General features: G+C 50.2%; 50 protein-coding genes (1 of these 50 cut by a window edge). 12 read left to right on the forward strand and 38 right to left on the reverse strand.

The window, feature by feature from the left end; translation table 11 throughout:
• The 12 genes from CLV60_RS10380 to surE all read right to left on the reverse strand — a co-directional run.
• Positions 1-738: the 5' portion of a CheR family methyltransferase gene (locus CLV60_RS10380; RefSeq protein WP_106595303.1), read on the reverse strand. The gene continues 72 nt to the left of window position 1, outside the view; only the first 738 of its 810 coding nucleotides appear in the window; the start codon lies at positions 736-738; its stop codon lies beyond the left edge, outside the window.
• Between the two features lie 4 nt (positions 739-742).
• Entirely contained in the window at positions 743-1,108 is a 366-nt protein-coding gene (locus tag CLV60_RS10385; RefSeq protein ID WP_106595304.1) for a response regulator, read from the reverse strand.
• Between the two features lie 8 nt (positions 1,109-1,116).
• The gene (locus CLV60_RS10390; RefSeq protein ID WP_106595305.1) at positions 1,117-4,719 is read right to left on the reverse strand and encodes a response regulator; all 3,603 of its coding nucleotides are present in this window, start codon (positions 4,717-4,719) and stop codon (positions 1,117-1,119) included.
• Positions 4,720-4,732: 13 nt separating this feature from the next.
• A complete protein-coding gene (locus tag CLV60_RS10395) occupies positions 4,733-6,328 on the reverse strand; it encodes a hybrid sensor histidine kinase/response regulator (RefSeq protein ID WP_106595462.1) in 1,596 nt (531 codons plus the stop codon).
• A 334-nt stretch (positions 6,329-6,662) separates the two neighbouring features.
• A complete protein-coding gene (locus tag CLV60_RS10400) occupies positions 6,663-7,235 on the reverse strand; it encodes a hypothetical protein (protein ID WP_106595306.1) in 573 nt (190 codons plus the stop codon).
• Between the two features lie 235 nt (positions 7,236-7,470).
• A complete protein-coding gene (locus CLV60_RS34225; RefSeq protein ID WP_170118758.1) occupies positions 7,471-7,638 on the reverse strand; it encodes a hypothetical protein in 168 nt (55 codons plus the stop codon).
• Between the two features lie 98 nt (positions 7,639-7,736).
• Positions 7,737-8,900: a THUMP domain-containing class I SAM-dependent RNA methyltransferase gene (locus tag CLV60_RS10405; protein WP_106595307.1), complete on the reverse strand. Its 1,164-nt coding sequence runs from the start codon at positions 8,898-8,900 to the stop codon at positions 7,737-7,739.
• A gap of 135 nt (positions 8,901-9,035) precedes the next feature.
• Complete coding sequence (locus tag CLV60_RS10410) at positions 9,036-9,944, reverse strand: NAD(P)/FAD-dependent oxidoreductase (protein WP_106595308.1); 909 nt, start codon at positions 9,942-9,944, stop codon at positions 9,036-9,038.
• Positions 9,945-9,995: 51 nt separating this feature from the next.
• Entirely contained in the window at positions 9,996-10,550 is a 555-nt protein-coding gene (locus CLV60_RS10415; protein WP_106595309.1) for a TetR/AcrR family transcriptional regulator, read from the reverse strand.
• Between the two features lie 121 nt (positions 10,551-10,671).
• Positions 10,672-12,993 carry a DUF7133 domain-containing protein gene (locus CLV60_RS10420; RefSeq protein ID WP_106595310.1) on the reverse strand — a complete coding sequence of 774 codons (2,322 nt, stop codon included), beginning with the start codon at positions 12,991-12,993 and terminating at the stop codon, positions 10,672-10,674.
• 48 nt (positions 12,994-13,041) lie between these two features.
• On the reverse strand, positions 13,042-14,340 hold the full coding sequence (locus tag CLV60_RS10425; RefSeq protein WP_106595311.1) for an MFS transporter: 1,299 nt from the start codon (positions 14,338-14,340) through the stop codon (positions 13,042-13,044).
• 227 nt (positions 14,341-14,567) lie between these two features.
• The gene (gene surE, locus CLV60_RS10430; RefSeq protein ID WP_106595312.1) at positions 14,568-15,302 is read right to left on the reverse strand and encodes a 5'/3'-nucleotidase SurE; all 735 of its coding nucleotides are present in this window, start codon (positions 15,300-15,302) and stop codon (positions 14,568-14,570) included.
• Positions 15,303-15,387: 85 nt separating this feature from the next.
• On the opposite strand from surE, the gene CLV60_RS10435 reads away from it, so the two are divergent.
• From CLV60_RS10435 to CLV60_RS10445, 3 genes are all read left to right on the forward strand, one after another.
• Positions 15,388-16,299: a diacylglycerol/lipid kinase family protein gene (locus CLV60_RS10435; protein ID WP_106595313.1), complete on the forward strand. Its 912-nt coding sequence runs from the start codon at positions 15,388-15,390 to the stop codon at positions 16,297-16,299.
• Positions 16,300-16,401: 102 nt separating this feature from the next.
• Positions 16,402-17,406, forward strand: a complete 1,005-nt coding sequence (locus CLV60_RS10440; protein ID WP_106595314.1) for an NAD(P)/FAD-dependent oxidoreductase — start codon at positions 16,402-16,404, stop codon at positions 17,404-17,406.
• A gap of 2 nt (positions 17,407-17,408) precedes the next feature.
• Entirely contained in the window at positions 17,409-17,732 is a 324-nt protein-coding gene (locus tag CLV60_RS10445; RefSeq protein WP_106595315.1) for a 2Fe-2S iron-sulfur cluster-binding protein, read from the forward strand.
• Positions 17,733-17,805: 73 nt separating this feature from the next.
• Here the strand turns inward: CLV60_RS10445 and CLV60_RS10450 are convergent, their stop codons facing one another.
• Positions 17,806-18,498 (reverse strand): SGNH/GDSL hydrolase family protein, encoded by a 693-nt coding sequence (locus CLV60_RS10450; RefSeq protein ID WP_106595316.1) that lies wholly within the window; start codon positions 18,496-18,498, stop codon positions 17,806-17,808.
• Positions 18,499-18,553: 55 nt separating this feature from the next.
• Positions 18,554-19,375 carry a maleylpyruvate isomerase N-terminal domain-containing protein gene (locus CLV60_RS10455; RefSeq protein WP_106595317.1) on the reverse strand — a complete coding sequence of 274 codons (822 nt, stop codon included), beginning with the start codon at positions 19,373-19,375 and terminating at the stop codon, positions 18,554-18,556.
• A gap of 106 nt (positions 19,376-19,481) precedes the next feature.
• Between CLV60_RS10455 and CLV60_RS10460 the strand changes: the two genes are divergently transcribed.
• Entirely contained in the window at positions 19,482-20,204 is a 723-nt protein-coding gene (locus CLV60_RS10460; protein WP_106595318.1) for a proteasome-type protease, read from the forward strand.
• A gap of 94 nt (positions 20,205-20,298) precedes the next feature.
• On the opposite strand, the gene CLV60_RS10465 is transcribed toward CLV60_RS10460, so the two are convergent.
• From CLV60_RS10465 to pdxA, 7 genes are all read right to left on the reverse strand, one after another.
• Positions 20,299-21,681 (reverse strand): M20/M25/M40 family metallo-hydrolase, encoded by a 1,383-nt coding sequence (locus CLV60_RS10465; RefSeq protein WP_106595319.1) that lies wholly within the window; start codon positions 21,679-21,681, stop codon positions 20,299-20,301.
• Between the two features lie 36 nt (positions 21,682-21,717).
• Positions 21,718-24,039, reverse strand: a complete 2,322-nt coding sequence (locus CLV60_RS10470; RefSeq protein WP_106595320.1) for an efflux RND transporter permease subunit — start codon at positions 24,037-24,039, stop codon at positions 21,718-21,720.
• Between the two features lie 71 nt (positions 24,040-24,110).
• Positions 24,111-25,295, reverse strand: a complete 1,185-nt coding sequence (locus CLV60_RS10475; RefSeq protein ID WP_106595321.1) for a class I SAM-dependent methyltransferase — start codon at positions 25,293-25,295, stop codon at positions 24,111-24,113.
• Positions 25,296-25,366: 71 nt separating this feature from the next.
• Positions 25,367-27,169, reverse strand: coding sequence for a tetratricopeptide repeat-containing sensor histidine kinase (locus CLV60_RS10480; protein ID WP_106595322.1), 1,803 nt, complete (start codon positions 27,167-27,169; stop codon positions 25,367-25,369).
• A gap of 70 nt (positions 27,170-27,239) precedes the next feature.
• Entirely contained in the window at positions 27,240-27,863 is a 624-nt protein-coding gene (locus tag CLV60_RS10485; RefSeq protein WP_106595323.1) for a DNA-3-methyladenine glycosylase, read from the reverse strand.
• On the reverse strand, positions 27,863-28,750 hold the full coding sequence (locus CLV60_RS10490) for a YicC/YloC family endoribonuclease (protein ID WP_106595324.1): 888 nt from the start codon (positions 28,748-28,750) through the stop codon (positions 27,863-27,865). The genes CLV60_RS10485 and CLV60_RS10490 overlap by 1 nt, the downstream gene beginning before the upstream one ends.
• A gap of 126 nt (positions 28,751-28,876) precedes the next feature.
• Positions 28,877-29,983 carry a 4-hydroxythreonine-4-phosphate dehydrogenase PdxA gene (gene pdxA / locus CLV60_RS10495; protein WP_106595325.1) on the reverse strand — a complete coding sequence of 369 codons (1,107 nt, stop codon included), beginning with the start codon at positions 29,981-29,983 and terminating at the stop codon, positions 28,877-28,879.
• 8 nt (positions 29,984-29,991) lie between these two features.
• On the opposite strand from pdxA, the gene CLV60_RS10500 reads away from it, so the two are divergent.
• Positions 29,992-31,005, forward strand: coding sequence for a 2-hydroxyacid dehydrogenase (locus CLV60_RS10500; protein WP_106595326.1), 1,014 nt, complete (start codon positions 29,992-29,994; stop codon positions 31,003-31,005).
• A 60-nt stretch (positions 31,006-31,065) separates the two neighbouring features.
• On the opposite strand, the gene CLV60_RS10505 is transcribed toward CLV60_RS10500, so the two are convergent.
• From CLV60_RS10505 to CLV60_RS35005, 5 genes are read right to left on the reverse strand one after another with little or no spacing between them, the layout of a single operon-like run.
• Positions 31,066-31,632, reverse strand: coding sequence for a 50S ribosomal protein L25/general stress protein Ctc (locus CLV60_RS10505; RefSeq protein WP_106595327.1), 567 nt, complete (start codon positions 31,630-31,632; stop codon positions 31,066-31,068).
• Positions 31,633-31,667: 35 nt separating this feature from the next.
• Positions 31,668-32,612, reverse strand: coding sequence for a ribose-phosphate pyrophosphokinase (locus CLV60_RS10510; protein ID WP_106595328.1), 945 nt, complete (start codon positions 32,610-32,612; stop codon positions 31,668-31,670).
• 38 nt (positions 32,613-32,650) lie between these two features.
• Positions 32,651-33,229 carry a phosphatase PAP2 family protein gene (locus tag CLV60_RS10515; protein WP_106595329.1) on the reverse strand — a complete coding sequence of 193 codons (579 nt, stop codon included), beginning with the start codon at positions 33,227-33,229 and terminating at the stop codon, positions 32,651-32,653.
• On the reverse strand, positions 33,226-34,203 hold the full coding sequence (gene trpS / locus CLV60_RS10520; RefSeq protein WP_106595330.1) for a tryptophan--tRNA ligase: 978 nt from the start codon (positions 34,201-34,203) through the stop codon (positions 33,226-33,228). Before trpS ends, CLV60_RS10515 begins: the two co-directional genes overlap by 4 nt.
• A gap of 16 nt (positions 34,204-34,219) precedes the next feature.
• A complete protein-coding gene (locus CLV60_RS35005; protein ID WP_106595331.1) occupies positions 34,220-34,513 on the reverse strand; it encodes a type II toxin-antitoxin system RelE/ParE family toxin in 294 nt (97 codons plus the stop codon).
• Between the two features lie 334 nt (positions 34,514-34,847).
• Between CLV60_RS35005 and CLV60_RS10535 the strand changes: the two genes are divergently transcribed.
• The 3 genes from CLV60_RS10535 (at position 34,848) to trxA (ending at position 39,627) form a co-directional block, all read left to right on the forward strand.
• Entirely contained in the window at positions 34,848-35,519 is a 672-nt protein-coding gene (locus tag CLV60_RS10535; RefSeq protein ID WP_106595333.1) for a DUF2461 domain-containing protein, read from the forward strand.
• A gap of 51 nt (positions 35,520-35,570) precedes the next feature.
• Positions 35,571-39,209, forward strand: a complete 3,639-nt coding sequence (gene dnaE, locus CLV60_RS10540) for a DNA polymerase III subunit alpha (protein WP_106595334.1) — start codon at positions 35,571-35,573, stop codon at positions 39,207-39,209.
• Between the two features lie 85 nt (positions 39,210-39,294).
• Positions 39,295-39,627 carry a thioredoxin gene (gene trxA / locus CLV60_RS10545; protein WP_090157505.1) on the forward strand — a complete coding sequence of 111 codons (333 nt, stop codon included), beginning with the start codon at positions 39,295-39,297 and terminating at the stop codon, positions 39,625-39,627.
• A 365-nt stretch (positions 39,628-39,992) separates the two neighbouring features.
• Here the strand turns inward: trxA and CLV60_RS10550 are convergent, their stop codons facing one another.
• The 9 genes from CLV60_RS10550 to CLV60_RS10590 all read right to left on the reverse strand — a co-directional run bounded on the left by CLV60_RS10550 (position 39,993) and on the right by CLV60_RS10590 (position 48,777).
• Entirely contained in the window at positions 39,993-40,685 is a 693-nt protein-coding gene (locus CLV60_RS10550) for a DUF8737 domain-containing protein (protein WP_229210909.1), read from the reverse strand.
• A gap of 80 nt (positions 40,686-40,765) precedes the next feature.
• Positions 40,766-41,362 (reverse strand): Crp/Fnr family transcriptional regulator, encoded by a 597-nt coding sequence (locus CLV60_RS10555; RefSeq protein WP_106595335.1) that lies wholly within the window; start codon positions 41,360-41,362, stop codon positions 40,766-40,768.
• Positions 41,355-42,233 carry an aldose 1-epimerase family protein gene (locus tag CLV60_RS10560; protein WP_106595464.1) on the reverse strand — a complete coding sequence of 293 codons (879 nt, stop codon included), beginning with the start codon at positions 42,231-42,233 and terminating at the stop codon, positions 41,355-41,357. Before CLV60_RS10560 ends, CLV60_RS10555 begins: the two co-directional genes overlap by 8 nt.
• Before the next feature lie 5 nt (positions 42,234-42,238).
• Complete coding sequence (locus tag CLV60_RS10565) at positions 42,239-43,450, reverse strand: aspartate aminotransferase family protein (protein ID WP_106595336.1); 1,212 nt, start codon at positions 43,448-43,450, stop codon at positions 42,239-42,241.
• 2 nt (positions 43,451-43,452) lie between these two features.
• Positions 43,453-44,646 (reverse strand): ATP-grasp domain-containing protein, encoded by a 1,194-nt coding sequence (locus tag CLV60_RS10570; protein WP_106595337.1) that lies wholly within the window; start codon positions 44,644-44,646, stop codon positions 43,453-43,455.
• Positions 44,639-45,481: a type 1 glutamine amidotransferase gene (locus tag CLV60_RS10575; RefSeq protein ID WP_106595338.1), complete on the reverse strand. Its 843-nt coding sequence runs from the start codon at positions 45,479-45,481 to the stop codon at positions 44,639-44,641. The genes CLV60_RS10570 and CLV60_RS10575 overlap by 8 nt, the downstream gene beginning before the upstream one ends.
• A gap of 125 nt (positions 45,482-45,606) precedes the next feature.
• Complete coding sequence (locus CLV60_RS10580; protein ID WP_106595339.1) at positions 45,607-46,704, reverse strand: carboxylate-amine ligase; 1,098 nt, start codon at positions 46,702-46,704, stop codon at positions 45,607-45,609.
• Between the two features lie 28 nt (positions 46,705-46,732).
• The gene (locus CLV60_RS10585) at positions 46,733-48,037 is read right to left on the reverse strand and encodes an ATP-grasp domain-containing protein (RefSeq protein ID WP_106595340.1); all 1,305 of its coding nucleotides are present in this window, start codon (positions 48,035-48,037) and stop codon (positions 46,733-46,735) included.
• A 26-nt stretch (positions 48,038-48,063) separates the two neighbouring features.
• A complete protein-coding gene (locus tag CLV60_RS10590) occupies positions 48,064-48,777 on the reverse strand; it encodes an esterase family protein (protein ID WP_106595341.1) in 714 nt (237 codons plus the stop codon).
• A 103-nt stretch (positions 48,778-48,880) separates the two neighbouring features.
• On the opposite strand from CLV60_RS10590, the gene CLV60_RS10595 reads away from it, so the two are divergent.
• Complete coding sequence (locus tag CLV60_RS10595; RefSeq protein ID WP_229210910.1) at positions 48,881-49,699, forward strand: alpha/beta hydrolase; 819 nt, start codon at positions 48,881-48,883, stop codon at positions 49,697-49,699.
• Here CLV60_RS10595 and CLV60_RS10600 read toward each other — a convergent pair.
• On the reverse strand, positions 49,696-50,721 hold the full coding sequence (locus CLV60_RS10600) for an acyl-CoA reductase (RefSeq protein WP_106595342.1): 1,026 nt from the start codon (positions 50,719-50,721) through the stop codon (positions 49,696-49,698). The two genes, CLV60_RS10595 and CLV60_RS10600, sit on opposite strands and share 4 nt — an antisense overlap.
• 129 nt (positions 50,722-50,850) lie before the next feature.
• Here CLV60_RS10600 and CLV60_RS10605 point away from each other — a divergent pair, with 129 nt between their 5' ends.
• The 3 genes from CLV60_RS10605 to CLV60_RS10615 all read left to right on the forward strand — a co-directional run bounded on the left by CLV60_RS10605 (position 50,851) and on the right by CLV60_RS10615 (position 54,125).
• Positions 50,851-51,198: a 4Fe-4S binding protein gene (locus CLV60_RS10605; protein ID WP_083769031.1), complete on the forward strand. Its 348-nt coding sequence runs from the start codon at positions 50,851-50,853 to the stop codon at positions 51,196-51,198.
• A 347-nt stretch (positions 51,199-51,545) separates the two neighbouring features.
• Entirely contained in the window at positions 51,546-52,745 is a 1,200-nt protein-coding gene (locus tag CLV60_RS10610; protein ID WP_106595343.1) for a porin, read from the forward strand.
• A 60-nt stretch (positions 52,746-52,805) separates the two neighbouring features.
• Positions 52,806-54,125, forward strand: a complete 1,320-nt coding sequence (locus CLV60_RS10615) for an ammonium transporter (RefSeq protein WP_106595344.1) — start codon at positions 52,806-52,808, stop codon at positions 54,123-54,125.
• A gap of 234 nt (positions 54,126-54,359) precedes the next feature.
• Here the strand turns inward: CLV60_RS10615 and mtaB are convergent, their stop codons facing one another.
• Positions 54,360-55,688: a tRNA (N(6)-L-threonylcarbamoyladenosine(37)-C(2))-methylthiotransferase MtaB gene (gene mtaB, locus CLV60_RS10620; protein WP_106595345.1), complete on the reverse strand. Its 1,329-nt coding sequence runs from the start codon at positions 55,686-55,688 to the stop codon at positions 54,360-54,362.
• Between the two features lie 36 nt (positions 55,689-55,724).
• Positions 55,725-57,560 carry an LTA synthase family protein gene (locus tag CLV60_RS10625; RefSeq protein WP_106595346.1) on the reverse strand — a complete coding sequence of 612 codons (1,836 nt, stop codon included), beginning with the start codon at positions 57,558-57,560 and terminating at the stop codon, positions 55,725-55,727.
• Positions 57,561-57,671 lie beyond the last annotated feature (111 nt).

The raw sequence follows: 57,671 nt of genomic DNA on the forward strand, positions 1-57,671 counted from the left end.
GGTCTCTTTCGTTCCCAATGCAAGGTAGCCCAATGTCCCGAGGCTCGCATCGAAGAGTTTCAGCACCCTGTCCTGCAATTCCTTGTCGAAATAGATCAGCACGTTACGGCATAGTATCAGGTCGAATTCATTAAAAGAGCTGTCGGACACCAGGTTATGGGTCGAAATAATGATCTTTTCCGAAAGCTCGCTGTCAAACTTCGCCTGCCCGTATTGGGCCGTATAATAGCTTGAAAAATCCGCAGTGCCGCCGGACGAAATGTAGCTTTCGGAATACTGCTTCATCAATGCGAGCGGAAATATGCCTTTCCGCACCTTTTCAAGTACGCTTGGGTTGAGGTCGGTCGCATACAGCAGCGAACGCCGGAGCAGGTTGGCTTCTTTGAGAAGGATCGCCATCGAATACACCTCTTCGCCGGTCGAGCAGCCCGCATGCCAGACGCGGATAAACGGCTTGGTACCTAATACGGGAAGCACTTCCTCGCGCAGGGACTTGTAAAATGCCGGGTCGCGGAACATTTCGGTGACATTCACCGTCACTTCCTCGACAAACCGTTTGAGGTACGACGGGTCGTTCCGGACCCGGTAGCGCAGCTCGGCAAAGCTTGGGAATTTATCGAGCGAGCACAGCCGGATGATCCTGCGTTTCAGCGAAGCGCGCGAGTACCGCGTGAAATCGTATCCGTAGAGATCGAACAGGTCATTCAGCAAAAGATCGATGTCTTCCTCTTCAATCATGGGATCAGATGTTACCAAGTATCTTCAACAGCTTGTCGACATCGATCGGTTTGGAAATATAATCGTTCGCACCGGCATCGAGGCATTTTTCCCGGTCGCCCACCATCGCTTGCGCCGTGACGGCGATTACGGGTACCGACTGTCTGTTTTCCAGGTCCTTGATCAGCGGAATGGCCTCGTAGCCATCCATTTCAGGCATCATCATATCGATCAGCACGGCATCTACCGGTTCGCCGGTCCGCAGGATGTCCAGCGCCTCCGTTGCGGCGGAGCAGGAAATACAGTCGAAACCCTTCGATTTGAGGGTCGCCCTGAGCGCGAAGATGTTGCGGGCGTCGTCGTCGACGATCATGATCTTTTTCTTTTCCATTGTGAGGGTCAGGATTTTTCATAAAGCCACACGCGCAGCAGCGACATGAGCTGGTCGATATCCACAGGTTTGGTAATATAGTCAGAAGCGCCGGCATTAATGCATTTTTCGCGATCGCCGGTCATGGCTTTGGCCGTAACGGCTATCACCGGCAGGTTGCGCCACTGCGGATTCTCGCGAATGCGTTTTGCGGTCTCGTAGCCATCCATCTGGGGCATCATCATATCGAGCAGGACCACATCCACTTCCGGATTTTCTTGGAGTTTTTGCAACGCTTCCTTGCCGTCGAGAGCCGTCAGGACATTCATTTTGTAGTTTTCCAATGATTTGGAAAGTGAGAAAATGTTCCGGACGTCGTCGTCGGCTATCAGTACGGTCTTGTTATTCAAAATCTCGCCCAGGCCGCCGAGCTTGCGCGCATCTGTACCCTGGCGTGCATTTTTCTTGTTCTCTTCCACCACATGCAGGAACAGCGACACTTCGTCGAGCATACGCTGGTAGGAATGCGCAGTTTTGACGATGATCGAATCCGCATACTGCTTGATCCGCAGCTCTTCGGTCATGGAAAGGCTCTTTCCAGTGAAAATAATGATTGGTACATGCTCAAAGCCGGGATTCTTCTTCGCTTCTTCGAGCATATCGTAGGCTTTTTTGTCGGGAATACCCATATCGAGGATCACACAATCGACCTCGTTGTTCGACAGTGCGCTGATCCCCTCGTTGATATCGCTTTTCAGCTCCGAATGAATGTCATACGTACCCAGGTAGTAAGCCAGCGCTTTGGCATGCATCGAGTTATCCTCGACAATGAGTACCTTTTTCGATTTCTTGCTAATCACATATTCGATTTTCCGGAAAATTTCATCCATCTTTTCGATCGCCACAGGCTTGTCGATAAAGTCGACCGCGCCTTTTTGCAGGCTCTCGTTCTTCATCCGGTGCGACGACATGATATGTACCGGAATATGCCGCGTTTCGGGATCGTTTTTGAGCTGGTCCATCACTTCCCAACCGCTCACCACCGGTAGCTGAATGTCCAGCAGGATACCCATCGGCCTGAATGTCTTTGCCAGTTCGAGGCCCTCGTCGCCACGCACGGCTACCACACCTTTGTAACCCTGCTTGCGGGTATAATCCAGGAGCGATTTGGCAAAAAAGGTGTCGTCTTCGATGATCAGGAGAGTCTTTGCGGCTTCGCTAACCGTCGAACGGTCGTCGGGGATACTTTCGGGGATGACGGTACTGACAAAGCGGCTTTGTACCGCGGGCGTTGTCTTGGCAGCTGTTTCCTCCTGATAGTTTCCAAAGAAATTAACCGTTTCCGGTTCGGAACTGCCATAGGCGGGCCCGATGGGCACGAAAAGCGTAAACTCACTGCCCTGGCCGACGACACTCGTGAGTGATATTTCCCCGCCCAGGAGCTTGGCCAGCTCGCGGCTGATCGAGAGCCCGAGCCCTGTGCCGCCGTATTTGCGCTTGGTGGAACCGTCGGCTTGCTGGAAGGCTTCAAAAATATGATGCTGCTTCTCCGGCGGAACGCCGATACCCGTGTCACGGACGACGAAGCAAAGCATTTTATCATTACCATCATTGGGCTTGATGGTAATGTCTACCGAGCCTTGTGCGGTGAATTTCAATGCGTTGGATATCAAATTTTTAAGAATTTGTTCCATGCGCATTTTGTCCGTTTCGATCACGGGAGGAACGCCGTTTGCGATAGTAACCGAGAAATCAAGCCCCTTTTCCCGTGCGACCGGCGCGAACAGGCCTCTCAGATCATCACAAATCTCCTTCAACGAAACGGTTACATATTCCAGCTCCATCTTCCCGGCCTCGATTTTGGAAAGGTCGAGGATTTCGTCGATCAGACCCAGCAAGCCATTGCCCGAAGATTGGATCACCGTCGCATACTCGATTTGGTCGCTGGTCAGGTTCTTGTCGTCATTCTCCGCGAGCAGCCGGCTCAACAGCAGGATTGAATTCAGCGGCGTGCGTAGCTCGTGAGACATATTGGCAAGGAACTCGGATTTGTAGCGGGTGGTCAGTTCCAGTTCCTCCGCTTTTTTCTGTATTTCAAGGTTCTTTTCCTCCAACAGACCGCTCCGTTCTTCTAGCTCCTCATTGGTTTGCTGCAATTCCTCCTGCTGCACGCGCAGTTCTTCTTCCGATGCCTGCAATTTCTGTGATTGTGCTTCGAGTTCCGCATTGAGGTTTTCGAGCTCGTTATGCTGTGTTTGCAGCTCCTCCGCCTGCGCCTGGGTTTCTTCCAGGAAGTTTTGAAGCTTGACATAATCCAATGCGGAATTCACGCCACTGGCCATGGTTTCCAGGTTTTCTTCAAGAAAACGCATGGTAAGCTCATCCGGAACTTTCAAAAAGGAAAGCTCGATCACCCCGATGCACTCATACGAATACACGAGTGGGAGGATCGCGAGCGCTGTTGGGCTGGTTTCACCCAGGCTGGATGTCACTTTGAGGTAGTTCGCGGGTACGTCGCGTACGAGCAGGGGCTTTTTTGTGTCGATAACCTGCCCGGACAATCCCTGTCCCGGCACGACAGTTTCCGGCGCGTTTTGCACGGCAAAGCTGCCGGTAAGCCTGAAATTCCAGTCGGTATCGAGGATGTAGATGGTCCCCAGGTTCGCGCCGGCGTAGGCGGTGAGCGTATTGATGAGGTTGGTAGACAGCTTTTTGAGCACGCGTTCACCCCGGATCGCATCGTTGATCTTTACTTCACCAGTCTGCAACCAGTTTTGAATATGAAGGTCATTGAAAGTTTGTTCGAGAGAGCCGGTCATTTTATTCAAGGCAACCGAAATCCTGCCGAGCTCGTCGTCGGTTTCGTCTGTGCTGCGGGCTGCGTAGTCGCCTTCTGAAACCCTTTGCGTAATCTTTTCAACGTGACCGATCCGCCGGTTCGTTTCGGCATACTTTTCCTCGTCGAGCTGCTGCTGTGCGATGCGCTTGCCAATATCGTTGCGGATGCGCAGGTAGGAGGAGATGGTTATCAGAATGGATATCAGTGCGGCTACCACGACCAGAATAGGCGTGTATTTGATATAAATCTGCTGCTGTTCGAGGCGTTCTGCCAGCATGGCGCTTTCCTCTTCCTTGATCCGCTCCGTGCTGAGCCGGAGATCGTCCATGATCTTTTTCCCCCGTACCATTTCCCGTAGACGAGAGTCGGTATCGTGCAGGAAATTCGGATTCTTTTTGGCCATGTCGATGATGCTCTGCATCTGGCCGAATTTCGCTTCGTAAAGCGCCTTTACCTCGCGCAGGTTTTTTTGCTGAACCGGGTTGTCGGCAGTGAGCTCCACGAGGTTGTTGTAGCTGTCGGTCGTTTTTTCGTAAGCACCCTCGTAAGGTTCGAGGAACTGCGGGTCTGACGTGACCAGGTAGCCCCGCTGGCCGGTTTCCGCATCTTTCATGTGCGACATGATGGCTTCCGCCTCGATGAGCACTTCATTGGTGTGATTGACCAACTCCGAATTGTTGATCAGCTTCTGTGTGCTGTAATAGGATGCCAAAAGGCTAAAAAACAGGAGCAGAATGGAGAAGGAAAATACGATCTGTAATTGCTGGACGATCGAATTGGAAACTTTCTTCATAAATGGGCGTCAGCTAAATGTCGGTTTTAATGGCCGTTAATGCATGCTCCTGCACGAACGGAAGTATAAGAATGAATTCGGAACCCTGGTTTTCGGTGCTCCGGGCGGAAATAAGGCCATTGTGCTTGTCCATGATCTTCTTCGCGATGGCCAGCCCGATCCCCGTTCCCTCGTAGGCATTGATGTTGTTGAGCCGTTGGAAAATGACAAATATCCGGTCGAGGAACTTCTCGTCGAACCCGATGCCATTGTCGGCGATGATAATGCGGCAATAGGGCCCTTCGGTCGACGCCGGGCTGGAAACGTCTTTCCCTTCGGTGATCTCGCAGCGGATATCGATCGCGGGCGCTACATCGGGCCGCGAAAATTTCAATGCGTTGCTGATCAGATTCTGGAATACCTGGCGGATCTGGCTCGGGATGGTTTCCACTACCGGGAGCGCGTCTTTCCGGATGATGGCTTTCTTTTCCCGAATGGTCTCGTCGAAATCGGCCAGCAGCTCTTCCACCAGCGCATTCAGGTCGGTAGGCTGGAAATAGGCGGTCACCGAGAGCCGTGAGTAATCGAGCAAATCGCTGATCAGCCGCGACATGCGGGCCGAAGAGCTGATCGACCGGTTGAGGTATGAGATCGCCTCTTCATTGCCGGAGAGGTATTTGTCCTTAATTAAATGACTGAAAGTCTGAATCTTGCGGAGCGGTTCTTTCAGGTCGTGGGAGACCACCCAGGCAAATTGCTGCAATTCGTGGTTCGTTGTTTCGAGCTCCGAGTTTTTATCGACCAGTTCTTTGGTGCGCAGCTCCACTTTGTGTTCCAGCAGTTCATGGGCCATTTTCTGCTGGTGAATATCGGTAAATGTGCCTACCCAGCGCACAATGGCGCCGTTTTGCAATACCGGGATGATTTTAAGCAGAAAATACTTGTAGTCATCCGAATCCAGCTGCCGCAACCGGGTTTCTCCCGAAAATTCCACGCCATTCAGGAAATGCTGGTTCCAGCGCGTATAGGTTTGGTCGTCGGGATGGGCTTCCGGGAATGCGTTGGCGTCGTGCGCGTATTGGAACCAATGCTTGTTGACGTATTCGATCTTGCCGTCGTTACGGATCGTGAACGCGATCTGCGGTAGTGATTCGAGGATGAAACGTAGCTCGTCCATCCGGGTAGCCAGTTCTTCCTGTGCGTGCTTGCGGATATCGATTTCGTGCCGGAGTGATTCCTGAATGGCTTTAAGCTCCTGCTGCTGTTCGAAAAGCCGGTAGAAGGTTTTTACTTTCAATAGCAGGATATCGGGGTCGACGGGCTTGGTGAGGTAATCGATACCACCTGAGGTATAGCCTTTTGTAATGAATTTTTTCTCCGTATTAACCGCAGAGAGGAAGATAATGGGGGTGTCTTTTGCTTTTCCGAAGCCCGCGATTGCCTCCGCCACCTCGAAGCCGTCCATGCCCGGCATTTGTACATCGAGAATGATCACGGAATAGGTTTTATTGAGCACCTTCTTCAATGCTTCCTCACCCGACTCCGCAGTGTCGGTGTTGAAATTGTGGAGTTCCAGGATTTTTTTAAGCGGTAAAATATTTTCCGGCCTGTCGTCGACAATAAGAATCATGGTTTCGGTTAAAGTAGGCACTAATCTGGTATTTGCCGAACGCTGAGCGTCGAGGCCGGTGTCGGACACCGGTATCTATATACGGTTTGCTTGAAGAAACACAAAAAAATCTAGTGTGCGTACAAGTGTGGCCGTGTGTGTAGTACGGATTTTGTACAAAAATTGTACCAGTTACTACGCTTGCCGGCGGTTTTTTCTAATTGTCTGTGCGAAAGCAGAAAGTGCCCGGGAGTTGCCTTGGGTTAAGTCTGTGGGAAAGCACATTTCCCAGGTGTGGTTGGGGAATTTCTTCCAATATGCGACTGGTGTCGCGCTGGACATAGCCGTGCCAATGTTACAGATTTCTGATTTTGATCCGAATGTCGTGCGGGGCAGCCTCGTCGCCTCCGAAATAGGGGAGCAGCTTGTAAGCCACACCCACACCGCCCGAGCAGTGGCGGGGCATTACCGTTTCGATCCCGCGAAAAGTGAACACGTAGGTATTCTCGCGGATATCTATCCGAAAGCTGGTGATCTCGTTCAGTTCTGCCGTGCCTAGTTCGCGTTCCTGGCGCACGCCATTCAAGTATATGTACGCGTAGATGCGCAGCGCACCCTCGCGCCAGTTCCATCCGAAACGTGCGCTGTTGTTGTGGTGCTGTGAGCTGCAATCCGAAAAACCGTAGAGTTTGTTGATATCGTTCTGGTTTTCGGGGACCGTCGTTTTGTACACGCAACTGCTGTCGAACAACGCCTGGAACCGCATGGATGAGCCCGTGAACAGCGTATTCAGGTTGCGCTCCACCTCGTGGTTGCCCGCCTTGATATCATAAGTAATAAAATCGTCCCCAAAACTCGGCGTATTGCCGATCCAATCGCAGGAAACAGCGCCGATCAGGAGGGTGAGCGCCATTATATATCGTTTCATCGGTTCTGGTTTTAGTAAATGCCGGCCGAAATTTAGCATAGGAACGCACAATTCGTTTAAAAATTGGATGCGGCATGGGCGGGAAAACAAAAACACCTGGTACCGGCGAGGGGTGGCTTTGGTTTGAAAGAGTGTGATAATGGAGTGGAAGGGCACAAAAAAAACGAAGTCCGGATGTTCGTTTCATGCGGACTTCGTTTCAACTTAGGAACCATTTAATAAGGTGCGTTGAATGCTACCTTTGCTGTTTTCCCAGACTGTGATTCTCTTTCTGGTTGCTGGTAATATGATTACCTTTCACCATTTCTTCCTCACGATGTCTGCTATCCAGATTGTCTTTGTTTTCAGGCCTGTTCCGGACCTGGCCTTGCGGCGTGGTTCCTGAACTTTGTGAATGTTTCATGACAATTTTCTAAATGGTTATGTCATGTATTATCTAAATATTGTGCCAAAGTTATCGGGTGGGATGCCAGGTTTTGGCAGCGCTTCTGAATTTGGGAATTACACCCGTCGCGAACCTTCGTAAAGTTCGTATTCCAGCAGTCTGCAATCGATTTTTCCGGAATAAAACTCAATTCTGCGCTTGGCTTTGAGCCCGATTTTCTTGGCCAGGTCGAGGTTTCCGGTAAACACATATCCGTAATATCCTCCACACTTCTGTTTCATAAAATCACCAATCCGTCCATAAGTTTCTTCAAGTTCGCTGATCTCGCCGAGACGTTCGCCGTACTCCGGGTTTACGAAGAACACGCCTTTGTTATCCTGAGGTACTTCGGTGTCGGCAAAATCGCAGAGTCCGAATTCGATCATGTCGGCCACGCCGGCGGCAATCGCGTTCTTTTTCGCATTGGTAACCGCATTCTGATCGTAATCGGTAGCGATAATGCGCAGGTTCGGAGCCTCGATGATCTGCGCTTCCAGCTTGTCCTGTGCATTGAAATACACTTCCTCGTCGTACCCAAGCAGATGCATGAACGAATAATTATCTCTGAAAAGTCCCGGACGGCTATTGGTGGCAATCAACGCAGCTTCGATCGCGAGCGTGCCCGAGCCGCACATCGGATTGACAAATGCCGAATTGCGGTTCCATTGGCTAGCCAGGATCGTGGCTGACGCGAGGGCTTCCAGCATGGGAGCCTTGCCCGGGATCTTGCGGTAGCCGTGCCGCGCTACGGTTTCTCCGGAGGTATCAATGAAGATCTCTGCGCGGTCGTCCTTCCAGAATAAATGCACCACCGCTCCCTTCAATTCCGACCCTGTCGATGGCCTTGCGCCTTTTTTATCACGTAGCCTGTCCACGATGGCGTCCTTCACGCGCAGGTTAGCAAACATGGTGTTGTTTACGGTGGCGGTCATTACGTTGCTGGTAACCGAGAAATACGCGTCGTCGGCCAGGATATTCTCCCATTGCATTTTGGATAAAAACCGGTAGACATCGTCGGGATGCTGGGCGCTGAACGTGCCGAGGCTGTACAATACCTGGCTCGCGCAATAGAGGTTGAGGTTCAGTTTAATACAGTCGTTGACAGTTCCCCGCAGCCGTACGCCGGTGGCAAAGGTCTCTTCCACCCGGTAGCCCAATTCCGTCACCTCTTTTTCGAGAAACGGTGCAAGGCGTTTGTAACAGGTAATGATAATAGGGGCGGTTGTTTTGAATAGGGACATTGGTATGAGGCTTTAAGCATTAGGCTATAAGCTGTAAGCTGTGTACTATAAGCTATCAGCAGATTCCTTGTGGCTTACAGCTGAAAGCCTATTGCTTATAGCATCCTGCAAAACTACCACATTGCAACACGTCTATTAGTACTCTTCGTTGATTAATTCATGATTGAGCCTTGCCCCGGCGGTCGTTCCTGCTGCCATGGCCCCTGTTAACCCCCTGAATGCACCGCTGTTATCGCCGGCGGCGTAAATACCCGCTACCGTTGTTTTTTGTGCCTCGTCAACTTTGATAAAGCCCTGCGGATTAAGCTCGCAGCCCAGTTCTTCCGGTATCAGCGAATGCTGCACGAATGCCGGGCGGTGATAAAGGGCGGTAATGTCGCGTGTAGCGCCGTCGGTGAGGCGGAGCGATTGCAGATAACCGTTTTCGTGGTTCAGCGAGGCGATGGGCTGTTCGATGATTTCCGCCCCGAATGCGAGCATCTTTTCGCGCGCCGCTGTGTCGAATGTGGCAGGGCCGTTGGTATAAAGGGTTAAGTCGGCGGTCCAGTTGCGGATCATTTTGAGGTATTCCAACGCCATTTCGCCATTCATGAGGACGCCGGTGCGGGCATCGCTGTATTCATAACCGTGGCAGTAGGGGCAATGGATGGCGCTGATTCCCCAGCTTTCGGCAAAGCCCGGAAGGTCGGGCATAATGTCCCGGATACCCGTTGTGAAAATCAGCTTTCTGGCTTGCAAGGCATGCCCCTCGTCCACAGTGACGGTGAATGCGCCGTCTGTTCCCGCCACCTGCGTGACCAGGCCCGCCTGCATTTGCACGGTCGGGTAGGCGAGCACCTGCTCGCGTGCGAGGGCGGAGATTTCGGCGGGGGTCTTGCCGTCGTGGGTAATGAGGTTATGCGAATGGGGCGTCTGGCGGTTGCAGGGTTTGCCGCTGTCAATGATAATTACCTTGCGGCGGGCACGGCCCAATGTCATCGCTGCCGAAAGCCCGGCGTAGCTGCCGCCGATAATCGCGACGTCGAATAGTTGTTGATCAGTCATAATTGAAATGTATAAATGTCTCAAAAATGAGACATGATTGAACAAATTTTTTTAAATACCTATTCCCTTACTAAATGAAAACCAGGCAAGTTCGCGTGCCTCCGGGCGGCCAAGCACTCCTTTTTGCTGTGAATTAATGAACACCACCACCACGCTTTGGAAGAAATTGTGGATCCAATCGACCGTCATTCCCTGGTTGAGCACACCTTTCGTGAGCAGGACTTGCAGGTTACCCTTCCAGAGCTCGAATGTGTGGTCATATTCGGAGCATTCTTCGTTGGCGGCCTGGTGCTTATGGTCGTGCAGCGTGTGTAGTTTATGCAAAAATGTGTTTTTGGAACCGCAATCGAGCCCGGCGTAAAACATGGCTTCGAGCCGCTCGCGCGGATTTTCGGTCGTATTGTAAGCATTGGACATGGCTATCGCGCAGGCTTTCCGGATTTCCTTCTGGCATTTGTCCATCAATTCCTTCCTGTCCTTGAAATACCGGTGCAAAGTCCGCCGCGTCACCTGCGCCTGGTCTGCCACTTTTTCCAGCGGTGCAGAGAGATCCTCATTGAAAATCAGGATCGCAGCTTCGATAATACTTTGCTCGGTATCTTTCATGATTTTGCAAAGGTAGTAAAGTGTCTCATATCTGTGACATTTCGATTGAGGTATTTTACTTTACAACAAAAAAAAGACGCCCCTTTCGAAGCGCCTTTCATTCATAATCAACAACATACCATCAAATGCCGTTCAACTCGGCTTCGGTGAATGCTTTTTCGCGGCCGGTGAGCTTGGTGCGGACTCTGGTAACTTCTTCGGTGGTTACCTTGTCGGCATTGTTGCGCCACGAGCGGCGGATGAAACTTAATAGCTGTGCGATGTCTTCGTTGGGCATGTCCTTGTCGTAGCCGATGCCGGGCATGTCGCCGCTTACTTCCGGCGTCTGGTACACATGACCGTTCACTTTAACCGGACCGGTAAGGCCGAAAAGGACAATGGAAATGAGTTTGTCCTTATTGCCGGTTACCCATTCCGACTGGTTCAATGGCGGAGCGAGTGACTTCACACCGCCGCCGTCGGCACCGTGGCAGGTCTGGCACACGGAAGTAAATAATGCTTCACCTTTCGGGAATTCCTTTTTCAGCATTTCGGGGTTGCGATTGCCCTGTGCATTGCGGACTGCCGTCACCACGCGTGCCAGCTGCTTGTTGATCAACGCGTTCTGATCTGATACCGAGGCGGATAGGGCGCTCTGGAAGGTTTCTTCCTGATCCTGCAAATTGCTGATAATGGCGTCGGACACGTAGCGGCTGTTGGGATATTTGGCTGCCAGCTTGTTGAGCAGCCCGCGGGATGCGTTCTGGTCGAATTTTTCGATGCTTTTGGCAAGCAACGCAATGTAAGGCGCTGCGAGCGTGTCGCCGGAGTCCACGATACCGTCAAATGCGGTGGCAAACTGCTGGTAGGAAGTCGGTGTGATTACCGCCGTCGACGCGTAGAGCCCCTGGGCACGGAAAGTCCAGGCCGATTGCCGGATCCAGCTCAGCGCCTCTTCCGGTTTCAGGGAATTCAGGCCTTCCAGTGTCCACAATGCATGAATGGCCAGCAATGGATCGGCAGTTTGTTTGATAGCTTCGCGAAGTGCAGGAACCGTCTGGTTGTATTTGCCGTCGATCAGCTTTTGCTGTGCGCGGTCGCGGACCCAGCCGTTGGGGTGGCTCAGCAGTTTCACCAATTCCTGTGCGCCATCCGGGATAGTTACCGGTTTGGGGTTCGAGCCTTTCGGCACGATCTTGTAAATGCGGCCCGCCGAAAGTGGCTGCGTCAGGTCGCGTTTGCCGATCTGGTCTTTCAGGTAAGGCGTCAGGTAAGTCTTGTGCTGGATAATACCGCGGTACATATCGAGTACGAACATGCTGCCATCGGGCGCATTGTAAAGGCTCACGGGGCGGAAGCGCTCGTCGGTGCTGGCGAGGAATTCCTTACCCTTGTAGGCGATATCGCCTTTCACCACATAACCCTTTTCATTCAGGAAATCACGTTTGATCAGGTTAGCGGACGGCTCCGGTACAAATGCATTGAAATCGTAATTCTTGCCAAACAGGTCGCCGCGGTAAATGACGGGCGCAGCCGCCGCTGTAAACTCATTCAGGCGCAAGCTGTCGTCGAGGACATTCTTCATGTAGCCGCGATTCACGCCCGGTGTGGGGTGGAGCGGATATACTTTGTTGTTTGCCACCGATTTCTCGTTGTAGCCGGCAACACCTCTCTGATTCTTGTTCCACGCACCTAGCCCGGCAGGGAAATAGTCGCCAAGCAGGTTCTGTGAGTTGTTGTTATAGTAAAGACGGCCGTAGTTATCCTGGCAAATGCCCCATTGGCCACGGAAGTGGGTATGCTCGATCACCCATTTACCACCCACATGACGATAGCGTTTGTCGGATTTGGCATTATAAATCCAGTTGTCCATCGCGCGCAGCAGGCCGTTAGGCTGGTGCTCGACGTTACCGCCCTCCGTGTATTTAGGATCTACGAGCGTCTTTTTGACCACCTGGTCGTTTTTCAATTCATAAAACCAAAGGTTGGTCGGCTCGGCTACGAGGATACCGTTTTCAATCAGGCAGATCGCCCGCGGCAGTATAAGCGAGTCGATCACTACCTTGCGGTCGTCGTAAACGCCGTCCTTATTCTTATCGTCGAGGATCACGATATTACCATTCGGGATGTCTTCTCCGGTTCCGATGGTGTCGGGCATGTAGCCAACCATCTCCACAACCCACATTCTGGCTTTGTCGTCGAACTGCATGGCCACAGGCGCGCTTACGAGCGGCTCGGCGGCAACGAGTTTGACTTCAAAACCATCCTCGATGACCATTTTACCGATGGTTTCGGAAGCTGGGATGAAGGGAGATTTTCCGGCATTTGAGGCAGGCTTTTCTTCTTTCGCAACGGTTGTCGTAGCGGAAGAGGTCGTTTGCTGACTGGTTTGTTTGTTGGTTTTACAATATACCAACATGGACGAAACAGCCAGGATGAAAAGGGGATAACGGTACTTCTTCATTAGAATGCTATGCTAGCAATATTAACAGCTTGGTGATTTTTCGGGAGATCAGTTGTTTAACGATTCTTCAACCGGTTTCATATTGGCGGTGAGGAAATGGATCGCAAGCCAGGCGATAATGTAGGCCAGCCCGCAGACAACGAACAGGATATTGTAGCCTGCGCCGATATTTCCTACTCCTTTATAATGATCGAGCAATGCGCCTACCAGCAGCGGGAAGAAGGTCGAGCCGAGAGAGCCGGCCATACCGCCGATACCTACCACTGAGCTTACCGCGCGTTTTGGGAAAATATCGGAAACGATCGTGAAAATATTCGCACTCCAAGCCTGGTGCGCCGCAGTTGCGATGGCGATAATGCCTACGACAGTCCAGATATCCGTCGCGAATTGTGCAAGGATAATCGGCATCACGGCAAATGCCATCACGAGCAATGTCGTTTTACGTGCGCGAAGCGGCGTCCAGCCTTTTTTGATCAGGTAGGACGACAGGTAACCACCGCCGATACTGCCGAATGTGGTCGCCGTGTAGACGATCGCCAAATGCAGGCTTGGCTTTTTAAGATCCAATGCGAATGTGGTAGCAAAGTAAGATGGGAGCCAGAACAGGAAGAACCACCATACAGGATCGGTCAGGAATTTTCCGATAATGAATACCCAGGTTTGCGGAAGCGTCACCAATTTGGTCCAGTGAATGGTTTTCTGGTTTTCGCCGTCGCCGGCCTCATTGTCACTGTGGATGAATGCATATTCTTCCGGGCCTACTTTCTTGTGCCGCGAAGGTATTTCGTACATCAACCACCAGAATATCAGCCAGATAAAGCCAATTGCGCCTGTGATGATGAATGCGCCCTGCCAGCTGTAAGTGCTTAATAGCCAAGGTACGAGAATGGGCGCAGCCACGGCCCCGATACTTGTTCCGGAGTTGAAAATACCTGTCGCAAGCGCGCGTTCGCGTTTGGGAAACCACTCGGCTGTTGCCTTTACCGCCGCCGGGAAGTTACCAGCCTCGCCAAGGCCCAGCACGGCACGGACAGCGCCGAAGCCGAATGTGCTTTTCACAAATGCGTGTGCCACCGCGGCGATACTCCAGATGATGATGGAAACGGCATATCCTAGTTTTGAGCCGATCTTGTCGATGATGTTACCGAACACGATATAACCGGCGGCATAGCAGCCCGCGAAGACCATCACGATGTTCGCATAGTCGCTTTCAGTCCAGTTGAATTCTGTTTCGAGGGTAGGTTTTAGTAATCCAAGAATCTGCCTGTCGATGTAGTTGATGGTGGTTGCAAAGAAAAGTAATGCGCAAATAACCCAGCGATAGTTGCCAATATTGGTTTGTTTCATGATGGGGAAAAACTGATTTCTTGGATTCAGGAATTTGTAAAAATACGTCTGTCTTGGGGATAAGACTACATTTTTCCCATTCTACCCCTTAATGGATTTGCAAAAGACTTGAACAAAAAAGATCCCGCACCTGGTAGGGCCGCGGGATCGGGGTTATAGAAGGAACGTTTCGTAAATAATTCACTAACCACATTTTCTTTTTAAAGCATTGGTGTGGCAGGATTTACTTATGTAATGGGGTAGGCTAGCTGCGCCTTCATAAGCTCCGCTTCGTTGGTCAAGTCGAGGCGGAGGGGAGTAATGGAGACGAATTGATTTTCAATGGCCCAGCGGTCGGTACCTTCCTCGGCGGGTTCCAGCGGGACTACGGTAAACCAGTAATGCTTGCGGCCCATCGGGTCGAGTCCGGGGACGATGTTGTTGTCGTACAGCCGCACCGACTGCCGCGTCCAGCGCACCCCCTTGGGATCGTGCGGGAAATTGACATTTACCAGGTTCAGGTGGGGGTTTTTGAAAAGCAGGTCCAATGCCTTTTCCACAAACGGGTCAAGCTTTTCGAAATCGGGTTCCACATCGGTAGGCGTGCTCAGGGCAATACCTTTGATCCCGAACAGCACGGCCTGCTTGGCTGCGGCGAGCGTGCCCGAATGCCACATCGCATTCCCCAGGTTGGGCCCCAGGTTGATACCCGACAGCACCACGTCGGGCTTGTCCCACAGGTGTTGCCCGAGTGCCACGCAATCGGCAGGTGTGCCGTTCACGCGGTACGCGTCGATACCCTCGAATTCGATCGGGGACTTTTTATAGGAAAGCGGCCGCGATGCCGTAATGGCGTGTCCCATAGAGGATTGTTCAACATCCGGGGCCACTATTTTGACCTCCCCGAACCGCGAGGCGATTTTGGCAAGCGCCGCAATGCCCGGGCTGTATATTCCATCGTCGTTCGTTACCAGGATTTTCATAACGTATAGCGTTTTCAGGAGGTTATTAATAAAATTATGCCTGGTATGTTTTTTATAAAACCGGGATTATGCTATACATCCTGATATGAAAAAAACGACCCTTTTACACAACCCGACAGCCGGGGATAATGACTTTTCCAAAAAAGAGCTGGTCAGACTGATCAAGAAAGAAGGTTTCGAATGCGCCTATTCGTCTGTGAAGGAGGAAGGCTGGGATACTTTCGAAAATGACACCGATTTCCTGATCGTGGCCGGTGGCGACGGTACGGTGAGGCGCGCCGCCAAAGCGCTGATGAAACGTAAGCGGCTGGACAAGCAATACCCGCTGGCCTTGCTGCCGCACGGGACCGCCAACAACATCGCCACCGCTTTGCAGATTGAGGGACATCTCAAGGAAATTATCCCTCATTGGCACCATTACCACCTCAAACCGTTCGATATCGGCCGTGTGCATGGGATAGGGGAGGATCTGTTCTTCCTGGAAGCATTTGGTTACGGTATTTTCCCGCGCCTGATGAAAGTAATGAGCAAAATAGAGGGCGATATTGGCGACACCGCGGAGGAAAAGCTGAAAGCGGCGCGTGCCGTGCTGCTCGAAATCGTGCAAAGTTACGAAGCGCGGCCCTGCACCATCGTGGCCGACGGCGTGGAGCATTCGGGTAATTACATCATGGTAGAAATCATGAATATCCGCTCCATCGGCCCTAACCTCGTGCTCGCAGGCGAGGCCGATCCCGGCGACGGGATGCTCGATGTCGTGATGGTTTCGGAAGAAAGCCGGAGCAAGTTCGAGTCGTTTTTGCTCAGCCGCATTAATGATGAAGACAAGGAATTCAGTTTTTCGACCATTCGCGCCAGAAAAGTGAAGATTTTCTGGGACGGGAAAGACGGGCACATCGACGATGAACGGTTGAAGATCGAGGCGCCGGTAGAAGTGGAGATCGAAATACAGCCTGATATGCTGCAATTTGTGGTTACCGAGGGTTTGAACCCATAACTTTTGGTTATAGCGGATAACCAATTGTGATTGGCGAACGATGTGAATGACCGCTACTTTTGGAATATCAAATTTTTCCAAAGTTCTCATTCACATTGAATTATGATTCACACAGACATTTGCATTATCGGAGCGGGGCCAGTAGGGCTCTTCGCGGTTTTCGAGGCCGGACTGCTCAAAATGCGTTGCCATCTCATTGACGCGCTGCCCGTAGTAGGCGGCCAGCTTGCTGAAATTTATCCCCAAAAACCCATTTACGATATTCCCGGCGCGCCGGCCATCATTGCCGAAGACCTTGTGAATAACCTCATGAAGCAGATTGAGGAGTTCAAACCGGGGTTCACATTGGGCGAAAGGGTGGAAGCGCTCGAAAAGCAGGACGACGGCAGCTATATTGTCCGCACCAACGAGGGAACCGACGTGCATTGCCAGGTGGTGGTGATAGCGGCGGGACTCGGCAGTTTTGAACCTCGGAAACCGGCCGTTGAGCAACTGGAATATTTCGAAGGCAAAGGCGTGCATTATATGGTGAAAAAGCCGGAGCAGTTCCGGGGACGGAACGTGGTGCTGGCCGGTGGTGGCGACTCCGCGCTCGACTGGACGATCTTCCTCGCCGATATCGCTTCCCGCGTTACGCTCGTGCACCGGGGTGATACCTTCCGCGGTGCGCCGGATTCTGCCGAAAAAGTGTACGATCTGGCCGGAAAAGGCAAAATCGACCTCATACTACAAGCGCAGGTGAACAAGCTGGGAGGTAATGGTGTGCTTAAAGAGGTTTCTGTTTTAGGGAATGATAAATCAGTCACCACTATTCCTACCGATGATTTCATCCCGCTTTTCGGCCTTAGTCCCAAACTTGGCCCGATCGCCGACTGGAACCTGGGTGTCGAGAAATCGGCGGTGATCGTTGATACCTTCGACTACTCCACGAATGTCGAGCGAATTTATGCGATCGGCGATATCAATACGTATCCGGGCAAGCTGAAACTCATTTTGTGCGGTTTTCACGAAGCGGCGATCATGATGCAGAGCGCATTCAAGTACGTTTACCCCGATCAGAAATTAAGTTTCAAATACACCACAGTGAACGGTGTTAATCCATTTTAGCCATGATCAATATATTCATAGAGAACGACTTGGGCGAGCGTCAGGCGCTGGAAGTACCCACTGATATGGGTTTCAACCTGATGGAGATCCTCAAAGCATACGAATACGACATCCAGGCAACCTGCGGCGGAATGGCCCTGTGTGCGACCTGCCACATCGAAGTGCTGGAAGGCAAGGAAAAGCTGCCAGCGTCTAACGACCAGGAGCTGGACACACTCGATACACTGCCCAATGCCGACAGTAACAGCAGGCTTTCATGCCAGCTCCGTCCGTCTGACGAAATGAATGGGCTCGTGTTTCGCCTCAAAGCATTGCAGGAAGCTTGAAATAAGGTTATTAGAATTTTGGAATAATAGTACATAAACCTCCGCTGAATGGCCAGCGGAGGTTTTTAGTTTTTCAGAAAAGCTGTTTGACGCGTGAAAGGGCTTCGTTTACCCACAGCCGGTACATTTTGCCGGAGAAATGCAGCTGGTCGCTGGCGATCATGGTGGGGTCGTTCAGCGCCGTCCGTGATATGCCGGTAATGTCGATGAAAACGACTTTTAATTTATCACACTCATCTTTTGCAATGGCATTGAAGCTGTCTATTTCCGCAGCGATATGGTCGCGGTTGCCTTCACCCATGGCCGTTACGCCCCAATCCGGGATGGACAACACGAACACATTCCCTGCATCGTCGCCCGCATACGCGATCGATTTCTGCAAAAGCTGGCGAAATTCGATCCGGTATTCCTCCTTATTTCTGCCCTGGTACTGGTTATTTACCCCGATCAGCAGCGACACGAGGTCGAATGTCCCCGTGGGAGGGCTTTGCTCCAATGCGTCGAGCAGATTGCGCGTTGTCCAGCCGGTCCTTGCGATGATTTGGGGCGTAGCGACCGGTTTCCCCGCTTTTTTGAGCTCGTCCGCCAATATCACGGGCCAGCGCTCGTCCGGTTCGACGCTCTGTCCGATGGTATAGGAGTCGCCCAGGGCGAGGTAAGTCGCCTTGCCGCTTTCATCAGGGCGCTCGGGCGTGGGCGGTGCGGGACTATCCGTACCGGCACAAGCCAGCGTACACAGCATGATCAAAATTGGATACAGTTTCATGCCTTATATACTGTTTTGACAACCCTTTTGGATTGACTGCCGCAGATTTTCCAAACTAGGCCATTACCGCAATCAGGTTTAATGTAATGCCTGCAAGTTCTTTATCGCCAGTCAAATGTGCTTTTGCGAGCGCCTCGTCTGGTTTAATGGCTTTGGTAAAAAGTTTCCAGGCTGTGTCGGCATCGAGGGTAAGCGATGCTTCCGGGGCTTTTTCGCAAGTTTCATCGATCACCCAGCCATTTACTGTTTTAACCAAAAACCATTCAAAAGCCTGATCCAGTACAATGCCGATGCGTACGGCCGTGCCCTCGGGCGCCTGCGTGTGTCTGTACGTATGCGGAAGCCCGCGCAGAAAGGTTTCGATGAGCGGACGAAAGAGCCGGGGCGTCATAATGCCGGGTTTACCGACGGCGTCGCGGATCTGTTGCTGGTGGTGCCATTTCTCGGTGTATTCGCGGGCAATGCGGAACCAGTTTTTGGAAACTGTTTCGCCGGCCCAGGACACCGAAAAGATCGCATCGGCTTCCAGATCCTGCCGGGTCATGATTTCGGAATATTGCTTACCAGTGCTTTCCAAAAAATCGGTGAGCAGGGCAGGACTCATTCGTTTCGAGGCCTGTACCCATTCCGCATTCAAATGGTTCAGGTATGCTACCAGGTCGTCATAGCTGTTGATTTCCCGGTCAGGTGCGGTGAAGTGGGCGTCGCGATACATCGATATCACACGGATATTTCCGTCGAGCAAGTGCGCGGCGACGTCGCGGACCTTCCACAGACGGGCGACGGTCGGCTTTTCCCATTCTTCGGGAGTCAGGGATCTGAGCAATGCGATGAGGTGCTCGTCGAGTTCGGCAAACAGGTGAACGGTGTGGATCATGGCGGTGATATGGACTTGTTTGGCCTTAAATATCGATGAAAAAGGGATTTGTTGTGATGTTCAGGATGTGATTTGGTATTTTTGGGCTGGTTCAAAGTGCAGAAAAATGACTTATTGTTTAGGAATAAAAGTGAAAGAGGGCCTCGTTGCCCTGGCCGATACGCGGATCACCGCAGGCACCAACACCACCACCAAAAAGAAGATGTATGTCACCCAGCAGGACAACTATTCGATGTTCATTATGACCAGCGGATTGCGATCCGTACGCGACAAAGCGGTACATTATTTCGAGGAGCTGCTCAGCGAAGGCGTGGTGTACAACAAGCTTTACAAGGCTGTCAATGCATTCGGTGAGCAAATTAAACGGGTAGCGGAGGAGGATAGGGCGAGCCTGGAAAGGTCGGGCCTGAAATTTAATCTCAATACCATTGTGGGTGGCCAGCTGAAAGACGATAAGGATCACAAACTGTTTCTCCTTTATTCGGAAGGCAACTGGGTGGAGCTCGACGAAGGCTCGCCGTATGTGATCATCGGCAACTCCGGGCAGGGAAAAGCTATCTTGAATCGCGTGCTCAATGAAAACTCGACGATGAAACAGGCACTGAAAGCCGGGTTCCTCTCATTCGACTCTACACGCGTGAGCAACAACGACGTCGACTTCCCGATCGACGTGGTGTTGTACAAAAAAGACAGCTTCGCCATCGCCGAACATCGTTACGAGCAAAAGGATATGGAAGAAGTATCGAGAATCTGGGCCGAAAAGCTCAAACAAGCGCTGGACGACATCCCCGAAGATTGGATGGAAAAGACTTTTGAAAAAATGACATAACAAAGGGGACGAAAGTCCCCTTTGCCGTTAACAAGGGCCAGCGGCCCGACACACTTCGCATCCAGGGACTTCAGTCCCTGGGACAAGGGATGGCCTAAAGGCCATATTTGTCGATAAGGTATAGCATCGAAGCCATTGCCGCGGCACCCAGTTCCAGCTCCCGCTTGCTGACAGTCTCGAACTTGTCATTCGCCGCATGGTGGTAGTCGAAATACCGCTGCGTGTCAGGCATCAGACCCAGTAGTACCGTCCCCTGCTGCGCCAGCGGACCGATATCCGCACCGCCGCCGCCGGGTCCCAGCTCATGAACGCCATAAGCCGCAAACAGCTTCGCCCATTCCTGGATTTTAGCTTTTTGTCCAGGCGTACCTACAATCCCGAAGCCGCGTGGCGAAAAACCTCCGTGATCAGATTCAATCGCTGCGATATGGGGCTCTTTTCGGGACTTCGCGGAATCGGCATAGGTAACGCCGCCCTTCATGCCATTCTCCTCATTCATGAACATAACCGCACGCAACGTATTGTTGGGCTGGTAACCCAATGCTTTCAGTATCCGCACCGCCTCGATGGACTGTACACAGCCGGAACCGTCGTCGTGCGCACCCTGGGCGAAATCCCACGAATCGAGGTGGCCGCCTACGGCAATGTACTTGTCGGGGCTGGTTTTACCCTTCAATTCGCCGACCACATTATGCGAGGGAGCATCCGGAAGCGTTTCACAATGTTGCTCGAAATAGAATTCTGTTTCTGGATTTCCTTTTAATGTTTTGGACAACAATTCAGCGCCGTTTGTGCTGATCGCCGCAGCGGGAATCATGGGTGCGCCGCTCGCGTAGCGCATGCTGCCTGTGTGTGGGAAATCGTCGAGGCGGGTCGTCATGGAGCGGGTAATGGAGCCTATCGCGCCCAGTTTGGCCGCTTCGCTCGCGCCCGCGGCACGTTGCTCCACCGCACCCGCGTACGCTTCAAATGTGTTGATTTTGGTAGGATCCATCGGACGGTTGAAGAACACAATTTTGCCCTTCACCTTCTCAGCACCCAAGTCGCGAAGCTCCTGGAAGCTCTTCACCTCGATTACCTTGCCTTTAACACCGCCTTTGGGCGTGGCGATCGAACCGCCCAATGCCGCTATGGGGACGTCCGTTTTTTGTTTGCCGACAATGATCTGCGCTTTCTCCTTCGCTCCGCGTACCCAATGCGGAACCATTACATTTTGCAGGAATACGTGATCAAAACGCTCGCCTTCCATGACGGATTTGGTATAAACAACAGCCTTCGCAGCACCTTCCGAGCCGCTTAATCTCGGTCCGACCTGTTGGGTGAGGTGCCGGAGCCATTCGTAGGACTTCCCCTCTCCGAGCGCTGCGTTATAAATTTTACGGATGAAGATAGAGTCGGCCTGGAAATCGGTTTGGGCCGAAACGGGAAGCGCTATCCCCGTAATGGAAAGGGATAGCGCCGTAAAGAATTTTTTCATGTGGTGACAGGAGTTAGTATGACAACGGCTAATATACTAGCTCGGTTTCACATTTTTCCCCTGACGTTTGGCAATTGAAAGCAATAATGCGGGCAAAAGGATCAGATTGGTGCACATTGCTACCAGCAAAGTGATGGATACCATGACGCCCATCGCAGCCGTTCCACCAAAACTGGACGCAGCAAAAATCGAAAACCCGCAGAAAAGGATCACCGCCGTGTAGATCATACTCAGACCAGTTCCGAAAATAGAAGCGGTTACCGCTTTCGATGGCGTCAGGCCTTTTTTATAGAGCTCCTCGCGGTAGCGTGTCAGGAAGTAAACCGTTCCGTCGGACGCAATACCGAATGTGATGCTGAAAATAAGGATCGTCGTCGGTTTGAAATAAATATCGAAATACCCCATGATGCCGGCTGTCAATGCGAGCGGGATCAGGCAGGGGAGTTTAGAAAGCAGGATAATCGGGATGGAGCGGAAAAGCGCCATACCCACGATTGCGATGAGCACAATCGCGATGAGGAGGCTTTCGTACAGATTGCTGAGCAGGTAGTCGTTGCTTTTCAGGAACACCAGGCTGTGGCCGGTGAGTCCCACCTTGTATTTCTCGGGGCTGAAAATCGAATCGACCTTCGGGCGGATCCGGCCCATGAGCTCCTTAATGCGCTCGGAGCCGACATCGGCCATTTGGAAACTGACGCGAGTAACGCTTTTGTCCTCGTTCAAAAACGAAGTCAGCTGCTTGGCCGCACCTTGCTGGCTTTGCAGATATGGAGCCATTTTATTTAGTTCCAGCACGCCCGGTAATGCGTAATACTTGGCATCACCGCCGCGGTAACCCTGATAAAGGAATTTGGATGCTTCTACGATGGAAACGGGTTTTGAGAACTCGGGGAATTTGGCCATTTCATTCTGCAAAGCCTTGATTTTATACAAGGTCCTGGCCTGGTCCGCGAAAACGCCGTTTGGCTGTTGGGTGTTGATCATCACCTCAAAAGGCAGTACGCCATTGAAGTTTTTCTCAAAAAAGCGGAGGTCGGTGTACACGACATCCTTCTTGGGCAAATCATCTACCACATAACCGATCGTCTTGATCTTGGTCATACCGAATGCCGAAACGACGATAAGCACGACCATGGCAATGTAAATTTCTTTCCGGCGATTGTGCACCAGATTGTTGACCATCCTGAGGAACCCGAATGCCCATTTGCCTTCGAGGTGTTTCAAATGGCGGGGCTTAGGCGTGCTCATGTAATGCAAAGTAATGGGCAGAAGAACCAGGCAAAGCACATAGGTAACCATCACACTGATGGCAGCCACCACACCAAATTCTACCAGCAGAATACTATTGGTGAAATAAAACACCCCAAAACCAATAGCCGTCGTCATGTTCGCCAGAAACGTCGACAACCCTATTTGGCGGATCATTTCACGCAATGCCTCGTCTTTGTTATTATGCGAGACGAGCTCCGCCTGGTATTTATTGATCAGGAACACGCAGTTGGGTACGCCGATGACAATCAGCAAGGGCGGAATTAGGCCTGTGAGCGCAGTGATTTTGTAGTTAAATAAATGCAATATCCCTACCGAGAACACCACACCGATGAGCACCACTATAATGGACAGCAAAGTAAGCCGGAATGAGCGGAAGAACGCCCAGAGAATGAGCAGCGTCACGAATACCGCCAAGCCCATGAAAAGCTCCATTTCACCGGAGATCTTCTTCATATTCACCGTCCGGATGTAAGGCATCCCGGAATAATGCAGATCGGTATTGTATTTGGTCGCGAACGTTTCCGACATTTTCTCGATATCGTCGACGATCGTCAGGCGGCGTTTCGAATTGAGTTCTTTGTCGTTGAAGGTGATGACGATGAGTGTCGCGTTGGTTTTGCTGTTGAGGACCAGCCCTTCGTAAATGGGCAGATTGGCAATCTCTTTTTTAATGCTGTCGGCCTCCGCCTGGGTGTTGGGAATATCGCGGATAACCGGGGAGAAATCGAAACGGGTGAGACTGTCGTTGCGGGCAATTTTATAGACATTGGCCAGCGAAAGCACGTTCTTGATACCCTCTGTCTCCTTAATTTGCTGGGAGAGCTTGCACCAGTCGCGGAATTTGTTGATCTCGAAAAGCTGCGGGTCCTGCCAGCCGATCACCATCACACTGCCGTCTTCACCGAAAAGCTTGCGGAAGTCCTGGTATTCTTTCTCTACGGGGTCGTTGGAGGGCAGGATGCGTGCGAAATTGTAGGAGAGTTCAATTTTGCTGGCTTCATAGGCCATGAAGACCGTCGATACTAACACTAATGCAACCCACAAAAGCCGGTAGCGGATAATGTAAGTTGCTATTTTATTCCACATAATCAATTATTCAGTTCACAAAAAGTTGCAAATATAGCTATTACGAAGGGAAAAGGGGCATTTTCGAGGCTTCAAATGCCCGCCAATCTTTCAAGGTGATGGTATTCAATGCCAAAGAACCGCTTGGCCTCCCGGATCTTTTCCAGTGATGCGGCCTGCGATTTTTCGCTTCTATTACCCTTTGTTCCCACTATCAGTACGTTTTTGGGCGTGTGGGCATCGGAAATAAATTCGAACACCTTCGTTTTGTAGCCAAAATATTCCAGCACCAGCGCGCGGATACCATCGGTTACCATTTCCGCCTGTCTTTCAAGGAAAATACCATGCCGCGTCAGGAAAGAGACGTCGTTCTCGGTCTTATGCTTCTCGATTTGCCTCCGGATTTGCTTGTGGCAGCAGGGCGCAACCACGATCAGGTCGGACCCGGCCTGGATGCCCTTGAATATCGCATCGTCGGTGGCGGTGTCGCAGGCATGGAGCGCGATGAGGATATTCGTGCCGGCCGCATCGAATTGATCGATCGTGCCTTCCCGGAATGAGAGCCCGTCGAATCCGGCGTTTTGAGCGATTTGGTTGCATAATGTCACCAAATCTTCCCGAAACTCGATGCCCGTAACCTCCGGAGTGAGTTTCAGTACATTTTTGAGGTAATCGTAGAGCGCAAACGTGAGGTAACCCTTGCCCGAGCCCATATCGGCTACCTTAATAGCATTTCCGGGATTAATCTCCCTGATCAGACTGCTCAGAATGTCGATATAATGGTTGATCTGCCGGAATTTATCCTGCGCATTGTGGAATACGTTACCCTGCTGGTCGGTGATTTTCAGATCGAACAGATACCCTTTGCCGTTCGACGAAATGAGCCGGTTTTTGTTCTTATCGTGGCTCATAGAGGGCGTATCCCTGTTGGCGACGGCTTTTTTCTTCAAAGTTGTCTTACCGCTGGGGTGCATTTCAAAAAGCAGATCCGAATCGGTCATTTGCAGCGTCGCAACGCGGAAATCACTTCCGAGCCATTGCGTTAGCATTCCGACCACCTCCTCGTAGGTGTGATTTTTGGTGATATCGCGCGTTTTGTGGCGATAGGTAAGGCTGAGCCGCGGCTCTTTCTTGATGAGGACTTTTTTGATGTAGATGTTTTTCAGGCTTTCATCGGCGCCGTGGTAGTTGCCGAGCGAGAGTTTGACGAACGAGTCGTTGTGAAGACTGTTTTCGCTCTCGGTAATAAATTCCTGAGCCTTTTCGGTAACATTCATGAGGGTGCTTCAATCTTTTCTATAAGAGGTAACGACCAAAAGAGCCGTTACAGTCTCATTGCGCGGGAAAATCACTTGATGATCACTTTCGGGATCTCGATTTCGACACGGATGCCGTTTTGGTTCTCGCTGTGGATCTGTATTTTACCATGCAGACTTTCCACACGGCTTTTGATATTTCTCAAACCAACTCCCTGCCGGCTGGGTTCGATCATCCCGGTACCGTTGTCGCTCACCACAAGGACGATCGTTTTGAGGTTTTCGGTCAGGTCAACCGATGCCTCGGTGGCGCCGGAGTGTTTGATAATGTTGTTGGTCAATTCCAATACGATGCTGTACAGCTCAAACTCGATCTTGTTGTTGAGCCGGTTGTTCATTCCCTTCTGGTTGAAGGCGAATGCGATATTCTTGTTTTCGTTCAGTTTGCTGATCAGCCGGTGCAAGGCCATAATCAGCCCGTGCTCTTCGAGCTCGGCCGGCATCAGGTTGTGTGAAAGGCTCCTTACTTCTTTATAAGCGGCCCCCACCATCTGGTGTACGCTTTCGTAGATCTTTTGTTCTTCTTCGGAAAGTACTTTTTTATCAATTCCATACAAATACCAGTTCAGCGACGCCAATGTACCGCCCAGGTGGTCGTGCAGTTCGGCAGCGACGCGCTTTCGTTCGATCGTCTGCCCTTCAATCAGCGCGGCCTGGATTTCGGCGTTTTTCCTGCGGAGCTTTTTGTTATTGAACCAGAGGAAGACGGCAAAAAGGATAACGAGGCAAGAGAAGCCGATCAGGAACCGCTGTACCGTACGCTGCTCGCTGATGATTTTCTGCTGGATTTCGGAGTCCATCAGCTTGTTGTCGTACATCAGCTGGTACATCGTGTATTGGCGTTTGATCGTTTCGTCATGGATCATGCGCCGTGTGTAGTTGACCGCCTGGCTGTAATTCAACGCTACATCGTACAAGCCTTTTGCTTTGTAGGAGCGGGATAGCGTCACAAGCGCCCAGTTGGTTTGCTGGGTCGAATGGTAGATTTTGGAGTAGGTCAATGCCCTGAGTCCTGCCTCGATTGACTCGTCGAATTTTTTCTGGTAGTAGTAGGTATTGCTCAGGTCGTTCAGGCAATTCACTTCGCCGTACCGGTTCTGGATTTTCCTGAATAGCGCAATGCTTTGCAAAAAGTACTTTTCGGCCACGGCATAGTTGCCGGTACGCACGTGCATGTAGCCGATACTTTGCAGGACAGTCGCGCGGCCCCAGTCGGAGTTCATCTTGTCGAACATCTTGTACGACTGGTCGTACAGTTTTACCGCAACATCATACATGCTTTTCTCGCGGTAGCAGTTGCCCAGGTTTTCGATGCTCAACGCCAGCGAGCTGTCGGCTTTCAGTTGGGTGAAAATCTGTACGGCATGCTCGTAGTTGATCCGGGAGGAGTCCCATTGACGGTATTCGGAGTAGCTTTCGCCCAGGAAACGTTTGCCATGGGCGGTGAACATGGGCATGTTCAATTGCTTCGAGAGGGTGATCGTTTCATTGGAAAGCTCGCGCAGAACGTCATAGCTTCCATCGAGCAAGTAATAGGTACTCAGCAGGTTATAAGCAAGTAGTTTTCCCTTTGCCCATTGATGTTTTTGCGATAGCCTCAGTACGTGTTTGGAATAGAACATGGACTTTTCCGCGTCCTGAAACAAGTACTCGGAGGCAAGCCTGTGATATTTATGGATCAGGACGGTGTCTTCGGCAAAGCCTTCCTGCGGTTTGGATTCCACGATCTCTGTACTTCTTTTTCCGCCGTTGTCCTGGCCGGTGGAGGTACATTGGCTGAAAGAGAGAACACATCCTAACGAGAAGAGGAGAATTAGTTTGTAGAATTCATTCATATAATACTGATCTCTTGGGAGTTAGGTGCGTAGTGGGTTGTCGAAGGCTGGTTTAATAAGGCGCGTACGGTTAGCCTTTACTTACAAAAATATTGTCTTTTATGTAATATCTGTAAGGAAGCTCCCGGCCGACATTAATGCCGACACGCGGGCCGCTTGTAATCGCCTGAGGAGCAGCGACTGGTGAGCGGAGGTACAATGTATCGCCGGACAGCAAGGTGGCATTGTGCTTGTCACGCTCAATGCCCATGGCTTGTACCAGTTTGCCGGGACCGCGGCAAAGTTCTTTGAGCGTAACCTTACCGGTCGGGGACATACCGGGCGCTTTCCCGGGCCGGACCAGCCTGCGCATTTCCATGAGCTCGATACCGGCCGTTGGCTGCAATGCACGGATCAGCACCGCTTCCCCGGTGCCTTCGGCATTGCTGACGATGTTGAAGCATTGGTACATGCCGTAAATCAGGTACACATACACCGTGCCGGCGATGCCATACATGGGCTCCGTTCGGGTTGTACGCCGGTTGAACGCATGGCACGCGGGATCGTCCTGCAAATAGGCCTCTGTTTCGACGATCATGCCGCTTGTAAGGCCATCCGGACTTTCATGCACCAGCTCGCAGCCCAGCAATTTTTGCGCGAGCGTGCGGGTATCGTAATCGGAGAAGAAGGAAAGAGGAAGCTTCTCTCCGGGCATCAGATAATGTTCATCGTTTGCTCCTTGATCTTTTCGAGCTCGTCTTTCATTTGTACCACAAGGTGCTGGATCGTAGCGTCGTTCGCTTTCGAGCCGATGGTATTGATCTCCCGGCCGATTTCCTGTGCGATGAAGTTGAGCTTTTTACCATTGCTTTCCGAAGCTTTCATCGTTTCGGTGAAATAGGTAAGGTGGTTTGCCAAACGGATTTTCTCTTCCGAAATATCGAATTTTTCGACATAATAGATCAATTCCTGCTCGAAACGGTTCGGGTCGAAATTGTCGTCGGTTAACAGGTCCCTTACCTGCTTTTCGAGACGTTCGCGAACGGCCGGAATGCGGGTTTTGTCCTGTTCAGCCACCTGGTCGAGGAGGTTTTGGATGGTAGCAATGTATTCGGCGAACTTGTCGGCGGTCATACGGCCTTCCTGTTCACGGAAAACGGAGCATTTGCGGAGCGCTTCCATCACGGCCACCTTGATCTGCGCCCAGTCATTTTCCCTGCTCGATTCGTCCACCGTTTCGTTGTTGTAGGCATTCGGCATTTGCAATGCGATGCGGAGCAGCTCGGTGGTATCGGGGGCGAAGCCCAGCGAGCCCGCGGTTTCCGACAGGTCCTGATAATAGGCACTCACAAGCGGCCGGTTTACGGACGTGGAAGCGACGGCTTTTCCAACGGGCTGTACTGTCAATGTAAATTCAACCTTACCGCGTTCCAGCGATTGGGTAATGAGGTTACGGATTTCAATCTCCCTTTCGGAGTAGTTGCGCGGTACGCGGCAGTAAATATCCAGGAATTTGGAGTTCAATGTTTTGATTTCCACCGTGACATTGATCGATTCGGATTCGATGTTGGATACACCGTATCCGGTCATTGATTTTAACATAATGATGTGCGTTGGTTCCTGTTACGGAACGGGTTAAATGTTTTTTGACCGCCGACGGCCGACGGCTGACCGCCGATTTGTTGTTTTTGACCACAGATAACAAGATCAGCGGTCGGCGGTCAACAATTAGTTAAATCTCTGCTTCCCTCCCGATTTCGCCGGGTGCTGGCTTTCGGATGGTTGCGGCTTCGAGATCAGTGCATTCTTTTCCATATCGGCATTGAAAATGCGGAACCTCGATACGTCGCAGGCCAGGTACAGCGCTTGCAATAAGGAGCCGGGTTCTGCGAGGTTTTTGCCTGCAATATTATAAGCTGTGCCGTGGTCGGGCGAGGTGCGTACAGCCGAAAGCCCGGCCGTGAAGTTCACACCTTCGTTGAATGCCAGCGTTTTGAATGGGATCAGGCCCTGGTCGTGATACATCGCGAGCACGGCGTCGTACTGGCGGTAAGTACTTGCTGCGAAGAAGCCGTCGGCAGGGAAGGGGCCTACTACCAGGTTCCCTTTTTCCTTGAACTGCTTGATTACCGGCTGAATGATCTCGATCTCTTCCGAACCAAGCAAGCCATTCTCGCCCGCGTGCGGGTTGAGGCCCAGCACAGCCAGTTTAGGTTTTTTAATACCAAAATCGCCTTTCAACGACTGCAAAATCTGCTCGATCTTGGCTGTGAGTTTTTCCGCAGTGATGTGCTCGCGGACGTTTTGCAATGGCATGTGGCCCGTGAGCACGCCTACGCGCAGGTCGCCTGCGACCATGAACATCAGTGCATCGTCCTTGCCGAATGCTTCGGCGAGGTATTCGGTATGGCCGGGGAATTTGAAATCGTCGTTCTGGATATTGTCCTTATTGATCGGGCCGGTAACGAGAGCTTGTATTTTCCCTTCTTTGAGATCTTCGACGGCACGCTTTAATGAAGCAAATGAACCCTGGCCGGCTTCCGCGGTGATTTTTCCGGGCTGTATCTCGGTCTGATGGTCGTGCCAGCAGGTGATGACGTTCGTGAGTTTATGGTTAGCCTGCTCGGGTTTCTGGATGCCGTGCAGGTTCCAGTCTTTCATTTCAAGCAGGTTGCGGTACTGGTTCAATACTCTCAGGGAGCCGTAAATGATTGGTGTGCACAATTTCGATAACTGGTTCCCCTCTAATGCTTTAAGGATTACTTCCGGGCCAATGCCGTTATAATCGCCGATTGTGATCCCGATTACCGGTTTATCACTGTGTTGTTCGCTCATGTAGGTAAATGCTGTTGTATGTGTTCTGCTGCGTAATTCTGTATTACTTTTGCCGGACGGTTCAACCGGCAAGTTACAAAAAATCCTGTGCTACTATGAAAATCCTGATCGCAGACTCCATGCATAACTCATTATTCGAGATGCTGGACGAGCAAAAGTGGGAATACGATTACCATCCTGAATACAAAAGAGAAGACATAAAGAACGCATTGCCCGGCTATGACGGACTCATGATCCGCAGCAAGACCTACCTCGACCGCGAAATGCTCGAAAATGCAAAGCAATTGCGTTTCATCGCACGCGCAGGTGCCGGCCTCGACCTGATCGACCTGGATGTGGCGAAAGAGCTGAATATCGAGGTATTTCATGCCGGAACAGGCAATCGCGACGCGGTTGCGGAACAAGCGCTGGGCATGCTGCTTGCACTTTTTAACAACATCCTGCGCGCCGACCGGCAGGTACGGAGCGGCATTTGGGATCGTGAAGGCAATAGGGGAGTGGAGCTGATGGGCAAGACAGTCGGTTTGATCGGCTACGGAAATAATGGCTCTGCTACTGCGAAGAGACTGAGCGGTTTCGGCTGCAAAGTGCTTGCGTATGACAAGTACCGTGACAACTACGGCGATGCATTTGCGACGGAATCGTCCATCGAGGAAATCCAGCGTGAGGCAGACATTCTCAGCCTGCATATTCCATTGACAGACATTACCCGTTACCTGGTGAATGACGAATTCATTAGTAGCTTCGCCAAGCCATTTTATTTAATGAACTTATCCAGAGGTGAAGTTGTGAAATTAAAGGCGGTTACCGAAGCTTTGGAAAGCGGAAAAATCAAAGGTGCCTGCCTGGATGTGCTTGAAAATGAAAAGATAGGCAAACTGACTGCGGAACAGCAGGAGGTTTTTGATTATTTGTGTGACTCCGACCGCGTGGTACTGACGCCGCATATCGGTGGATGGACGCATGAGAGTTATGTCCGGATCAATAAAGTATTGGTTGAACAAATCCGGAACTGGCTATAAACAAATATGCCGACCAATGGTCGGCACGTTTGCATCTATTAGCCATGAAAAATAAAATACTTACTTGCCAAGTGTACCGCGAAGCGCACGTGGGATTTCAACTGATGCGATCGGGTTGCTTGCCGCTGTCAATATAACAAAATTTTCAGCTTTGAGTGCACCAACCTTCACAGATTTTCCTAAATCTAGTTCAGTCACATCAACATTTACATAGTCAGGGATGTTATCCGCAAGACCCTGTACGCGCAATTTACGCAATTTTTGGTTCATTTTACCACCTTTCATTACTCCGGCAGATGTACCAGTCAATTTGATAGGTACTTCAACTTTAATTTCTTTTCCGGGAATGATTTGCAGAAAATCCGCGTGGATCAACGCATCGTTTACCGGGTGGTATTGTGTTTCCTGAAGAATCGCATTGTATATAGTACCTTCGATGTTCAGTGTAACGTTAAAAATATCCGGTGTGAAAAGCAATTCACGGAACAACATAGTAGGTGCATAGAAATGCACTTGTTCGCTTCCTCCGTACAGCACAGATGGAACATAACCCTGAGCGCGCAAGGTTTGTGATTCCACCTTGCCGAGATTCGCTCTTTTAAACCCTACAATCTCAAGACTTTTCATAAGAATTTTTATAAGAAAGTTAAATAAAAGAAAATTTACTGAGAATTTATAAACAATGAACTAATAGATTCGTGATCGCGGATCCGACCTATTGCCTTTGCAAAAATTTCTGCAACAGACAGTACGCGGATTTTTTCATTCTGTTGCTTAAGAGGAATAGTATCTGTTACAATCAGCTCTTCCAGCACCGAATTGGCAATATTTTCATGCGCCTTGCCCGACATAATCGCGTGTGTGCTGATCGCCCGCACGGACGTCGCACCTTTCTCCATGATAATCTCGGCTGCCTTGCAAAGCGTACCACCCGTGTCGATCAGGTCGTCTACCAGCACTACGTCCATCCCTTCCACATCTCCGATCACCTGCATGCTGGCGATTTCGTTGGCGCGTTTCCGGTGCTTGTCACACAGGATCATGTCCGCGTTCAGGAACTTTGCGAAATTCCGTGCACGTGCGGCGCCGCCTACGTCGGGCGATGCGATCAGCAGATTTTTGAGGTTCAGGGATTTGATATAAGGAACAAAAATCGAGGTTCCTTCGAGGTGGTCGACAGGCAGGTCTAGAAAGCCCTGGATCTGTCCGGCGTGTAAGTCTATGGTCATCACGCGGTCAACTCCTACTGCCGTGAGGAGGTTTGCAACGACTTTCGCTGCAATGGCCACGCGAGGCTTGTCTTTTCGGTCTTGGCGAGCGTAGCCGAAATAGGGGATCACCACCGTCACATAGTGTGCCGAAGCACGACGGGCCGCATCCACCATCAGCAGCAGCTCCATCAGGTTATCGGCAGGAGGGAACGTAGATTGGATCAAAAACACATCACAACCCCTGATCGACTCCTCGAAACTTGGCGACAGCTCACCATCGCTGAATTTCCGCAACGTGTAGCCTCCCAGTTCCTTACCATAATACCTGGCAATGTCTTTGGCCAAATATTCGGACTGACTCCCCGAAAATATTTTTACTGTATTGAATGAACCCATGGCCAAACTAAAATTTGCGCAAAATTAAATAAAACCAGTTAATTAAGATAGTATCTTTTTAAAAAAATATAATAAAGCTGCACAAAGCAGTATCCGACCAGCAACCCGACGAGAGCTCCGACGAGGATATCGAGCGGGTAATGCACCCCTACATATACGCGGCTATATGCGTAAACGACCGCCCAAAGGAACAAAAATGCCATTTGCGGCACGCTCTTTCGAAGCAAGCTGAACCACGCGATCGCCAATGCAAAACTTGTTGACGCATGCGATGAAGCGAAGCCGTAGAGGCCGCCGCAGTCGGTTACGTGGTGCATTACCGTGGTGATCGTGGGATCGTGACAGGGCCGTAACCTCAAAAAGTAGGGCTTCATGAATCCGGAAGTAACCTTATCGGCCACGGCAACCGCCAATATTACGGCAATGATGATGAAGCCACCTTTTTTCCAGCCCTCGGCGCGGATTGTCAATGCGATGAGCACCACGTACATCGGCACCCAGGTGAATTTATAGGTAACCCAGTACATCACCGTGTCGAGCCAGGGCGTGTGGTGGCCATTGAGCCATAAAAACAGCTCCTGGTCGGCGCGGACTATGCTATGTACCGCATCCGTCATGAACTAAAACCGAGCACTTTTCTAACCTTGCCGATTGTTTCCTGAGCGATTTCGCGTGCTTTGGCTTCGCCCTCCACGAGAATGCCTTCCAGCTCCTCCGTATTTTCCATATAATAATTGAAAATGCGGCGCGGCTCAGCAAACACTTCTAGAAAGCATTCAAAAAGCGCCTGCTTGGCATGTCCATAACCGTAGCCGCCGTTGAGGTAATTCTGGCGCATCGTTTCGACGTCCGACTCCTTTGCGACCAGGCTATAAAGCTGGAATGTGATATCGTTATTCGGATCTTTCGGTTCTTCGAGCTGTTTCGAGTCGGAAAGGATCTTTTTCGTTACCTTTTTCAGCTCGTTCTCCGGCAGGAAAATATCGATGTAATTGTGGTACGACTTGCTCATTTTCTGGCCGTCGAGGCCCGGGATCGTCATAATGCGCTCGTCGATCTTGGGCTCGGGCAGCACCAGAATATCCTCACCCGCCAGAATGTTGAAGCGGTTGGCGATGTCTTTGCTCATTTCAAGATGCTGCTTCTGATCCTTGCCCACCGGAATGATATTCGCATTATAAAGCAGAATATCAGCCGCTTGCAGGACAGGATAGGTGAATAGTCCCGCATTTACATCCGACAGTTTCTCCGATTTGTCTTTAAATGACGTTGCATTTGCCAGCATCGGGAATGGTGTGAAGCAGTTCAGATACCAGTTAAGCTCGGTATGCTCCTGCACCCGCGACTGGCGCCAGAAAACATTTTTTTTGTAATCGAATCCGAATGCGAGCCAGGTAGCCGCAATTGCGCGGACATACTCACCACGTTCCACGCCGTTTTTCAGCGTTGTGAGCGAATGGAGGTCGGCAATGAAGAAAAAAGATTCGTTCTGGGGATTTTTAGAGAGTTCGATCGCAGGTTTGATGGCTCCCAGGATGTTACCCAGGTGAGGTCGCCCGCTGCTTTGAATGCCTGTTAGGATTCTGGCCATTTATTACTATTGATACTTAGTTACGTGATGTTGGTTTACGGCGATTGTCCCAGAAATACAGCAAGAGGATATGGTCTTCTTTAATTTCATAAAACAAAGAGCATTGTTTTGTGAGAAATCCTCTGCGTATTTCCCTTCTTGATTTGGAAGCTTTGTACATCAAGGGAAACAACGATATTTGTTTCAGAACGTCCCTGGTTGTCCGAAAGAATTTACGAACCTCTTTTTCAGACCAATTCAGTTCTAAGTGTGTGATGATGTCGTCAAAAGTGTCTTGAGCTTCTTCCGACCAATGAATGGGTAAGCTCATAAATACTTGCTGTACTTGGCCATCACTTCCTCGTGAGGCTTCGTCTGACCTGCCGTCGCCTGCTTCTGCGCTCGATCTATTCCATCCTTTACATGATCAGGCAGTTCATCCCAAAAGTCTGTTTCACCCAGTCTCTTTTGTATGTCCTCCCAGTCCCTTATGGAGATGTAAACACCAGTTCTTTCTCCCTTCTCATTCGACAAATACTGCACATTCATAGCTATCAACAGGTTAGCGTTATCAGGTGGGCATTAGCCTTTTCTTAATCCCAAAATTCGTTAAATTGAACCAGAAAACGTAGTAAATTTGAATTTTATACCTTCACCAACACGACATGGATTCTAAAACGCTGCACTTTCTCAGTCAATTAGCCGAAAACAATAACAGGGAGTGGTTTCAGGAAAATAAAAAATTGTATGAAGCCGCGAAGGCGGATATGGAAAAGCTGGTCGGCTATCTGATCACCGAGGTAGGGAAGTTCGAAGACCTCGGAAATGTACAAGTCAAAGATTGTATGCTGCGCATTTACCGCGATGTCCGTTTTTCGAAAAACAAGGATCCGTACAAGAAAAATCTGGCTGCGGGCATTGGTCCGGGCGGGAAGAGTTCCGGGAAAATTGACTATTACCTGCAAGTTCAACCGGGCGATCAGACGTTCCTGGGCGGCGGTATGTGGGAGGTAACTACCGAGCAGCTGGCCCGCTATCGTCAGGAGATCGATTACAATGCACATGAGCTGAAATCGATCATTGAGGAAAAGGAATTTCACAGTTATTTTCCTGAAATACACGGAGAAAGCCTCAAAACAGTTCCTAAGGGTTATTCCAAAGATCACCCGGAAATAGCGCTGCTGAAACGCAAACAACTTTTCTTCATGCACCGGTATACCGATAAAGAGGTGGCTTCCAAAGACTTCGGTAACCTGGTTTTGAAAGGCATTCAATTGCTGAAACCCTTTACCGATTATATGAATTATGTATTGTACGAAGAAGCGGAAGAGCATTGATCGCTGACCCGGATTCAACAAGGCTGCCATACCCATTACAACCCATTTAATATGCAATTTTCACATTTGCACTGTCATACACAGTTCTCGCTGCTCGATGGTGCTGCCGATATTAAAAAGCTGTTCAAAAAGGCCAAGGAGGACAATATGCCCGCCGTCGCCATCACCGACCATGGTAATATGTTCGGGGTGTTCGAATTTGTGGCCGAGGGGAACAAGCAGGGCATCAAGCCGATCGTCGGTTGCGAGTTTTATGTGGTGGAAGACCGGCACGTACGGCAGTTTACAAAAGACAAGAAGGACGTTCGTTTTCACCAGCTGCTTCTTGCCAAGGATGAGATCGGCTACAAAAACCTCGTGAAAATGTGCTCGCTGGGCTTCATGGAGGGGATGTATGGTAAATATCCGCGGATCGATAAGGAGTTGATCGTGAAATATCACCACGGATTGATCGCTACTACCTGCTGTATCGGTGCGATGATCCCGAAGACGATTATTCGTCAGGGCGAAGAGGCGGCGGAAAAGGAATTCCGGTGGTGGCTGGATCTGTTCGGGGATGATTTCTATGTAGAATTGCAGCGTCATGATATTCGGGATCAATATATTGTGAATGAGGTGCTTATCAAGTTTGCGAGGAAATACAATGTGAAGATCATCTGCTCGAATGACTCGCATTACGTTGATCGCGACGATTGGAACGCGCACGATATATTGCTCTGTATCAACACGGGAGACAAGCAAAGTACGCCGTCTGCCAAGGATTTTGATGATGAGAAGGGGATTCCAAAAGGCTCCCGCTTCGCATTCTACAATGATCAGTTCTATTTCAAAAAAACCAGCGAAATGCTGCAACTGTTCAACGACCTGCCCGAGTCGCTGGACAATACCAATGAGATCGTAGATAAAATCAAAACGCTCGATCTCCGGAAAGACATTCTGCTTCCCAACTTCCCGATTCCCGACGAATTTAAGACGCATACGTTGTCGGAAATGGTGGGTAAAAAGGAGCTTACTGCGGATGTGCTCAACCAATGGGAATACCTGCGGCACCTTACGTTTGAGGGCGCGCGGAGGAAATATGAAGTAGTCACGCCTGAAATCGAGGAACGGCTCAACTTCGAGCTGCAAACGATCCGGAACATGGGTTTTCCGGGTTACTTCCTCATTGTGGCCGACTTTATCGACGCGGGCCGCAAAATGGGCGTGTTTATCGGTCCCGGCCGTGGTTCGGCGGCGGGTTCCGCGGTAGCCTACGCGATCGGGATTACAAATATCGACCCGGTCAAGTACGATCTCCTTTTTGAGCGTTTCCTTAACCCCGACCGTATCTCCATGCCCGATATCGATACCGACTTCGACGACGATGGCCGTCAGAAGGTGATCGATTATGTGGTAAAAAAATATGGCTATAACCAGGTTGCGCAGATCGTAACCTATGGCACAATGGCCGCCAAATCGGCGATCAAGGATGTGGCACGGGTAATGGACCTGCCGCTACCTGATGCGAACATGCTCGCGAAGCTGGTGCCGGACAAGCCTACTTATAATATGACGTTGAACCGCATTTTCACAGCGCCATTGGAAGGGGAGGGTAGTTTGATGAAGAAGGAAGGCATTTCCCCCGACGAACTGGAGAATGTAAAGCGGATGCGCACCATTGCATTGGGTAGTGATTTGCAAGCCAGCGTTTTACAAGAAGCGCGCAGGCTCGAAGGTACCGTGCGAAATACAGGTATCCACGCGGCCGGTATCATCATCGCACCCAGCGATTTGACCGAGATTATCCCGGTGAGCACATCTAAGGACTCCGACTTTTTGATTACCCAATACCAAGGAAAAATCATCGAGGATGCCGGTGTAATCAAGATGGACTTTTTGGGGCTTCGAAACCTTTCGATCATCAAGGAGGCCCTACGGATGATTAAGAATAACCACGGAGTAGATATTGTGATCGACGACGTGCCGCTTGACGACCCGAAAGTGTTCGAACTGTTCCAACGCGGTGAAACCAACGCGATATTCCAGTTCGAATCCGACGGGATGAAGAAGTACATGCGCGACCTCATCCCGGATCGTTTCGAGCACTTGATCGCGATGAACGCCTTGTACCGTCCGGGCCCGATCGCCTACATTCCTAACTTTATCCGCCGGAAGAATGGGCAGGAGGAAGTAACATATGATTTGCCCGAATTGGAAGAGTATCTGGCTGATACTTATGGAATTACCGTTTATCAAGAGCAGGTAATGCTTTTGTCGCAGAAGTTGGCCGGCTTTACGAAAGGCCAGGCGGATACGCTGCGGAAGGCGATGGGTAAGAAGCAGATCGAAACGCTGAACAAGCTCAAAGGCGACTTCATGAAAGGCGGCACCGAAAAGGGCCTCGACGCGAAGAAGCTGGAAAAAATATGGACCGACTGGGAAGCATTTGCATCCTACGCATTCAACAAATCCCACTCGACGTGTTACGCTTTTGTGGCCTACCAAACGGCCTATTTGAAAGCGCATTATCCCTCTGAGTATATGGCTGCTGTTTTGACCAGCTCCCTGGGTAGTATTGATAAGATTACATTCTTTATGGAGGAATGTAAAAACCTAGGGCTACCTCTTAAAGGCCCGGATATCAATGAATCGGAGCGCCAGTTTAGCGTGAATAAAAGTGGGGTAATTCGTTTCGGGCTTGCAGGGGTAAAAGGTAGTGGCGATGCTGCCGTAGAATCGATTATTGAAGAAAGGACTAAAAATGGCCCATTCAACGATGTGTTCGATTTTATGACGCGCGTCAATCTAAGAACAGTGAATAAGAAAACATTGGAAAGTCTTGCATACGCAGGTGCATTCGACTGTTTTACTGACTATCATAGAGCTCAATATTTTGCTGTAGAGCCGGGCGATAGTGCAACATTTATAGAAAAGCTTATCAAGTATGCTAACAGAGTTCAAGGTACTGCAACAATAGACTTGTTTAGCGTGTCGGGAGTCGCTGCGGACTTTGCGAAACCCAAGCCAGCATCTGTTGAGCCTTGGGACGATCTGGCCAAGCTCCGGTACGAGCAGGAGGTGGTCGGTTTCTATATTTCGGGCCATCCGCTGGATACTTTCCGCACGGAGCTAGACAATTTCTGCACTTGCACCGTAGACAAAGTATTGGAAATCCATGATGGTGAGCGTGCGCCGCGGTATTACGGCAAGGAAATCAACGTGGCGGGGATTGTCACGAGTGCGCAGGAAAGAATGTCGAAAAACGGCAGCTTGTTTATGATCTTCAAAATCGAGGACTACCAGGGTGCAATGGAGATGCTGATCGGCGGGGAGGATTATATCCGGTTTAAGAACTACCTGCAAGTAGGCCAGTTTTTGTACATCAAAGGTAAAGTACAGAACCGCTGGAAGCAGGAGGATCAGTTTGAGTTCAAGATTTCGCAGATACAGCTCCTGCCGGAGATCATGGAGAAGATGTGCCGGAAAATCAGGATCAACCTTACGCTGGATCAGATCGACGCACAGTTCATTCACGTGCTCAATGAAACCTTTGGAAGTTACCCCGGCGGGTGCCAGGTGAGCATGACGGTGAAGGACCCGGAGACGCATCTGGAAGTCGAAATGTTGTCACGCGGTTACCGTGTAGCGCCTAGTAATGAGCTGTTTAAAGTGCTGCGTGGCTCTCTGGGAGTGAAATTCTTTTTAAACTGATTTGTATTAAATTAAATAAGGAACTTTTAAATAATAATATTCCTTATTAACCCAGATTGATAAATAACATTTAGACACTTAAAACATGGGAAAAGCACTTGAAATTACCGATAGCACCTTCGACGAACTGATCCAGGGCGATAAGCCAGTACTGGTTGACTTCTGGGCTGAGTGGTGTGGGCCTTGTAAAATGATCGGTCCGGTTGTTGAGCAACTCGCCGGTGAATACGATGGCAAGGCGGTTATCGGTAAAATGGATGTGGATATGAACTCTTCGGTACCTGCAAAATTCGGTATCCGCAGTATCCCTACGCTGATGATCTTCAAAGGCGGCCAACTGGTAGATAAAGTAGTAGGCGTTGTTCCCAAAACAACCCTTGAAGATAAATTGAATGCGCAAATCGAAGCGACCGTTTGATAATCGCTGATTTGTGAAAGAGTTAAAAGCCCCGGTGACGGGGCTTTTTTTATTGGTATGCTGTAATGCTTCTTTTTTTACCTAAACCACCCTATGAAGAAGCCAAGATGATCGAACGCAATTTGCATAAGTTGGGTAGTGATCTGTTGGCGATTGAATTGGAAATAATCGGCTTTCTGCCGGATTGCAAATCTGATGCTTGGTTGTTGCATGCCTACGGCATTTGACGGCTTTCCATGTGGCATGTTTGCTACCAATATTACATGCCTACGGCATTTGATGCCTCAGATATGAGGTGGTGTAAGTAGTCGGATGCCAAGTCGCGTAGCGACGTAACATTGGTAGCAAATCGAATACGAGCACCCTTACCGTAAATCCCGCAGGGATGTAACAACACCGCTGGATAACTTCAAAATAGCCAGAACATGCGAAAACAGCACCGCGGGCACGATGAATGCCGGTAGCAAAACATACGGCGCTTTCAATATCCCGACATTAGGCTGATCGAAGGCAAATTGCTGTAACGGCGTAGGCGCAGAGAGAATGGCGCTGACGACGATGTTGAGCAGCAAACCGACACAAACGATATTCCAAACAAGCAACCCACGGTTCCCGACCAGCCCCTTTTGATAAGCCAGCCAAATCAATGGAGCGGTGATGCCCGAAAGAATATCCGGATTGCTGCCTTCAAACGTCATCAGTTTGGGGATTTCTCCCATTTGGAAAAGGCAAAATAACACAAGCTCCACCGCTATTCTGATGGTGTGGAGTAAGGTTAGATGTTTCAACGAACTGGTTTCGACCAGCATTTTGCGTCGGAAAACTGCCAGATAGGTGATGAAAATCACCGGCGGACCCATTGCCAGTGCAAAATGCGGAGGCAGGCTGGTGGTATCGAGGTAAAAGCCATTTGCACTCAGCAGCATTTGCAACGGCATCCAGCCAAGGAGCAGAAGCCAGTGTAATTTCGGTGCCGAAATCGCGCGATAGAGCATGAGCCAAGTTGCAATGACGATCGCTGCAAATAGGGCAGGGAGTATTAATGGATTGATATTCATAACGATGATTGGTTTTTATGCGAATTAAACCAATCGTCCTCCGGGGAATCTTGCCATTTGGCAATTAATTACGTCTGCCCTTATTTTTCTGAAACTTCCTTCCGGATCCGGCTCAGGGAGCTGTCGGTGATGCCGAGATAGGAGGCTATCGTGCGTAGCGGGGCGTGATGAAAGATATCCGGGTTGCTTTGAAGGAGTTGCAGATAGCGGGTTTCGGCGGTTTCGGTGATGGTCGATAACATGCGGGATTTCAGACTGGAAAATCCCCGAACCAGAATGCTCCGGCCGAATTCGCGGAACTCCGGCAAGGCGTGGAACAGCTCGTTGAGCGTCGCGTAGGTGATCGCAATGCCCGTACATGACATGAGCGCCTGGATATTTTCGCGCGAGGGTATGCGATGAAAAAAGGAAGTTATCTCAAATACCACCTGTTGCGGACCGTGAAAACTGGTAGTGATATCGTTCCCGTCAGGATCAGTGGCAAACGAACGCATGTAGCCCTCCGTGAGGAAAACATATTCATTGGAAACGGAACCTTCTTTCAGCAGGAAGTCGCCTTTGTTGATACGCAGCGGATAGAACCGTTCCGAAACTTCCGATGCCATTTTGGCTGGCATCGGATAGGCTTTGGTGATAAAATCTACCAGCTTCGACTGCTCGGGCGACAAGCTATTCATTGATTTCAATAGTGAAACCGGCATCAAACGTACCGCCCGCTTCCAGCTTCAAAATCCCTTCCTTCGTTTCGAAATTCTGATCCGAATCGGCGCTGTCGGCGATGCCTAGCCAAGGTTCAATGCACACGAAATGGCCGCCTGGTTTGGCCCAGATGCCGAGGTAGGGGAAATCTTTGTAGGAAACTGTAATGACTTGTCCGGATTTAGTACTTCTCAAACTTACTTGTTTTGAAATCAAGTGTTTGAAAATCAATGCGTCATTGTCAAACAGCTGGCTGTTCAGATGCAGGACATTGGTATGTTCGAGCACCGGTTTGGTCGCGTTACCCACGAGTCCGTTCTTTTCAAGTAGCCAGGTCGAATCGTTTTCAATCGCTTCGAATTCAAGGTAATAATCTTCGTAAACTTCATCCTCGTGCAGCGGGCATTTGAATGCCGGGTGGCCGCCAAGGGAGAACAGCATTTCTTCACTACCATGATTGATCACTTTGTGGTCAATAACTACCTTTTTGTGATCCAGCCGGTAGGTGATCTCAAACTCAAATTCAAATGGATAAATAGCAAGCGTTTCTTCGCTGTATTTTAGTGTAAATGTGAGACTATCAGTTGCTTGATTCGTCAGCTTTACATTTGCATTGTTACGTACCATTCCATGGCGCGGCACGGCATATTCGCCCCCTTTATATTTCACAAAGCCATTCTTGATCGCTCCGATAACCGGAAAAAGCACCGGTGCGTAACTGCTCCATACCGCGGGATCGGCATTCCAGAGAAAGTCTTTACCCGTTACCGTCGACTGGATCTGACAAAGCTCGGCGCCGGTTTCCTGTACCGAGATCTTTAAATGGTGATTTTGAATGGAATAGGTCATATCGTTCAAGAATTCAGGACTTTAATGATGGTTGCGCAGGCCTCCCTGATTTGGGCTTCAGTGATCGTCAACGGGGGAGCAATACGCATGGAATTGTCGCAAAACAAGAACCAGTCGGTCACGACACCTAGCTCGATGCATTGATCGATGGTTGCTTTCAGTTTCTCGAAAGATTCCATTTCTGCCGCAAGCATAAGGCCTTTTCCGCGGATTTCCTTGATTTCGGGGTGATTTAACAGGTTTTTAAACAACTCACCCTTGGCAATCGCCGCTTCGGAAAGCCGCTCGTCGATCGTCACACGCAAGGCGGCTAGCGAAGCTGCGCAACTCACAGGATGTCCGCCAAAAGTGGTAATGTGCCCGAGTATCGGGTTGGTTTTCAGTACTTTCATGATCTGCTGCGATGCCATGAAAGCGCCGATCGGCATGCCGCCGCCCATTCCTTTGGCACTCAACAGAATATCCGGGTAAATGCCGTATTGCTCAAATGCCCAGAAGCTTCCGGTACGGCCAAACCCAGTCTGTATTTCATCCAAAATGAGCAGAGTGCCAGTTTCAGTGCATTTCCGGCGCAATGCAACGAGGTAATCTGCCTCAGGCACGCGTACACCCGATTCTCCTCCGATTACTTCGATGATTACGGCGGCAGTTTGACCGGTAATTTTTTCTAAATCAGGCAAATATCCATGCTGAATATGCTTCACACCCGGCAGCAGCGGGCGGAAATTTCGTTTGAAAAACTCAGCGCCGGCAAGGCTTAATGCACCCTGTGTGGCGCCGTGGTAGGCATTATAGCAAGAGATGAATTCGCGTCGTCGGGTAAACCGCTTTGCCAGTTTCATCGCACCTTCCACTGCTTCGGTACCCGAATTGGTGAAATAGACGTTGTCGATCAACCCGAAAGGCGAAGGGTTAGGGGCTTCGAGGCGCAGCGTGTCGGCCAGTGCTTTCGCAAGCTGTACTTGTGCGCTTTGCACGTACTCGCCGTAGACGAGCAGGTGCATGTGTTTGTCGAGCTGCGCGTGAATGGCTTCGAGGACTTTGGGATGCCTGTGGCCGACGTTGCTCACGCCGATACCGGAAATCAGGTCCATGTATGACTTGCCATCCGGGCCGTACATATATACGCCCTCGGCCTTTTCAATTTCAAGGGCAAGCGGGAAATCGGAAGTTTGCGCCAGATGGTCGAAAAAGTGCTGGCGATGTGAGATATGCATTCTTAATGTTCAAAAAAACTGGCGCTACCGCCTACCCAGGTGAAATCCTTGTTGTACCGGACGCCGATCATTTCTCCCCGGCTTAACCGGCTGAGGCTGATGAGCAGTTCGGGCTTTTCGGCGCTATCCGTCCAGCCGTACATCATGCGGATTTCACATTTCACGAGGCCGTCGGGAGCCTGGATTACCGGTTCATAGGCGACTTTTCGCTGCAATATATAATTTTCCGGGTCGGCAATGGCTTCCAGATCCGCTTTTGTGAGGTGTAGTTGCACTCCCGAGCCTGCGAATGAGAACAGCGGTTTCAACACATAATTTTGAAGATCCGACGGAAAATCACCCTGGTAGTCGCTCAGGAAACGAGTCTCAGGTACAAATTCCCCGTTCAGAAAGGGCATTGCAAACTTGCTAATCCTGAAAAACCAGTTGGGATGGCCTACCCATTGCACATCTACTTCGTCGGTGAAATGGTAGCTGGTCTGCAAGTCGGGGTAGTTGAACAGGTCGTCGAAAATGAGGCGGTTGTAAATGCGTTTGACCCGAATTTTTCTGCCGTCCTTTTCGTAAAATAGTTGCCTGCCTTCGCGGATCAGTTTGGTATAACAAATGGCTTTTACGCCCAGCATTTGCTCCGTTACCGCAAAATCGATCCGCGTTTTCTGCTTTTCAGGAAAGATTTCAAGCAGAATAACATTTTCCGGCTGTTCGTCTCCGAGGATCAATGCTTTTAGCTTGGATACATATTCATCCAAAGAATTTGTGCCAAAGAGGTATCCGAAGTTTGACTGAACATCAAAAAACTTCCTGAACGTCTCGGACAGGAATGCCTGATAACCAAATATCGACGGAAATCCCTGTAATTCAATAAGCTGTGGCACGAGCTCGCCTGCTGCATTCCGGCAAATAGCGTAATCGATAGCCAGAAAGGATGTGTGCGCATTTTCGCCGGGTACGTGCTGGTTTGGCGGCACAGCGCGGTCGGTCTTTGCCCTGAAATCCGGTGATAGCAACGTTTCTATAATCTCGTCCGATGCCCGGAGTATTTTCTCCGTCAGTTCTTTGGGGACAAAAACGGGTGTTTCCGCCACCCTGAAATCCAGTTGACCGGGAAACGCCGAACTGAGTGATTCGACGAATTCCTCGTATCCTTTCTCCGTAAAGGAGTTGTTGAACGCTTCCCGGGCTTGCTTATGCATAGGCTGGCTGGAACGTTTTGTTGAATGCGTTTTTGAGAAATGTGGGAATGATGACGGCTTCGGTCATCGAAATTTTGTCAGGATCGTTCAAATGCTCGATCATATCATTGTACTTCTGCTCGCCGTGTGCATTGACAATCGCTTCTTTCTTATCGTCCTTCAAGAAATACCGCAGCATTCCTTCCGCATCGGCTTCGGGGTGAAACTGCGTGCCTACTATCTCGCTGGAAAAGCGGATCGCCATTACCGCGCGTTCAAGCGGCACATGCGGGCGGATTTTTTCAAGACAGAGCAGTTTAGCACCCAATGCATCGAATGCAAACTGGTTGGGCAGGGTAACCTGAAAATCACGTGAATCGACGATCCAGAAAGGGTCACTCAGTGCATTCAGTAGCGGATCTTTGCGGCCGGACGACGTTTTGTGCACAGGGAAAGTTCCGAAAGAAGTCTTACGTCGCTTGCTCACCGACGCCAGTTGCCAGTGAATGCAAGCCATTTGAAACGAGTGGCAGATCAGGAACAAATGCTTCTTGATACGGTTTTGTCGCTTCGCATTGTAGGCCAATATCTTATCCAGAAAGCCAAAGAATTTCTTTTCCCACGCCTCGCCAACCGGTGCCGGATTGCCGGGGCCGCCGGTAGAAATGTACGCGTCGAAATCCATTCCCGGTATTTCGAGCTTTTGTCTTACATCAAAAACAGTGAATTCAACGGGCACGCTTTCCTGCTCTCCAAATGCGGCGATGATCTTTTTGATGCATCGCATTCCCTCGTTGGGGTGGCCGTTGTACATGTCCAGGATCGCGATCCGGAAATGCTTTTCATGAGTGGTCATTTTAGTCGGTAGCCGGTTCGTGTCAGTGAAATCGGCCGTTAAGTTATAGAATCGGGTAACCTATTTTAAACAAATGTGTTCCTGATTAGTTCGGGTTTTGGGTTAAAAGTTTGATTTAATTCTAATCAAAGCCCGATTTTGGTTTCCGAAACAATATAATCTACTACGGCATTCAAACAGCCGGTTTCTTCGAATACTGCCAGCTGGCGGTCGGCACCGGTTCCCATTTCGAGAATCTGATGAATGTACTCGATTTCCTTCCGGCTCCCCAGCTCGTCGACCACATCGTCAATGAATTCGAGGAGCTCGTGAATGAGGATTTTGTACTCCACTTCCTCCTGCTTCCCGAAATCGATCAGTTTGCTGCTGATGCCATACCTTGCGGCGCGCCATTTGTTTTCATTGATGAGCATTCGCCGGTAGGGGCGGAAGCTCAGGTTCTGGCTGTGCAGCTTGTGGATTTTGGCCACGAGCGCCTGCATGATCGCCGCCAGGCAAATCGTCTCATCCGTACGCATGGGCACATCGCACATGCGGAACTCGATGGTGTTGAAAAACGGGTGCAAGCGGATATCCCACCAGATCTTCTTGCCATTATCGATGCAATTTGTTTTAATCAACAAGGCAAGGTACTCATCGTATTCCGCCGCGCTCGAAAAGAAATCGGGGATACCGGTTCTGGGGAATTTGTCGAAAACTTTGGAGCGGTATGATTTAAAACCCGTATTGCGCCCGCACCAGAACGGCGAGTTGGTCGACAATGCATAAATGTGCGGCAGGAAGTACCGTACTGCATTCATGATCTGGATTCCTTCGTTCCGGCTCTCGATACCCACGTGTACGTGCAGCCCGAAAATGAGGTTACCGCGTGCGACGTCGCGCATTTCGTCGATGATCTGGTCATAACGCGGATCGTCGGTAATGAGCTGGTCGACCCAGTCGGCGAAAGGGTGCGTACCGGCGGCGGCCACGCGCAGGTCCTGTTTTTCGGCCAGGTCGAGGATCATTCTGCGCAGGTAGGTTACTTCCTCCCGCGCTTCCTGGATGTTATGGCAGATATTCGTCCCCACTTCCACCACCGCCTGGTGCATTTCCGCTTTCACACGCTCCTTTAAAGTAATTTTTCCATCTTCAACCAGCTTTGACATATGCGACCGGAGGTTTCGGGTAACCGGGTCGATGGTTTGAAATTCTTCTTCAATTCCCAGGGTGAATGTTGCCATAATGTAAAAGCGGCTGAATTTTAGTTCGTCAGGATTTCTTCAATTTAGAGTTTTTAGCCGGCGCTTTGGTGGCTGCCGCCTTGGTAGTCGGGATTTTGGGTTCCGCTTCGGCGATGGGTTCGGTGGCGATAGCGCCCAGCGATTTGGCAGGCTTTTTAGGCGTTACCGCTTTTACTTTTACTTCGGTGGCGGAAGGAGTAGCTTCCTTTACAGGCTTGGCCGCGGCAGCTTTCGGCGCTTTTGCTGCGGCGGGGGCTTTTTCAGCTGTTTTGGCTGTTTTAGCGGGTGTTTTTGGTTTTGCGGGTTCGGCAGGTTTAGCGGCAGATTTAGCGGCAGGTGCCGGTGCTTCAACCGCTGGCGCCGCTTGTGCTGCTGCCGGAATTCCATTCACTGCCTGATTAATAAATGTACCCCAGGTCAGGTTAATCTGCCCCGGAACCTGCGCTTTTGCTCTTTCTATGGCCATATTCGCCGCAGCTTCCACCACCCATTCGAAATTATCGCGGCCTACCGAGTAAATGTCGGCGTCCGGCGCTGGATTGCAGAAGTCGATTGCGTAGGGGATGCCACCCCGTACGGCAAATTCAACGGTATTGAAATCATAGCCCAATGCGATATTGAGCTTCAATGTATAATCCTTAATGGTTTCGAGCAGCTTTTCGCGCTCCTCGCCCTGGGCTTTCAAATCGGCGGCATAGCGCAGATGGTGCGGGTTGCGTGGTTCGTAAGGCATCACCAGCACGTCTTTCTGACCTATACAATAGCAGCGCACATAGTCGTCGAACACGATTTCTTCCTGCAACATCATCACCAGCTGGCCTGTTTCCTCATGCTTGATCCACATATCCTGCGGGTTCACGACGCGGTAAACGCTCTTCCATCCGCCGCCGTCATGCGGTTTCATGTAGGCGGGGAAGCCCACATATTGGAATATCTCCTCCCAGGCCATCGGGAATGCCAGGTTGCGGAAGGAGGTTTCGGAAGTATTATCAGGACGTTGTTTGGACGGTAACAATACCGTTTTCGGCACAGGTATGCCCAGTTTTTCTGCCAATGCATTGTTAAAGAACTTCTCGTCGGCGCTCCACCAGAACGGATTGTTGATCACCGCGGTACCGGTAAGTGCTGCGTTCTTTAAAAAGGACCTGTAAAAGGGCACGTCCTGCGAAATGCGGTCGATAATCACGGCGTACTCGTTCGGGGCGGCTTGTATGACTTTATCGATGGTAACGGCCTCTGCGATAATGCCGTCTTCACCTTTGCTGTTGACTCTTTCGATAAACGCGTTCGGAAAGGTATTTTCCATTCCAAACAGGATTCCAATCTTTTTCATATGCAGGTTTTGAGTTGTGTTCTTGACTATTGCAATACAAGGCGTGACAGATAATCGGGAAACATTTTGTTCCAAAGCGGCCAGTCGTGCTTTTCCCAGCCGCGGATATCGAGCCAGTGTTCGATGCCATTGTTGTTGAGGATGTTGGACATCCGCAGGTTGCTGTCCAGGCAAATGTCCCAGTCGGAAGTCCCAAGCACGATTTTCATGTGCCCGAAACGCCAGCCTTGCTCATTGGGCATAAAATCGACAGGGTTATTGAAATACACCGTATCATCATAAAAGCCATTCAGGAAGCCGCGGATATCGAAAGCACCGCTCATGCTTAGCAGGTAAGCCACCTGGTCGGGATGGCGGAAGGCGAAATTAGCGGCATGGAAACCGCCAAAGCTGCAACCTGCGACGCCGATCTTGCCCACATTGCATTCATTCCTTATATAAGGTACGAGCTCGTTGGTCAGGAACTTATCGTATTGGATGTGGTTCTTGACGCGGTACTCGGGATTGAGATGCTTCCCGTACCACGAATCGGCGTCGATGGTATCGACGCAGTAAATCTTGTACTTGCCGGACTCCACCAGCCAACGTACGGATTCGATGAGCCCCATATCCTTGGCCTGGTAGTATCGGCCAAGCGTCGTCGGGAAAAGCAGAATAGGGTAGCCCCAGTTGCCGAAAACAAGCATCTCCACGTCCTTGTCGAGATGATGAGAGTAGTATTTAATGTGCTTCTCTTCCAAACAAAGACGGTTTATAGTTGATAAATGAAATATACAAAACAAATCATAGGAAGCAAATTATTAACTTTCGGGTTTTATTTTCATCCGTAGCCGAGCATTTGCAGTGAATTCAACCGTTCCTTCTTTTGAAATAGTACCCGTTAAAACAGTCCTGCACTCCGCATTTCTGGATCGGAATGTAACTGTTACGGTATTGCTTCCGCCGGGGTTTTCGGTGTCGAAAACCTACCCGTTGGTGTTGTTCAACGACGGTCAGGATTTTGAAGCATTGCAAATAGCGGAAACGGCGGCCCGGCTGCAATCGACCGGTGAAATTGTCCCGTGCGTGATCACAGGCATCCATGCGAGCGACGCACGCATTCACGAGTACGGAACCGCGCACCAGCCCGACTACGCAGGTCGCGGGGGCAGAGCGGGTCTTACTACATCATTTGTTTTGGAAGAACTGGTGCCGTATCTGGCGCATCATCATCATACCGTAACCAATGGTATTACCTATGCGGGATTCTCGCTCGGAGGGTTAATGGCGCTGGATGCGGTCTGGAACCATCCGGATGTGTTTGCTAATGCAGGTATCTTCTCCGGCTCGCTGTGGTGGCGCGAAAAAGCGCTGAACGAAGGTTATGATGAAAGCGACCGCATTATGCACCGGCAAATACGTGATACGAAACAGATTGCCCCGCTCAGCTTCTGGTTTCAATGTGGTACCTGGGATGAATACGACGACCGCGATGGCGACGGCGTGATCGACTCCATTCAGGATACGCTTGAATGTATTGCCGAGCTGGAACGAAAGGGGTACACCTGGGGCGGAGACATTAAATATGTAGAAATGAAAGAAGGAATGCACAATCCCGAAACATGGGCCAAAGCCCTCCCTGATTTCCTCGTGTGGGCATCAGGAAGGGCAGGGAAGGTCTAGGCTATTTCCGAAAGGAACGCCATCGTGTCGATTCCGTCGGCGTAATCGGAGAGACCGGGCGCTTGCGCGGCGCCGAATGGCAAGACTTCCGGTAAGTGCAATTCCGGTCTGGCCACCACGCATTGAATTTTCTCCTCCGATTCCCGCAATAATGCTTTTAGCTCTTCAACCGAATCATAAGGCTGATAATGCAGCACGCTGATGGGGGACACCAGCGCTTCGCTCTCGGTCGCCAGCAAAAAGCCGTTATCCGAATGCGCGATACGGTTTACGAGGTAAATCGATTTGTTATACTCGTAATTGTTGAAATACTTGTGGTGGTTGACGTAGTCGTCCGTCATTTCTTCGATTGCCTGGTAAAACCCGGTAAAATCATATCCCGAGGGTACAAACACTTTGGACACATTCCGGCAGCCGAGTCCGAAATATTGCAGGATATCAGTCGCTAACGCCCTGAGTTCCTCGCGCGTTTCATTCCCCGTAAGCGCCGCCACCGAAGTCCGGTTCTTACGTATAATGTTAGGCTTTTTGGCAAAATAATAGTGGAAATAGCGTGCCGTATTGTCGCTCCCGGTAGCGATGTAGGCGTCCGAATCGTTCAATCGTTCTACGAATTGAATGTACTCCTTAAACTCCGGCTCAATTTCGATGAGCTGATGGAGCAGGGCGCGGATCAGGAGCGGGTCGTCGGAGCTGGGTTTTGCAAGTAAAGTATGGCCGCTTACGAGTACGCATAGGGCGTCATGGAAGCCTACTGCCGGGATGTTTCCGGCCATTACCACACCTATTTTGCGCGATTGGGCAGGTTCCGGGTAACTATCGGCCCAGGTTTTGAGTTTTTCCTCATTCAAATAATGCTCGGCAATTGCATTCAGCGACAGTCGCACGTTGGCGGGGGTAAACCAGTTGTTCCTGCTCTTGGCGGCCGCTACCCATTCCCCGATCGTTTCCTCGTTTACCGCGTCGCCGATGAACTGGCCCAGACGGATGAATGCATTTATTCTCCGAATTCTTGATATCATTCTACTCTGACTCTAAAAAGTTAAATGGCAAGTGCCGTTTTTATTTTTCTGATTGTTGGGAAACTATAAATAGTTATATTTGTTACCCAATACAGAAGAATAGCAACAAATATAAACAATCCGGCGACTATGGCTATAATGATAACCGATGAATGCATAAATTGTGGGGCGTGTGAGCCAGAATGCCCGAATACAGCAATTTATGAGGGAGGTGTAGAATGGACTTGGGGAGATGGAACGAGTTTAGATGAAGTAGACTTCGGTGACGGCACCATCGTAAGTGGCAAAGAAAAGCAATCCCCTGTTTCCGACGAATTTTACTATATAGTTACAGATAAATGTACCGAGTGCGTTGGTTTTCATGAAGAGCCTCAATGTGCTGCGGTTTGTCCGGTAGATTGCTGCGTGCCTGATCCCGACAATGAGGAAGAAGAAGAAACACTGCTTGCCAAAAAAGCATGGATGCACGGTGAATAGACCCTGCTGAATATAGAAAATGCAAAGCCTGCTACACCGCAGGCTTTTTTTTGTGCCCATCCGGCTATGGAAATGGCATTATAATAATAAAATTTCTTAATAATTACAATGGCTTCTTTTGAAGAAAATTCTGTTTTGTTGTTCATATGCAAAATTTTCAATTTTTGATAAAAAGTGTGATTTGATCGATTTTGTGTTTCAAAAACGATAAAAAACATGATAAAAATCAGAAAATTGGATTTTTTGATATAAAATTTGACTAGATTATTTGATAAATATAATTTAAGTACAATATTTGATCCAGTAATACAGCCGGAGAGTAATATTAACTTAAACAGAATATAATTATGAAAAAAGTCTATTGCACAGTATTATCTTTGATGGTTCCTTTTTTGGGTTTTGCGAAGGCGGAAGATGATAAGAAGGCGGTGAAAGCCGATACTGCGGTGGTAACAGAGGCTAAGGACGAGGAGGAGGCCAAAGGAGCGTTCGCTTTCTCAGGCTATCTGGATTCCTATTACATGGCTAATTTCAACAAACCTGCATCCCGCTCCAACATGGGTGCCACCAACGCACGGGTGTTCGATCAGAAATCAGGCCAGTTTTCGCTCGGCTTGGTTCAGGCGAAAGTCGCTTACACCAATGCAAAGTCGGAAGCGGTCGTTGACCTTACTTTCGGACCTAACGCTAACATGGGTAACTACGGCAATGCGCTGTTCAGCACTGCTCTTGCCATTAAGCAGGCATACTTTACATACAAATTTACCGACAAGTTCTCGATGACAGCGGGGCAGTTCGGTACGCATATCGGGTACGAAGTGATCGACGCACCGGCCAACTTCAACTACTCGCTCTCTAACCTTTTCAACAACGGGCCGTTCTACCACGCCGGTTTGAAAGCAACCTACGCATTCTCCGACAAGGCGTCGTTGATGGTGGGTGTTGTGAACAACGTGGATGGTCTGGGCGACAACAACCGCGCGAAAGGGATTATCAGCCAATTGTACTTCAAGCCGGTTAACAACTGGAACGTTTACCTGAACTACATCGGAAGCAACGAAGCAAATACGGATTCACTCGGCAAGCAGCCGGATGGTTTCTACCAGGTGTTCGACCTTACTACGAGCTTCCAGGTAACCGAAAAATTCCTCTTGGGTCTGAATGCCGCATACGGATCGCAAAAGGGTGATTATCAGGGTGCAGGTGGCCCGATTGATACCGAATCATGGGGAGGTTTCGCAGTGTATGCCAACACCGCGATCACGGACAACTTCGGAATCGGTGCACGTTACGAATATTTCAATAATGACAAAGGCGTGCGCGGTTTGCTGACGCGTTCCGGAATGGGCACGAAAGTAAATTCAGTTACCCTGACTGGTAACATCAACCTTGCCGATGGTCACATCCTCGTGAAACCGGAGTTCCGCCTGGATGCCTATCCTAAACTGAGCGGCAGCGGAGAAGAGCAGCAATTCGAGGATTCAGAGGGTGGATGGACTAAAAATAGCCAAACCACATTCGGATTAGCATTCATTTACAAATTCTGATACAACAGCATTTCACACGAATACCTTCTTAATCTAATACAATAACAATAATTTACTACAATGGAAAAACGTAACTTTATCCCACTGATTATCCTCCTGGTAATCAGCATCCTCGGTGCCTTCGTCCCCAATGTTCCGACACAGATCGTGACGGAGGGCATCAATTCGGGCGACACTGCGTGGATGCTCGTATCAGCCGCGCTGGTATTGCTCATGACCCCGGGTCTGGCGTACTTCTACGGGGGAATGGTCAACACCAAAAACGTCATTTCCACGATGCTCCAGAGCTTCATCGCTATGGGTGTAATCAGTGTGGTGTGGGTAGTTTTCGGTTTCAGCCTTGCATTTGGTGAGGACATCGGCGGTTTCGTAGGAAACCCGACAACCCACTTCATGTTCAAAGGTGTATTGGATGGTCCTATCTGGGGAACGATTCCTTTCGCCTTGTTCGCAATGTTCCAGTTGAAGTTCGCGGTAATCACTCCTGCGCTTGTAACTGGCTCGATGGCTGAGCGTATCAACTTCCGCTCTTACGTTCTTTTCATTATCCTGTTCTGTATTTTCATCTACTCGCCACTGGCTCACATGACATGGCATGCAGATGGTATCCTGTTCAAAATGGGTGTGCTTGACTTCGCTGGTGGTACTGTTGTTCACATGTCTGCTGGTTGGGCTGCCTTCGCTGGTGCATTGTACCTGAAACGCCGCAAGTCACTTCTCGAAGACCACGTGCTTCCTCCTGCTAACATTCCATTCGTATTGTTGGGAACAGGTTTGCTTTGGTTCGGATGGTTCGGTTTCAACGCCGGTTCTGCCCTGACAGCTTCTCCATTGGCGGTTTCAGCTTTCGCTACTACTAACACCGCTGCCGGTGCTGCTGGTTTGGCCTGGGTTCTTTTTGATGCTGCAAGAGGCAAGAAAGTATCTGCACTCGGTTTCTGTATCGGTGCCGTAGTTGGTCTGGTTGCTATCACGCCTGCTGCCGGTTTCGTAACAGTTCCTGCATCGTTGTTCATCGGTACTATCGCTGCGATCACTTCTAACTACATCGCTCACCTGCGCACCCGTTCTACATTGGACGATACACTCGATGTATTCCCTTGCCACGGTGTAGGTGGTATGGTAGGTATGCTGATGACCGGTATCTTCGCAACCAGCGGTGTTAACTCACTGGTAGTAGACCAAGGTCTGGCATTCGGCGAAACCAAACTGTTCATCAACCACGTGATTGCCCTGGTAGGTGTATCGGTATTCGCATTCGCTGGTTCATTCCTGTTGCTGAAAATCACTGACCTGATCCTGCCGCTCCGCGTATCTGAGCAAGATGAGAAAGTAGGTCTGGATGTGAGCCAGCACGATGAATTTCTTGTAGAGGCTTAATCTAAACTATAAGAATAAATTAGAAAGCCCGGCCAAATGGTCGGGCTTTTCTAGTTCTCAAGATTTTAAAATTTCCAGATTCCTCTCTCTTTAAATCCCCGGGTTAAAACCCAGCAAAGGATTTCTTTTTAGTCCCTTGCCGTCGACTTAAGTCGACGGTACCAGATTAGATTATTAGATTAGAATTGATTTCAGATCAAAATTGACTATTAGAGTAAGATTGATCTTTGAATTCTAGTGAATTAATATTTCTTCCAGAATTTCAGTGACTTCCATTAATCCCTCTGCATTAATATGATCATAGCGAACCTCTTTCGTTTCATTGATCAGCAGCGGATCGTACTTCACCGCTACGCGAACGTAGTTGCCTGTAAATCCAAGCATTTGCCCATTCTGAACTTCATCCTCAAACAATACCTTACCCGCCTTGCCGATCTGGCTTTCGTAGAAGAAGCGCTTCTTTTTATCTGAAAGAATATGCAGCATTTTGGAACGTTCGGCCCGTTCTGCCTTTGGAACAATGGGGCGGATGGCTAATGCCGTAGTATTTTCTCTTTCCGAATAGGTAAACACGTGCAAATAGGAAACCTCCAACTCATTCAGGAAACGGTAGGTTTCTTCGAAAAGCTCTTTTGTCTCTCCCGCATGGCCTACGATCACATCCACGCCAATGCAGCAATCCGGCATGAGCGATTTGATTTTCGCGACGCGCTCGGCGTACAGTTCGCGTTTGTAACGGCGCTTCATCAGCCCGAGCACCTTATTCGATCCCGATTGCAGTGGAATATGGAAATGCGGGGCAAATCGTTTGGATTGCGCTACAAACTCGATGATCTCGTCGGTAAGCAGGTTAGGCTCGATGGAAGAAATGCGGAACCGTTCGATGCCCTCTACTTCGTCCAGCGCCTTGATCAGGTCGAGGAAAGTCTCTTCGCGGACGCCATTGCGCAAGCCGAAATCGCCGATGTTCACGCCGGTGAGTACGATTTCTTTCACGTCGCGCGCAGCGATATCGCGTGCGGCCTTAACGATATTCTCGATACTGTCGGACCGACTCTTTCCGCGTGCGAGCGGGATCGTGCAATAGGCGCACGGGTAGTCGCAGCCGTCCTGTACTTTCAGGAACGTGCGCGTGCGGTCGTTGAGTGAATAGGATGTATGATATTCAACTGCATTGTCGATCGTCGAAGCGATAACCTGTGCGGGCTGGCCGGACGGCGCTTTTTCGAACGTATCGATGAGCTCCACAAGCCGGAATTTCTCGGCAGCGCCCAAAACCGCGTCCACGCCCGGTATTTCAGAGATTTCTTTCGGTTTCAGCTGCGCATAGCAACCGATAATCGCTACGTAGCCATCCGCATTGATCTTCTGAGCCTCACGCACGATCTTGCGGCATTTTTTGTCCGCATTCTCGGTCACCGAGCAGGTGTTGATGATAAAAATATCCGGGTTTTCGTTGAACTCCACTTTGGTGTAGCCCTTATCCTCGAACATGCGTCCGATGGAAGAGCTTTCGGAGTAATTCAGCTTGCACCCTAATGTATAAAAAGCGACTTTTTTCATTGTTTTTAAATATCCTGCAAAATTACACCTTTATTATCAACGCTTTAAATAATCTCCAAAAGAAGATTGCAGGTAAGCCTTGCTGAGGTCTTCTTCCTGCTGCGGTAAAGCGCCGTTTTTCTCGGTGATATTCCCTCCGATGTTGTCCCGTACGAGAAACCCGTCGGGCCGCATCCATCCGAGGCCATTGTTGAATGCGAAATAGGCAAAATCCTGTCGACCCTTTTTGAAAATGTCGTTGCTCCACGCAAAAGTTCCGGACGGAAGACGCATTTGGTTTAAAAGTGTAGCGGCCAGGTCGGTTTGCGACGCGAGCGTATCCACACGTGCGGGCGTGGCCGTAACCGCGCCGCCGAGCCAGAGCATGGGAACATGGAATTCCGAAGGCTTGTCTTTCCGAGTCTCCGGCAAGGGATGGCCATGGTCGGCGATAATGACTACGAGCGTGTTTTTCCACCACGGCCTGGTTTGGGCTTCCCGCAGGAATGCACCGAGGGATTCGTCGGTGTAATGCAATGCGTTCAGGAACAGATGCTCCGGATCGTTGCCTGCGATCACCGTTTTGGTCGGCACTTCAAACGGTTCGTGGCTGCTTAATGTGAACATCGTAGAGAAAAATGGCTGCTTTTCCTGGTCGAGGTCGTGTATTAACCGTTTGAAAACCACGTGATCGTGCGCGCCCCATTTGGAGTTCATGTCCTTGGAATCGAAATCATTGATATCGACGATCCGGTCGAAGCCCTGTTGGAGAAAATAGGATTTCATATTGGCGAACTCGGTTTCGCCGCCGTAATAAAAGGATGTTTGCCAGCCGTTGGTTTTGAAAATAGTGGGAAGCGAGGGCAGTGAGGCAGTTTTCTTAGGTATTTTAATAATGGATGTGGTAGGCTGAGCCGGGTAGCCGCTCAAAATCGCTACCATTCCTTTGTCGCTGCGGTTGCCGCTTGCATATATATTGGTAAAGAGCAGCCCTTCTTTCGAGATCTGGTCAAACTGCGGGGTGATGTTTTTTAAGCCGCCGAGAGAGCCCACGGCCTTTGCGGTAAAACTTTCCCAGATAATCACCAGCACATTTTTTTTGCCGACCGTGTCGATAACCTGTTCGGTTATGCCATTGCGGTTATAAAGGCTTGTTACCTTCTCGCTTGCCTCATTGTCGTCCGCATATTGGAACGGATTTTCACTGGAATAGGCAGCATTCAATACCGAACGCATGTAGTTCCAGGGTACATTCACGGCCGCATAGTTCGCGAAACTCTTGTCGCTGAAATAGACTGCGCTCTCGTTCATAGGTGCCAGCTGGAATCCGCCCCGGATGGGGATAATCAGGCTGCCTGCAATGACGAGAAATGCCGGTATCGTGTACAGCAGCGGCGACCGGCTGAACGCCCCGGTGATGCGACGGATGATAGTATGTAAAACCCGGTTAACGAGGAAAATCAACACGATCAGCAGCAGTACCAGCTGCCACACCGGCGCGGCACCCATAGAAGCGAATGCTTCTGTCGGTGTTTCAAGGTAGTGGAGAGAGGTAGCGTCGATGCGGAAGCCCCAGGCACGGAACAGTTCAAGGTCGACGACCGTGAGCAGCGTGATGAGGGATACTATGATAGTGGTATAAATCAATAAGGTCTTGCGGTACCAATCCCAGCGCTGGCCGGTGAACATCATCAATAAGGTAGGGATTGCCAGAATATAGGCGGCGAAGGAAATATCCATCGGTAACCCGTGACTTGCACTCGCTGCCCAAAGCGAAGAGGGGAGTTCGAGTGCCTTTTTATAATGGTATGCCAGGAAAATGATCCGGAAAAACTGGAAGATGACGACCCAGGCCAGCCCGTACAAGGCAATAAATTCAAGTCTTTTACGCATCGGTGTCTTTGAACAATTTGCAAAGTTCTTAAAAATGCGCTAACCTGTGGTAACCGTTGGACAGCTATTGTGAAAATGTCCGTACGATTTGTGGTTCCTATCGGTAAATAA

The sequence above is a fragment of the Dyadobacter jiangsuensis genome (assembly GCF_003014695.1).
GTDB lineage: Bacteria > Bacteroidota > Bacteroidia > Cytophagales > Spirosomataceae > Dyadobacter > Dyadobacter jiangsuensis.

Excerpts from the sequence above, each read along its gene's own strand:
- CLV60_RS10485 (WP_106595323.1), bottom strand. The coding sequence starts at position 27,863 with ATGCCCGGAGAGAAGCTTCCTCTTTCCTTCTTCTCCGATTACGATACC.
- CLV60_RS10410 (WP_106595308.1), bottom strand. The coding sequence starts at position 9,944 with ATGACTGATCAACAACTATTCGACGTCGCGATTATCGGCGGCAGCTAC.
- CLV60_RS10465 (WP_106595319.1), bottom strand. The coding sequence starts at position 21,681 with ATGAAAAAATTCTTTACGGCGCTATCCCTTTCCATTACGGGGATAGCG.
- pdxA (WP_106595325.1), bottom strand. The coding sequence starts at position 29,983 with ATGAGCGAACAACACAGTGATAAACCGGTAATCGGGATCACAATCGGC.
- CLV60_RS10550 (WP_229210909.1), bottom strand. The coding sequence starts at position 40,685 with ATGAATATCAATCCATTAATACTCCCTGCCCTATTTGCAGCGATCGTC.
- CLV60_RS10390 (WP_106595305.1), bottom strand. The coding sequence starts at position 4,719 with ATGAAGAAAGTTTCCAATTCGATCGTCCAGCAATTACAGATCGTATTT.
- CLV60_RS10625 (WP_106595346.1), bottom strand. The coding sequence starts at position 57,560 with ATGCGTAAAAGACTTGAATTTATTGCCTTGTACGGGCTGGCCTGGGTC.
- CLV60_RS10510 (WP_106595328.1), bottom strand. The coding sequence starts at position 32,612 with ATGGGTTCATTCAATACAGTAAAAATATTTTCGGGGAGTCAGTCCGAA.
- CLV60_RS10490 (WP_106595324.1), bottom strand. The coding sequence starts at position 28,750 with ATGTTAAAATCAATGACCGGATACGGTGTATCCAACATCGAATCCGAA.
- trxA (WP_090157505.1), top strand. The coding sequence starts at position 39,295 with ATGGGAAAAGCACTTGAAATTACCGATAGCACCTTCGACGAACTGATC.
- CLV60_RS35005 (WP_106595331.1), bottom strand. The coding sequence starts at position 34,513 with ATGAGCTTACCCATTCATTGGTCGGAAGAAGCTCAAGACACTTTTGAC.
- CLV60_RS10605 (WP_083769031.1), top strand. The coding sequence starts at position 50,851 with ATGGCTATAATGATAACCGATGAATGCATAAATTGTGGGGCGTGTGAG.
- CLV60_RS34225 (WP_170118758.1), bottom strand. The coding sequence starts at position 7,638 with ATGAAACATTCACAAAGTTCAGGAACCACGCCGCAAGGCCAGGTCCGG.
- CLV60_RS10570 (WP_106595337.1), bottom strand. The coding sequence starts at position 44,646 with ATGCATAAGCAAGCCCGGGAAGCGTTCAACAACTCCTTTACGGAGAAA.
- CLV60_RS10415 (WP_106595309.1), bottom strand. The coding sequence starts at position 10,550 with ATGAAAGATACCGAGCAAAGTATTATCGAAGCTGCGATCCTGATTTTC.
- CLV60_RS10450 (WP_106595316.1), bottom strand. The coding sequence starts at position 18,498 with ATGAAACTGTATCCAATTTTGATCATGCTGTGTACGCTGGCTTGTGCC.
- CLV60_RS10475 (WP_106595321.1), bottom strand. The coding sequence starts at position 25,295 with ATGAATGTTACCGAAAAGGCTCAGGAATTTATTACCGAGAGCGAAAAC.
- CLV60_RS10610 (WP_106595343.1), top strand. The coding sequence starts at position 51,546 with ATGAAAAAAGTCTATTGCACAGTATTATCTTTGATGGTTCCTTTTTTG.
- trpS (WP_106595330.1), bottom strand. The coding sequence starts at position 34,203 with ATGGCCAGAATCCTAACAGGCATTCAAAGCAGCGGGCGACCTCACCTG.
- CLV60_RS10585 (WP_106595340.1), bottom strand. The coding sequence starts at position 48,037 with ATGAAAAAGATTGGAATCCTGTTTGGAATGGAAAATACCTTTCCGAAC.
- CLV60_RS10565 (WP_106595336.1), bottom strand. The coding sequence starts at position 43,450 with ATGCATATCTCACATCGCCAGCACTTTTTCGACCATCTGGCGCAAACT.
- CLV60_RS10560 (WP_106595464.1), bottom strand. The coding sequence starts at position 42,233 with ATGACCTATTCCATTCAAAATCACCATTTAAAGATCTCGGTACAGGAA.
- CLV60_RS10575 (WP_106595338.1), bottom strand. The coding sequence starts at position 45,481 with ATGACCACTCATGAAAAGCATTTCCGGATCGCGATCCTGGACATGTAC.
- CLV60_RS10405 (WP_106595307.1), bottom strand. The coding sequence starts at position 8,900 with ATGTCCCTATTCAAAACAACCGCCCCTATTATCATTACCTGTTACAAA.
- CLV60_RS10500 (WP_106595326.1), top strand. The coding sequence starts at position 29,992 with ATGCTGTTGTATGTGTTCTGCTGCGTAATTCTGTATTACTTTTGCCGG.
- CLV60_RS10385 (WP_106595304.1), bottom strand. The coding sequence starts at position 1,108 with ATGGAAAAGAAAAAGATCATGATCGTCGACGACGACGCCCGCAACATC.
- CLV60_RS10445 (WP_106595315.1), top strand. The coding sequence starts at position 17,409 with ATGATCAATATATTCATAGAGAACGACTTGGGCGAGCGTCAGGCGCTG.
- CLV60_RS10600 (WP_106595342.1), bottom strand. The coding sequence starts at position 50,721 with ATGATATCAAGAATTCGGAGAATAAATGCATTCATCCGTCTGGGCCAG.
- CLV60_RS10400 (WP_106595306.1), bottom strand. The coding sequence starts at position 7,235 with ATGAAACGATATATAATGGCGCTCACCCTCCTGATCGGCGCTGTTTCC.
- CLV60_RS10580 (WP_106595339.1), bottom strand. The coding sequence starts at position 46,704 with ATGGCAACATTCACCCTGGGAATTGAAGAAGAATTTCAAACCATCGAC.
- CLV60_RS10420 (WP_106595310.1), bottom strand. The coding sequence starts at position 12,993 with ATGAAGAAGTACCGTTATCCCCTTTTCATCCTGGCTGTTTCGTCCATG.
- CLV60_RS10470 (WP_106595320.1), bottom strand. The coding sequence starts at position 24,039 with ATGTGGAATAAAATAGCAACTTACATTATCCGCTACCGGCTTTTGTGG.
- mtaB (WP_106595345.1), bottom strand. The coding sequence starts at position 55,688 with ATGAAAAAAGTCGCTTTTTATACATTAGGGTGCAAGCTGAATTACTCC.
- CLV60_RS10425 (WP_106595311.1), bottom strand. The coding sequence starts at position 14,340 with ATGAAACAAACCAATATTGGCAACTATCGCTGGGTTATTTGCGCATTA.
- CLV60_RS10505 (WP_106595327.1), bottom strand. The coding sequence starts at position 31,632 with ATGAAAAGTCTTGAGATTGTAGGGTTTAAAAGAGCGAATCTCGGCAAG.
- CLV60_RS10555 (WP_106595335.1), bottom strand. The coding sequence starts at position 41,362 with ATGAATAGCTTGTCGCCCGAGCAGTCGAAGCTGGTAGATTTTATCACC.
- CLV60_RS10480 (WP_106595322.1), bottom strand. The coding sequence starts at position 27,169 with ATGAATGAATTCTACAAACTAATTCTCCTCTTCTCGTTAGGATGTGTT.
- CLV60_RS10435 (WP_106595313.1), top strand. The coding sequence starts at position 15,388 with ATGAAAAAAACGACCCTTTTACACAACCCGACAGCCGGGGATAATGAC.
- CLV60_RS10440 (WP_106595314.1), top strand. The coding sequence starts at position 16,402 with ATGATTCACACAGACATTTGCATTATCGGAGCGGGGCCAGTAGGGCTC.
- CLV60_RS10395 (WP_106595462.1), bottom strand. The coding sequence starts at position 6,328 with ATGATTCTTATTGTCGACGACAGGCCGGAAAATATTTTACCGCTTAAA.
- CLV60_RS10615 (WP_106595344.1), top strand. The coding sequence starts at position 52,806 with ATGGAAAAACGTAACTTTATCCCACTGATTATCCTCCTGGTAATCAGC.
- dnaE (WP_106595334.1), top strand. The coding sequence starts at position 35,571 with ATGCAATTTTCACATTTGCACTGTCATACACAGTTCTCGCTGCTCGAT.
- CLV60_RS10460 (WP_106595318.1), top strand. The coding sequence starts at position 19,482 with ATGACTTATTGTTTAGGAATAAAAGTGAAAGAGGGCCTCGTTGCCCTG.
- surE (WP_106595312.1), bottom strand. The coding sequence starts at position 15,302 with ATGAAAATCCTGGTAACGAACGACGATGGAATATACAGCCCGGGCATT.
- CLV60_RS10535 (WP_106595333.1), top strand. The coding sequence starts at position 34,848 with ATGGATTCTAAAACGCTGCACTTTCTCAGTCAATTAGCCGAAAACAAT.
- CLV60_RS10515 (WP_106595329.1), bottom strand. The coding sequence starts at position 33,229 with ATGACGGATGCGGTACATAGCATAGTCCGCGCCGACCAGGAGCTGTTT.
- CLV60_RS10455 (WP_106595317.1), bottom strand. The coding sequence starts at position 19,375 with ATGATCCACACCGTTCACCTGTTTGCCGAACTCGACGAGCACCTCATC.